This is a genomic window from Microbacterium sp. NPDC089698 (genome assembly GCF_044749045.1).
Classification (GTDB): domain Bacteria; phylum Actinomycetota; class Actinomycetes; order Actinomycetales; family Microbacteriaceae; genus Microbacterium.
On record NZ_JBIVHE010000006.1, the window covers coordinates 112986 to 168236 of the forward strand.

55 protein-coding genes (2 of these 55 running past the window's edge) are annotated in these 55251 nt (G+C 72.0%); 29 read left to right on the top strand and 26 right to left on the bottom strand.

All coding sequences use genetic code 11. The features are described 5' to 3' along the window. Both ACIPY5_RS15905 and ACIPY5_RS15910 read left to right on the top strand, forming a co-directional pair. Positions 1 to 509, top strand: the final stretch of a protein-coding gene (locus ACIPY5_RS15905; RefSeq protein WP_400972330.1) for a nucleobase:cation symporter-2 family protein. 1024 nt of this gene lie to the left of the window's left edge; 509 of the gene's 1533 nt are visible here — the last part of the coding sequence; its start codon lies beyond the left edge, outside the window; its stop codon occupies positions 507 to 509. 291 nt (positions 510 to 800) lie between these two features. Then, entirely contained in the window at positions 801 to 2168 is a 1368-nt protein-coding gene (locus tag ACIPY5_RS15910; protein WP_400972332.1) for an 8-oxoguanine deaminase, read from the top strand. 501 nt (positions 2169 to 2669) lie between these two features. Here the strand turns inward: ACIPY5_RS15910 and ACIPY5_RS15915 are convergent. Both ACIPY5_RS15915 and ACIPY5_RS15920 read right to left on the bottom strand, forming a co-directional pair. Next, positions 2670 to 3755, bottom strand: a complete 1086-nt coding sequence (locus tag ACIPY5_RS15915; protein ID WP_400972334.1) for an alpha/beta hydrolase family protein — start codon at positions 3753 to 3755, stop codon at positions 2670 to 2672. Then, the gene (locus ACIPY5_RS15920; RefSeq protein ID WP_400972336.1) at positions 3752 to 5263 is read right to left on the bottom strand and encodes a M28 family peptidase; all 1512 of its coding nucleotides are present in this window, start codon (positions 5261 to 5263) and stop codon (positions 3752 to 3754) included. The genes ACIPY5_RS15915 and ACIPY5_RS15920 overlap by 4 nt, the downstream gene beginning before the upstream one ends. A gap of 87 nt (positions 5264 to 5350) precedes the next feature. Here ACIPY5_RS15920 and ACIPY5_RS15925 point away from each other — a divergent pair, with 87 nt between their 5' ends. Further along, complete coding sequence (locus ACIPY5_RS15925; protein WP_400972338.1) at positions 5351 to 6337, top strand: AsnC family transcriptional regulator; 987 nt, start codon at positions 5351 to 5353, stop codon at positions 6335 to 6337. A 10-nt stretch (positions 6338 to 6347) separates the two neighbouring features. Here ACIPY5_RS15925 and ACIPY5_RS15930 read toward each other — a convergent pair whose 3' ends face one another. Both ACIPY5_RS15930 and ACIPY5_RS15935 read right to left on the bottom strand, forming a co-directional pair. Beyond that, positions 6348 to 7721 carry an MFS transporter gene (locus ACIPY5_RS15930; protein WP_400972340.1) on the bottom strand — a complete coding sequence of 458 codons (1374 nt, stop codon included), beginning with the start codon at positions 7719 to 7721 and terminating at the stop codon, positions 6348 to 6350. 296 nt (positions 7722 to 8017) lie between these two features. Beyond that, a complete protein-coding gene (locus ACIPY5_RS15935) occupies positions 8018 to 9391 on the bottom strand; it encodes a glucose-6-phosphate dehydrogenase (RefSeq protein ID WP_400972342.1) in 1374 nt (457 codons plus the stop codon). Between the two features lie 118 nt (positions 9392 to 9509). Here ACIPY5_RS15935 and ACIPY5_RS15940 point away from each other — a divergent pair, with 118 nt between their 5' ends. Beyond that, entirely contained in the window at positions 9510 to 11339 is a 1830-nt protein-coding gene (locus tag ACIPY5_RS15940; protein ID WP_400972344.1) for a glycoside hydrolase family 15 protein, read from the top strand. 191 nt (positions 11340 to 11530) lie between these two features. On the opposite strand, the gene ACIPY5_RS15945 is transcribed toward ACIPY5_RS15940, so the two are convergent. The 6 genes from ACIPY5_RS15945 to ACIPY5_RS15970 all read right to left on the bottom strand — a co-directional run bounded on the left by ACIPY5_RS15945 (position 11531) and on the right by ACIPY5_RS15970 (position 17993). Continuing rightward, positions 11531 to 12115 (bottom strand): nitroreductase family protein, encoded by a 585-nt coding sequence (locus ACIPY5_RS15945; protein WP_309338557.1) that lies wholly within the window; start codon positions 12113 to 12115, stop codon positions 11531 to 11533. A 236-nt stretch (positions 12116 to 12351) separates the two neighbouring features. Next, positions 12352 to 13458: an ABC transporter permease gene (locus ACIPY5_RS15950; protein ID WP_400972346.1), complete on the bottom strand. Its 1107-nt coding sequence runs from the start codon at positions 13456 to 13458 to the stop codon at positions 12352 to 12354. Beyond that, positions 13455 to 14339, bottom strand: coding sequence for an ATP-binding cassette domain-containing protein (locus ACIPY5_RS15955; RefSeq protein ID WP_309342818.1), 885 nt, complete (start codon positions 14337 to 14339; stop codon positions 13455 to 13457). The genes ACIPY5_RS15950 and ACIPY5_RS15955 overlap by 4 nt, the downstream gene beginning before the upstream one ends. A 328-nt stretch (positions 14340 to 14667) precedes the next feature. After that, positions 14668 to 15885, bottom strand: a complete 1218-nt coding sequence (locus ACIPY5_RS15960; RefSeq protein WP_400972348.1) for a benzoate/H(+) symporter BenE family transporter — start codon at positions 15883 to 15885, stop codon at positions 14668 to 14670. 57 nt (positions 15886 to 15942) lie between these two features. Continuing rightward, complete coding sequence (locus ACIPY5_RS15965) at positions 15943 to 16731, bottom strand: response regulator (protein ID WP_400972350.1); 789 nt, start codon at positions 16729 to 16731, stop codon at positions 15943 to 15945. Next, entirely contained in the window at positions 16728 to 17993 is a 1266-nt protein-coding gene (locus ACIPY5_RS15970) for a sensor histidine kinase (RefSeq protein ID WP_400972352.1), read from the bottom strand. The genes ACIPY5_RS15965 and ACIPY5_RS15970 overlap by 4 nt, the downstream gene beginning before the upstream one ends. Positions 17994 to 18066: 73 nt before the next feature. On the opposite strand from ACIPY5_RS15970, the gene ACIPY5_RS15975 reads away from it, so the two are divergent. The 5 genes from ACIPY5_RS15975 (at position 18067) to ACIPY5_RS15995 (ending at position 23199) form a co-directional block, all read left to right on the top strand. Beyond that, entirely contained in the window at positions 18067 to 19230 is a 1164-nt protein-coding gene (locus ACIPY5_RS15975; protein ID WP_400972355.1) for an MFS transporter, read from the top strand. Between the two features lie 90 nt (positions 19231 to 19320). After that, the gene (locus tag ACIPY5_RS15980) at positions 19321 to 19764 is read left to right on the top strand and encodes a VOC family protein (protein ID WP_400972678.1); all 444 of its coding nucleotides are present in this window, start codon (positions 19321 to 19323) and stop codon (positions 19762 to 19764) included. A 36-nt stretch (positions 19765 to 19800) separates the two neighbouring features. Next, positions 19801 to 20481 (top strand): winged helix-turn-helix transcriptional regulator, encoded by a 681-nt coding sequence (locus ACIPY5_RS15985; protein ID WP_400972357.1) that lies wholly within the window; start codon positions 19801 to 19803, stop codon positions 20479 to 20481. A 76-nt stretch (positions 20482 to 20557) separates the two neighbouring features. Next, a complete protein-coding gene (locus ACIPY5_RS15990) occupies positions 20558 to 21175 on the top strand; it encodes a dihydrofolate reductase family protein (protein ID WP_400972358.1) in 618 nt (205 codons plus the stop codon). 308 nt (positions 21176 to 21483) lie between these two features. Then, positions 21484 to 23199 (top strand): collagen binding domain-containing protein, encoded by a 1716-nt coding sequence (locus ACIPY5_RS15995; RefSeq protein WP_400972360.1) that lies wholly within the window; start codon positions 21484 to 21486, stop codon positions 23197 to 23199. 65 nt (positions 23200 to 23264) lie between these two features. On the opposite strand, the gene ACIPY5_RS16000 is transcribed toward ACIPY5_RS15995, so the two are convergent. Continuing rightward, positions 23265 to 24239, bottom strand: coding sequence for an HAD family hydrolase (locus ACIPY5_RS16000; RefSeq protein WP_400972362.1), 975 nt, complete (start codon positions 24237 to 24239; stop codon positions 23265 to 23267). Then, on the bottom strand, positions 24239 to 25084 hold the full coding sequence (locus ACIPY5_RS16005; protein ID WP_309338507.1) for an exodeoxyribonuclease III: 846 nt from the start codon (positions 25082 to 25084) through the stop codon (positions 24239 to 24241). Before ACIPY5_RS16005 ends, ACIPY5_RS16000 begins: the two co-directional genes overlap by 1 nt. 199 nt (positions 25085 to 25283) lie before the next feature. Between ACIPY5_RS16005 and ACIPY5_RS16010 the strand changes: the two genes are divergently transcribed. Next, the gene (locus ACIPY5_RS16010) at positions 25284 to 25811 is read left to right on the top strand and encodes a DUF6611 family protein (RefSeq protein ID WP_309338504.1); all 528 of its coding nucleotides are present in this window, start codon (positions 25284 to 25286) and stop codon (positions 25809 to 25811) included. Between the two features lie 97 nt (positions 25812 to 25908). Here ACIPY5_RS16010 and ACIPY5_RS16015 read toward each other — a convergent pair whose 3' ends face one another. From ACIPY5_RS16015 to ACIPY5_RS16025, 3 genes are all read right to left on the bottom strand, one after another. After that, on the bottom strand, positions 25909 to 28089 hold the full coding sequence (locus ACIPY5_RS16015) for a malate synthase G (RefSeq protein ID WP_400972365.1): 2181 nt from the start codon (positions 28087 to 28089) through the stop codon (positions 25909 to 25911). Then, positions 28086 to 28517: a heme-binding protein gene (locus ACIPY5_RS16020; protein WP_400972367.1), complete on the bottom strand. Its 432-nt coding sequence runs from the start codon at positions 28515 to 28517 to the stop codon at positions 28086 to 28088. Before ACIPY5_RS16020 ends, ACIPY5_RS16015 begins: the two co-directional genes overlap by 4 nt. Positions 28518 to 28644: 127 nt before the next feature. Then, the gene (locus ACIPY5_RS16025) at positions 28645 to 29187 is read right to left on the bottom strand and encodes a YbhB/YbcL family Raf kinase inhibitor-like protein (protein WP_400972369.1); all 543 of its coding nucleotides are present in this window, start codon (positions 29185 to 29187) and stop codon (positions 28645 to 28647) included. A gap of 116 nt (positions 29188 to 29303) precedes the next feature. On the opposite strand from ACIPY5_RS16025, the gene pyrE reads away from it, so the two are divergent. From pyrE to ACIPY5_RS16040, 3 genes are read left to right on the top strand one after another with little or no spacing between them, the layout of a single operon-like run. Continuing rightward, the gene (pyrE, locus tag ACIPY5_RS16030) at positions 29304 to 29879 is read left to right on the top strand and encodes an orotate phosphoribosyltransferase (RefSeq protein WP_309338496.1); all 576 of its coding nucleotides are present in this window, start codon (positions 29304 to 29306) and stop codon (positions 29877 to 29879) included. Beyond that, complete coding sequence (locus tag ACIPY5_RS16035; protein ID WP_400972371.1) at positions 29876 to 30829, top strand: ROK family protein; 954 nt, start codon at positions 29876 to 29878, stop codon at positions 30827 to 30829. The genes pyrE and ACIPY5_RS16035 overlap by 4 nt, the downstream gene beginning before the upstream one ends. A 2-nt stretch (positions 30830 to 30831) precedes the next feature. After that, on the top strand, positions 30832 to 32013 hold the full coding sequence (locus ACIPY5_RS16040) for an anhydro-N-acetylmuramic acid kinase (RefSeq protein WP_400972373.1): 1182 nt from the start codon (positions 30832 to 30834) through the stop codon (positions 32011 to 32013). Between the two features lie 117 nt (positions 32014 to 32130). On the opposite strand, the gene ACIPY5_RS16045 is transcribed toward ACIPY5_RS16040, so the two are convergent. The 6 genes from ACIPY5_RS16045 to ACIPY5_RS16070 form a co-directional block, all read right to left on the bottom strand. Continuing rightward, a complete protein-coding gene (locus ACIPY5_RS16045) occupies positions 32131 to 32286 on the bottom strand; it encodes a hypothetical protein (protein ID WP_309338490.1) in 156 nt (51 codons plus the stop codon). Beyond that, complete coding sequence (locus ACIPY5_RS16050; protein ID WP_400972375.1) at positions 32283 to 32855, bottom strand: YdeI family protein; 573 nt, start codon at positions 32853 to 32855, stop codon at positions 32283 to 32285. The genes ACIPY5_RS16045 and ACIPY5_RS16050 overlap by 4 nt, the downstream gene beginning before the upstream one ends. A gap of 8 nt (positions 32856 to 32863) precedes the next feature. Next, positions 32864 to 33691 (bottom strand): HAD-IIA family hydrolase, encoded by an 828-nt coding sequence (locus tag ACIPY5_RS16055; RefSeq protein ID WP_309338485.1) that lies wholly within the window; start codon positions 33689 to 33691, stop codon positions 32864 to 32866. Between the two features lie 46 nt (positions 33692 to 33737). Beyond that, positions 33738 to 34370: a metal-dependent transcriptional regulator gene (locus ACIPY5_RS16060; protein ID WP_400972378.1), complete on the bottom strand. Its 633-nt coding sequence runs from the start codon at positions 34368 to 34370 to the stop codon at positions 33738 to 33740. A 101-nt stretch (positions 34371 to 34471) separates the two neighbouring features. Then, on the bottom strand, positions 34472 to 34822 hold the full coding sequence (locus ACIPY5_RS16065) for a hypothetical protein (protein ID WP_309338479.1): 351 nt from the start codon (positions 34820 to 34822) through the stop codon (positions 34472 to 34474). Between the two features lie 181 nt (positions 34823 to 35003). Beyond that, positions 35004 to 36278 carry an Nramp family divalent metal transporter gene (locus tag ACIPY5_RS16070; RefSeq protein ID WP_400972380.1) on the bottom strand — a complete coding sequence of 425 codons (1275 nt, stop codon included), beginning with the start codon at positions 36276 to 36278 and terminating at the stop codon, positions 35004 to 35006. Positions 36279 to 36439: 161 nt separating this feature from the next. Here ACIPY5_RS16070 and ACIPY5_RS16075 point away from each other — a divergent pair, with 161 nt between their 5' ends. From ACIPY5_RS16075 to ACIPY5_RS16090, 4 genes are all read left to right on the top strand, one after another. Continuing rightward, positions 36440 to 37105 (top strand): TrmH family RNA methyltransferase, encoded by a 666-nt coding sequence (locus tag ACIPY5_RS16075; RefSeq protein WP_400972382.1) that lies wholly within the window; start codon positions 36440 to 36442, stop codon positions 37103 to 37105. 97 nt (positions 37106 to 37202) lie between these two features. Next, positions 37203 to 38480: a sensor histidine kinase gene (locus ACIPY5_RS16080; protein ID WP_400972384.1), complete on the top strand. Its 1278-nt coding sequence runs from the start codon at positions 37203 to 37205 to the stop codon at positions 38478 to 38480. Continuing rightward, positions 38477 to 39133, top strand: a complete 657-nt coding sequence (locus ACIPY5_RS16085) for a response regulator (protein WP_400972386.1) — start codon at positions 38477 to 38479, stop codon at positions 39131 to 39133. Before ACIPY5_RS16080 ends, ACIPY5_RS16085 begins: the two co-directional genes overlap by 4 nt. Before the next feature lie 91 nt (positions 39134 to 39224). Further along, positions 39225 to 40427: a hypothetical protein gene (locus ACIPY5_RS16090; protein WP_400972388.1), complete on the top strand. Its 1203-nt coding sequence runs from the start codon at positions 39225 to 39227 to the stop codon at positions 40425 to 40427. A 6-nt stretch (positions 40428 to 40433) separates the two neighbouring features. Here the strand turns inward: ACIPY5_RS16090 and ACIPY5_RS16095 are convergent, their stop codons facing one another. The 3 genes from ACIPY5_RS16095 to ACIPY5_RS16105 form a co-directional block, all read right to left on the bottom strand. Continuing rightward, positions 40434 to 40691: a hypothetical protein gene (locus ACIPY5_RS16095; protein WP_400972390.1), complete on the bottom strand. Its 258-nt coding sequence runs from the start codon at positions 40689 to 40691 to the stop codon at positions 40434 to 40436. 168 nt (positions 40692 to 40859) lie between these two features. Beyond that, positions 40860 to 42227 (bottom strand): MATE family efflux transporter, encoded by a 1368-nt coding sequence (locus ACIPY5_RS16100; protein WP_400972392.1) that lies wholly within the window; start codon positions 42225 to 42227, stop codon positions 40860 to 40862. A gap of 44 nt (positions 42228 to 42271) precedes the next feature. Beyond that, positions 42272 to 43834, bottom strand: coding sequence for a DUF222 domain-containing protein (locus ACIPY5_RS16105; protein ID WP_400972394.1), 1563 nt, complete (start codon positions 43832 to 43834; stop codon positions 42272 to 42274). Positions 43835 to 44093: 259 nt separating this feature from the next. Here ACIPY5_RS16105 and ACIPY5_RS16110 point away from each other — a divergent pair, with 259 nt between their 5' ends. Continuing rightward, positions 44094 to 44729, top strand: coding sequence for a DUF1992 domain-containing protein (locus ACIPY5_RS16110; RefSeq protein WP_400972396.1), 636 nt, complete (start codon positions 44094 to 44096; stop codon positions 44727 to 44729). Positions 44730 to 44747: 18 nt separating this feature from the next. Here ACIPY5_RS16110 and ACIPY5_RS16115 read toward each other — a convergent pair whose 3' ends face one another. Both ACIPY5_RS16115 and ACIPY5_RS16120 read right to left on the bottom strand, forming a co-directional pair. Then, positions 44748 to 45260, bottom strand: coding sequence for a hypothetical protein (locus ACIPY5_RS16115; protein ID WP_400972398.1), 513 nt, complete (start codon positions 45258 to 45260; stop codon positions 44748 to 44750). Next, entirely contained in the window at positions 45257 to 45727 is a 471-nt protein-coding gene (locus tag ACIPY5_RS16120) for a DM13 domain-containing protein (RefSeq protein WP_400972400.1), read from the bottom strand. Before ACIPY5_RS16120 ends, ACIPY5_RS16115 begins: the two co-directional genes overlap by 4 nt. A gap of 148 nt (positions 45728 to 45875) precedes the next feature. Here ACIPY5_RS16120 and ACIPY5_RS16125 point away from each other — a divergent pair, with 148 nt between their 5' ends. From ACIPY5_RS16125 to ACIPY5_RS16175, 11 genes are all read left to right on the top strand, one after another. Further along, positions 45876 to 46586 (top strand): response regulator transcription factor, encoded by a 711-nt coding sequence (locus ACIPY5_RS16125; protein WP_400972402.1) that lies wholly within the window; start codon positions 45876 to 45878, stop codon positions 46584 to 46586. Next, positions 46583 to 47731 (top strand): sensor histidine kinase, encoded by a 1149-nt coding sequence (locus ACIPY5_RS16130; protein ID WP_400972404.1) that lies wholly within the window; start codon positions 46583 to 46585, stop codon positions 47729 to 47731. The genes ACIPY5_RS16125 and ACIPY5_RS16130 overlap by 4 nt, the downstream gene beginning before the upstream one ends. A 143-nt stretch (positions 47732 to 47874) precedes the next feature. Then, positions 47875 to 48381 carry a prepilin-type N-terminal cleavage/methylation domain-containing protein gene (locus ACIPY5_RS16135; protein WP_400972406.1) on the top strand — a complete coding sequence of 169 codons (507 nt, stop codon included), beginning with the start codon at positions 47875 to 47877 and terminating at the stop codon, positions 48379 to 48381. Between the two features lie 65 nt (positions 48382 to 48446). Beyond that, complete coding sequence (locus ACIPY5_RS16140; protein WP_400972408.1) at positions 48447 to 48821, top strand: Tfp pilus assembly protein FimT/FimU; 375 nt, start codon at positions 48447 to 48449, stop codon at positions 48819 to 48821. Beyond that, entirely contained in the window at positions 48818 to 49402 is a 585-nt protein-coding gene (locus tag ACIPY5_RS16145; RefSeq protein WP_400972410.1) for a PilW family protein, read from the top strand. Before ACIPY5_RS16140 ends, ACIPY5_RS16145 begins: the two co-directional genes overlap by 4 nt. Next, positions 49393 to 51126: a hypothetical protein gene (locus tag ACIPY5_RS16150; RefSeq protein WP_400972412.1), complete on the top strand. Its 1734-nt coding sequence runs from the start codon at positions 49393 to 49395 to the stop codon at positions 51124 to 51126. The genes ACIPY5_RS16145 and ACIPY5_RS16150 overlap by 10 nt, the downstream gene beginning before the upstream one ends. Before the next feature lie 8 nt (positions 51127 to 51134). After that, positions 51135 to 52037, top strand: a complete 903-nt coding sequence (locus ACIPY5_RS16155) for a prepilin peptidase (protein ID WP_400972414.1) — start codon at positions 51135 to 51137, stop codon at positions 52035 to 52037. Positions 52038 to 52071: 34 nt separating this feature from the next. After that, entirely contained in the window at positions 52072 to 53130 is a 1059-nt protein-coding gene (gene pilM / locus ACIPY5_RS16160; RefSeq protein ID WP_400972416.1) for a pilus assembly protein PilM, read from the top strand. Continuing rightward, positions 53130 to 53807: a hypothetical protein gene (locus ACIPY5_RS16165; RefSeq protein WP_400972418.1), complete on the top strand. Its 678-nt coding sequence runs from the start codon at positions 53130 to 53132 to the stop codon at positions 53805 to 53807. Before pilM ends, ACIPY5_RS16165 begins: the two co-directional genes overlap by 1 nt. Further along, complete coding sequence (locus ACIPY5_RS16170; protein WP_400972420.1) at positions 53804 to 54568, top strand: hypothetical protein; 765 nt, start codon at positions 53804 to 53806, stop codon at positions 54566 to 54568. Before ACIPY5_RS16165 ends, ACIPY5_RS16170 begins: the two co-directional genes overlap by 4 nt. Beyond that, positions 54565 to 55251, top strand: the 5' portion of a protein-coding gene (locus ACIPY5_RS16175; RefSeq protein WP_400972422.1) for a type IV pilus twitching motility protein PilT. It continues 453 nt past the right edge of the window; 687 of the gene's 1140 nt are visible here — the first part of the coding sequence; it begins with the start codon at positions 54565 to 54567; its stop codon lies beyond the right edge, outside the window. Before ACIPY5_RS16170 ends, ACIPY5_RS16175 begins: the two co-directional genes overlap by 4 nt.

Consider the following 55251-nt stretch of genomic DNA (forward strand, 5'->3'; position numbering starts at 1 on the left):
GTGTGAAGAGCCGCTTCGTCGTCACGGCGGGCGGCGGCGTGCTCGTCATCCTGGGCCTGCTGCCCGTGCTCGGCCGCGTGGTCGGCGCGATCCCGTCGCCGGTCCTCGGCGGCGCCGGGCTGGTGCTGTTCGGCTCGGTCGCGGCGTCCGGCATCCGCACGCTGTCCAAGGTCGAGTACAAGGACAACATGAACCTCGTGATCGTCGCGACGTCGCTCGCTGTGGGCATGCTCCCGATCGCCGTCCCGTCGATCTACGGGCAGATGCCCGCCTGGTTCGTGACGATCTTCCACTCCGGCATCAGCTCGGCCGCCGTGACCGCGATCCTGCTGAACCTGCTCTTCAACCACCTCGGCAGCTCCAAGCGCAAGAACGCGTTCGTGTCGGCGCCGACGCGCAGCATCCCGGTCGCGTACCTGGACGCCTTCGAGGACGGCGACTCGATCATCGACGGCAAGATCGTCGACCGCGACGGCAACGAGGTCACGGTCGAGCATCCGGCACACTGATCCGGCTCCCTTCCGGGGCCGTCGCCCTTCGTCTCGTCGCTGCGCTCCTCGCTCAGGGACCGGCCTCCACCGGTTCCTGAGCGAGCGCAGCGAGACGAAGGGCGTAGTCCGTATCGCGGAATCCTGATTCTAGGATCCGAAAAGGACCGTTGACCCGCGTCGACCGTCCGTGGTACATCTGGAAAGCCTCCTCCGTCGGAGGCACACCTGGATCAGCAGACAGGTCAACACTGAGCTGGCCCCCGCGGGGCCATGTTCCGGCTCCGCTCGTCGAAAGAGGGAGTCTGCTCGATGTCCGAATCCACCCGCACCGTCTGGCTGAAGAACCCGCTCGGGATCCACACCGGCGACGGCGCCGATGCCCGCGGCGGCCTGGTCGTGGCCGGATCCACGATCCGCGAGGCCGTGCCCGCCGGAGGATCCCCGTCCTCGCCGGTCGACGAGGTCTACGACGCCTCGCGGCACGTGATCATCCCCGGCCTGATCAACACGCACCACCACTTCTACCAGACCCTCACCCGGGCGTGGACGCCCGTGGTCAGCGCCGAGCTGTTCCCGTGGCTCAAGGGGCTCTACGGCGTCTGGGCGGGGCTCACTCCGCGCGATCTCGAGCTCGCCACGACCGCGGCGCTCGCCGAGCTCCTGCTGAGCGGCTGCACCACCGCCGCCGACCACCACTACCTCTTCCCGAACGGGCTGGAGGACGGCATCGACGTGCAGGTCGACGTCGTCAAGCGCCTCGGCATGCGCGCGACGCTGACGCGCGGATCCATGTCCCTCGGAGAGAAGGACGGCGGGCTGCCGCCGCAGAGCACGGTGCAGGACGCGGACGTGATCCTCGCCGACAGCGAGCGCCTCGTCGGCGCGTACCACGAGCGCGGGGAGGGCGCTTTCGTGCAGATCGGCCTCGCGCCGTGCTCGCCGTTCTCGGTCACCACCGAGGTCATGCGCGACACGGCGACCCTGGCCGAGCGCCTCGACGTGCGGCTGCACACGCACCTCGCCGAGACCATCGACGAGGAGGACTTCTGCCGGGAGCGGTTCGGGCTGCGCACCGTCGACTACCTCGATAGCGTCGGGTGGCTCGGCGACCGCACCTGGCTGGCGCACGGCATCCACTTCGACGACGCGGAGATCGCGCGCCTGGGCGCCGCGGGCACCGCGGTCTCGCACTGTGCGACCTCGAACATGCGCCTCGCGAGCGGCATCGCGCGCGCGGTCGAGCTCGAGGCCGCGGGCGTGCCGGTCGGCCTGGGCGTGGACGGATCCGCGTCGAACGACGGATCCAACATGATGATGGAGGTGCGCCAGGCCCTGTACCTGCAGCGCCTGCGCTACGGCGCCGCGGCGGTCACCCCCGAGCGCGCGCTCGACTGGGCGACTCAGGGATCCGCCCGCGCCCTCGGTCGCTCCGACATCGGTGTGCTGAGCCCCGGCAAGCAGGCGGACCTCGCGATGTTCACGCTCGACGAGCTGCGCTTCTCCGGCAGCCACGACCCGCTCGCCGCGCTGCTGCTGTGCGGCGCCGAGCGCGCGGACCGGGTCATGGTCGGCGGATCCTGGCGCGTGCTCGACGGCCGGATCGTCGACCTGGACGTGCCGCAGCTCATCGCCCAGCACAGCGAGGCGGCCCGTCGCCTGCTCGCCCGCCACGGCTGACGGCCGAGTCCGGGCATGCTCCGTTGTTTTGGGGCGCGTTCCGTCGTTTTGGGGCGCGTGGTGCCGGGATTCCGTGGTGGGACGCGCCCCAAAACGGTGGGACACGCCCCGAACCGGCGTGGGTGGCGGGCCGGGGATCCGGTGGACGGGTCCAGGTTCGGTTCGTTTCGGGTTTGGGGCGCGCTCTGTCGTTTTGGGGCGCGTGGTGCCCGGATTCCGTGGTGGCACGCGCCCCAAAACGGTGGGACACGCCCCGAACCGGCGTCGGTGGCGGGCCGGGGATCCGGTGGCCCGTGGCCCGTGGCCCGTGGCCCGTGGCCGGTGGTTCGTGGTTCGTGAGGCAGATCCGGACCGGTCCTGGGGTGGCCGCCGTGTTTGGGGCGCGCTCTGTCGTTTTGGGGCGCGCTATGCCGGGATTCCGTGGTGGCACGCGCCCCAAAACGGTGGGACACGCCCCAAAACGGCGGGGAGTGCGCCCGAAATCGCGCGGCGCGGCCGGGGTCACTCCTCGAAACGGGCCGCGATCCAGGCCGCCACGTGGGGCGGGGCGTGGCGGGCGCGCATCGTGCCGGAGTGGTGCGAGGGCCACCACTGCGCGGTCAGCTCCACGCCCGCGCGGCGGTAGGCGCGCAGCAGCCGGGAGCTGAGCGGGGCGGGGGCGACCTCGTCGAACCGCGCCGCGTCGATGCGCACCGGAGTTCGGAACCCCGTCAGCTGCGCCACGTCGTTCGCCCGGAACGAGGCGTACAGGCGTGCGAACAGGGCGGATCCGTCCCTCCCGCCGATGCGGCCCGGCGGGATGCCTCCCCAGGAGTCGCGCGCGGCGAGCTCGGTCAGGCAGAGGCGGTCGAGGTCGCGCCACCGTTCGCGGGCGGCCGGGCCGAGCCCTTCTCCGTCGAGCAGCGTGCGCAGGTCCTCGTCCGCGGTCGCCGCGCCGCGCAGCATCAGTCCGATGAGGGCCGAGACGACGCCCGATCCCGGGAAGGCGCCCTGAATCGCGCGGGTCCACCGGATGCTGAGGTCCATCCGGGTCACCGGCGTCACCGCGGCCACCCCGCGCAGGCGGCTCGTCGCGTCCGGCTCCGGCGCGACCCCGGCGAACAGCGCGGCCACGGCCCCTTCGGAATGTCCGACGGCGACCCAGTCGTCGCCGAGGCGGTCGTCGATCCCGCCGCGCGCGCGGACCATGGCGCGCAGCGAGTCGCCGAGCGGCCGTCCGAGCAGATACGGGTGCACGCCGGTGCTGCCGATGCCCGGGTAGTCCGGGCGCAGCACCGCGATCCCGCGCTGCAGCAGCAGGTCGCACAGCGCGTCGCCCTGCGACATGCGCCGCCACTCCGGGTGGCCGGGATGGCCGATGCTCGGAGCCGAGCGCGCGGATCCCCCCGTCGTCATGTGCCCGAAGACGACGACCGGATAGCCGCCGGTGCGCGGAGCGGCGCGCGGCAGATGCAGGATCCCGGACTCGGATCCGCCCTCGCCGTCGAAGCGGACGATCCGCGTCGACCCGTGTCCGATCCCCGCGCCCGGGCCTTGCCCCGGCCCGGCCGGGGAACCGGATCCGGCTCGGGCGGCGGACCCGCTCACCAGCGCCCTCGCGGCAGGAGCCGCCGCAGCCCCGACGGCAGGGTGCCGAGCAGGGATCCGCGATGCCGATCGGCGTCGTCGACGATGTCGATGAAGAAGCGCGCGACCGGCTCGAGCTGCGCGGTGTCGATCCGCTCGATCGTGTCGGCGTCGTCGTAGAGGTAGAGCGGGCCGGAGATGAGGCTCACGGTCGGCACGCCGGAGACGAAGGTGAACGACGCATCGGTGGGGATCCCTCCCGCGAAGAACTCCAGCAGCCCCGCGCCGAGGATGCTGGTCGCGTGCATCCGATGCCGGCGGATCAGGCCCGCGATCCGCGTCGTGAACGCGGGGTTGACGTTGAGGAAGATGCCGCGGGGCTCGGTCTCGCCCGTGCTCGCGAAGCCGCCGTCCGGACCTTCGACCGCGCGCAGCCCGATGTGCTCGATCGTGGCGTTGAGCACGATCCGCCACGGCGCCTCCCGGGACAGCACGTGCTGCCGCGCGAACTCGCGGTGCGCCTGGTAGCCCGTGAAGTGAGTGTCGAAGGTGGTGAACAGCAGCGTCTTCGCAGGACGCCGCCCGGCGGCGGCCTCGGCGGCGTAGTGCTCGGCGAGGGCGATGACCTCCGCCGCCCCCGAGGCGTCCTCGACCGCACCCGCGCCGACCGAGTCGTGATGGGACTGGATCATGACGGCGTCGCCGCGCGGGGCGCCGCCCCTGCGCCCCCGCTGTCCGGCGCTTCCGGCCGGTCCCGCGGAGCGACCGGGGGCGCCACGGCCTGACGCGTCGTCGCCCCCCGGCAGCACGCCGATCACCGTGCGTGAGACGACCTCCTCGCGCGTGACGCCGAGGGTGAGCGTCGCGCCCGAGGAGCGGCGGAGCTCCGCGCGCAGCCGGGCGCCGCCCGCGCGGGTCACCCAGGCGCCGGGCAGACGGAACAGGGTCCGGCGGTAGTACTCGTTGTGGTAGCCGAGCGAGTCGGGGTAGTCCCGCAGCACACCGATCACGCCCACGGCGCCCGCAGCAGCGGCATCGCGCATCGTGCGCGCGAGCGAGGTGACGTAGGGGTTGCGGCTGCGCAGCACGTCGCGGCGCAGCACCCGCCGGCCCGGATCATGCAGGAACATCGTGATCGGCAGCGTGTGGGCGAGCGTCATGTCGAAGGTGAGGTCGAACAGCACGATCGCCCCGCGCACGTCGTGCCGGCGCACGCGGTCGGATCCGATGTCGACGACGGGCGCTTCGACGACGTGGCGCACCGACCCCGCCCAGTCGTGCGCCGGGAGCGCGGAGTGCAGGATCGGCGAGCACGGGACCTCGGCGCCGCCGCCGACCGTGATGCCGCACTCGGTGGCCCGCCAGGCGAACGACGGCACCTCGAGGATCTCGGTATCCAGGCCCGCCCGCGCGAACCGGTCCTCGACATAGGCGGCCGCCGCCGCACCGCCCGGGGATCCGGTGGCGCGAGGCGCGAGCGCGACCAGATCCTCGATGGTCGCCAGGATCCGTTCCTTCGTCACGCTCATGAGGCGAGCGTAGGATTCCGTGCGGATTCCGGATCCGATTGGCGTGAAAGCGTCACTTCCGCGCTCTACATGCGTAGTCTTCGTCACATGGATGATGCCGAGGCCCGCCCGCTGGACGAGATCGATCTCGCCCTGATCCATGCGCTGCAGTTGGACGCGCGGGCACCTTGGACGCGCGTCGCCGCGGCGATCGGCGTGGATGCGGCGACCGTCGTGCGGCACTGGAGCGCGCTGCGCGAGGAGGGGCTGGCCTGGCTCACCGCATGGCCGACGCCCGAGCGCTGGGCGTCGAGCACCGACCTCGCGCTCGTCCTCGCGCATCCGGGAGCCTCCGCCGAGGTCAGGGCGGCCCTCGTGCGACGCCCGTGGGTGCTGGGCGTCGACGAGACCTCGGCCGGGCTGCTGCTGCTCGTCGCGGCCTCGGCCGGACTGCCGCAGCTCGGCGAGCGGGTCCGCGACCTGGAGACGGAAGCGACCGTGCTGCGGATGGATGTGGCTGCGAGCGTGGCCGCGGAGGACTCGACCTGGCGGCTGCGCGTGCTGTCCGCCGCACAGCAGCGGCTCCTCCGCTCCGAACGTTCTGCGGCGGTGGAGGGGGCCCGACAGCCCAAGCCGCAGGCGGTCGCCGAGATCGCGGAGGCGCTGGACGAGGATCCGCGCATGCCGTCGGCGACGCTCGGCGCGCGGCTCGGCGTCTCGGAGGCGACCGCGCGCCGGGCCGTCGACCGCGCGACCGCAGCGGGGCTGCTGAGGTTCGGCTGCGATCTGGCGATGCCGGCGGCGGGGTTCCGTCGCGGCGCGGTGCTGTGGGCGCGCAGCGCCGACCCCGAGGCCGCCGCGGCGCGTGCCGCCCGGCTGCCCGAGGTGCACCGCGCGGTCGTGGTCGTGGGCCCGGCGCCGCTCTCGGTCTCCGTGCGCGCCCGATCCCTCACGGCGCTGCCCGCGATCGAGCGGTCGTGGGGGCCGGACGTTGAGATCGTCGACCGCTGGACCGTGCTGCGCCCGATCAAGCGCAACGGCCACGAGCTCGACGCCGCAGGACGTTCGATCGCGCGGATCCCGCCGCGCTGGTGAGATCCGGGACTCAGCCGGTCGCGGCGGATCCCGCGTCCGCCGCGTCGGCGGATTTCGCCGCTTCCGCCGCTTCCGCCGAGGCGCGCAGCCGGTCGTCGAGTCGGTAGCGCAAGAGCGGGATCAGGCTGACCAGGCACAGCACCGCGGGCACGAGCGAGACGCCGAGCACGATCGCCCACTGCGCGCTGTCGGGCTGCGGGGCGGCGTCGCCGGTCGAGGCGCGGTAGCCGCCGAGCGTCAGCACGAGGCCGAGCAGGGCAGGGCCGAGCGCGTAGCCGAGCAGCTCGAAGCCCGACCACACGCCGGAGATCATGCCGATCCGGTTCGTGCCGCTGCGCCGGGCGTCCTCGGCGGCGAGGTCGGGCAGCATCGCGAGCGGGAAGAGCTGCGCTCCCGCGTAGCCGATGCCCACGACGCCCGCCGCGACGAGCAGGGGCACCGCGTCGCCCGTGCGCGCCGCGAGCAGTGCGATCAGGCCCGCCGCCATCGTGACGGTGGCGACCGTGAAGCCCCGGCGCTTGCCGAGCTTCGCGCCGAGGCGCGCCCACGCGGGGGTGAGCACGATCGCGGGCCCGACGAAGCACACGAATGCGTAGGTGGCGATCGACGCGTCGTGCACGACGTGGCGCGCGACGTAGACGACGCCGCCGAGCACCATGCCGATCGCGACTGCTTGCAGCACGTAGGCCACGATCAGCATGCGCGCATCCGCGTCTCGCAGCACGATCGCGAGCTGCGAGAACAGGCGTCCGCCCGCCTGCTCGCCCCGTGTCAGGGGCACGGAGCGCGTGCCGAACCACACGCCCGCGGTGCCGATCAGGATGAGCACGCCCATCGCGACGGCCATGATCCGGTAGCCCGCGACGCCGCCGAAGGACTCCACGAGCGCGGGCGCGGCGGCACCGGAGACCAGGATCGCGAGCGTGAAGACGATCACGCGCCAAGTGATCATGCGGGTGCGCTCGGCGTAGTCGTCGGTGATCTCGGCCGACATTGCCAGATACGGCACCTGGAAGAACGCGTACACGGTGGCCGAGGCGAGGAAGGCGACGAGCACCCAGAGCGCCGCCGCGACCGGAGGCGCCGTCGGACCGAAGAACATCGCGGTGAAGGCGAGGGCGAGTAGGATCCCCGCCCGCAGGATGAACGGCCGTCGTCGATCCCGAGCATTCCGGGAGCGGTCGCTGATCCGTCCCGCGACCGGGTTGAGGAAGAAGTCCCAGGCCTTCGGCGCGAACACGATCATGCCGGCCAGCGCCGCCTGCACGCCGAGCAGGTCGGTCAGGAACGGCATCAGGATCAGCCCGGGCACGGTGCCGTAGGTGCCGGACGAGATGCCGCCGAGGGCATAGCCGACCCGGACGCGGCGGGGGAGCGCGGTCATGCGCCGATCGTAGGGGCGCTCCTGCGGATGAGAGTGTTCGATGCGGCGGATCCGTCACCCGGGCGCGCCGGGAGTGGGGGATCCGTCGCATCAGGGATGGTGTGCACCTGGGGTGCGGTGGGCCGGCGTGCGAGTGCGCCGCTGGTTTCGGGGCGCACCTCCGCGTTTTGGGGCGTGTCACGCCGTGATTCGACGGCGAGGCGCGCCCCAAACCGGGTCGGTGCGCCCCAAACCCGGCCCGGCCCGGCCCGGCTGGACCCGGCCCGGCCGGACCCGGAACGGCCACGCCGGCGTGCTCAGCGCTGCGAGGTGGCCCACTCCTCGGGACCCGTGGATCCGGCCGGGTACTCCTGCATCGGGACCGCGCCCGAGCGCCAGGCGTCGAGCGCGGGCTGGATGATCCGCCAGCACTGCTCGGCCGCGTCGCCGCGGACGGACAGCGCGACGTCGCCGTCGAGGATCTCGCTGAGCACCTCGGTGTAGGCCAGCAGCGTGCCCTTGCCCAGGCCCGTGGACAGCACGTCGCGGCGCAGGGCGAAGGGATCGTCGCCGCCGTTCACGTTCAGCTCGAGCTCGATCCGGTCGGGGCCGAGGGAGAAGCGCAGCACGCCGCCGTCCGTCGGCGTCCCCGTGAGCCCGCCGGGGATGTGCCGCACGGGCCGGAAGGTCACCACGATCTCCGCGCAGCGCTCGCCCAGGGCTTTGCCGCTGCGCAGCGTGAACGGCACCCCTGCCCAGCGCGCGGTGTCGACCTCGCAGGTGATCTCGGCGAGGGTCTCGGTGCCGCGGGCCGGATCCACCCCCTCCTCGTCCGCGTACGAGGGCACGGAGCGGTCGTCGCTCGTGCCCGCCGTGTACCGGGCGCGGCGGGTCGAGGCGGCGGGATCGTCGCCGAGGATCCGGGTCGCGCGCAGGGCGGCGGCCATCGCGTCGCGCAGGTCGATCTCGTCCAGATCCGCGGGCTGCTCCATCGCGAGGATCGCGAGCACCTGCAGCAGGTGGCTCTGGATCATGTCGACCAGGGCGCCGGCCTTGTCGTAGTAGCGGGCGCGGTTCTCCAGGGCGAGCGACTCGTCGTAGCGCACCAGGACCGACTGCACATGGTCGGCCGACCAGACGGGCTCGACCAGCCGGTTCGCGAAGCGCACGCCCATGATGTTGAGGATCGTGGAGCGCCCGAGGAAGTGATCGACGCGGAAGACCTGGTTCTCCGGCACGATCCGGGTGACCAGGGCGTTGAGCGCGGCGGCGCTCTTCTCATCGCTGCCGAACGGCTTCTCGAGCGCCAGCACCGTGCCCTCGGGCAGCGGGATGTCGACGAGCTTCTCGCAGGCCGCCTCCGCGACGGCGGGCGGAAGGGCGAAGTAGATCACGAGCGACCCCTCGATGCCCTCGATGAGCCCGGCGAGCGACGCGCGGTCGGTGACGTCGGCCTTCACGTAGGTGGTCCCCGCGATCCGCGGGAGCTGGTCCGTCGCGTCGACGGTCGCGAACGCGGTGCGCACGGCCTCCTGCCAGCGCTCGTCGGTCCAGTCGTCGGATCCGGCGCCGCGCAGCACCAGGGTGCGGTCGGGCTGGCGCTGCAGGAGCTGCGCGATCGCGGGCAGGAGGAGCCGGGAGGTCAGGTCGCCGGAAGCGCCGAGGATGAGCAGCGTCGTCGGGGTGGTCATGCGCCCACGATACGTTCCGTCGTGCGGATCTGTCTGCGATCTCGGCGGGGAGCCGGATCCGTCCCGCGGCGGGCGTTCCCCGGCGCCGGGCACAGCGGTCCGTGCCAGACTGCGGAGGATGGAGACCCCTCCGATCGAGGACTACGCCCTGCTCAGCGACGGCCGCACCGCCGCACTCGTGTCGCGGGCCGGCAGCATCGACTGGTTCTGCGCACCGCGGCTGGATTCCGCCTCCCTGTTCGGCGCTCTGCTCGGCGGCGTCGAGCAGGGGCACTGGAGCCTGCGCCCCGCGGATCCCGAGGCCACCGCCTCCCGGCGCTACGACGGCGACACGTTCTGCCTCGTGACCCGGTGGGAGTGCGCCGACGGCGTCGCCGAGGTGCGCGAGTGGATGCCGATCCTGCTCCCGAAGGATCCGGGGGCGCTCGAGGGGGCGAGGGCGGCGCTGGGAGCCGACCGGACGGACATCGTCCGCCGGGTCGTCGGGATCAGCGGACGGATGTCCTTCGCCCAGGAGCTGCGGCTCCGGTTCGACTACGCCAGGGCGCTGCCGTGGGTGCGCCAGACGGGGAGTCCCGTGTCCCCCGAGCTCACCGCGACCGCGGGACCCGACGCCGTCGTGGTGCGCGGCGGCGAGCTGCAGCCGCGCGGCCACAGCCATGTGGGCACGATCGAGGTCGCGGCAGGGGAGAGCAGGGATCTGACGCTCACATGGTTCCCTTCGTACCGTCCGTCCCCCGAGGCGCTCGACCTGGACGACGCGGAGCAGGCAACTGCGACCTGGTGGGGCGACTGGGCGGCGGGCATCGCGCACGAGGGCCCCCACGAGGACGACGTGCGGCGCTCGCTGCTGCTCCTGCGCGCGCTCACCAACCGCGAGACCGGGGGGATCGCGGCTGCCGCGACGACCTCGCTGCCCGAGGAGTTCGGGGGCGCGCGCAACTGGGACTACCGCTACGTCTGGTTGCGGGACGCCGCGCTCACGCTCGAGGCGCTGCTCGCGCACGGCCTCGCGGACGAGGCGCGCGCCTGGCGGGACTGGCTGCTGCGGGCGGTCGCGGGGGATCCGGCCGATCTGCAGATCATGTACGGGCTCGCAGGGGAGCGGGATCTGCTCGAGCGGGAGATGCGGTCGCTGCCGGGATATGCCGGATCCGCGCCCGTGCGGGTGGGCAACGCCGCCGCGGAGCAGTTCCAGGCGGACGTCTTCGGCGAGGTCATGGTGACGCTCGCCGCCGCCCGCCGGGCGGGCCTCGGCGAGTCGGCGCGGTCCTGGTCGCTGCAGCGGGTGCTCCTGCGGCAGGCGGAGAAGCAGCTGGACCATCCGGACAACGGCATGTGGGAGATCCGCGGGGATCCGCAGTTCTTCACGCACTCCCGGGTGATGCTGTGGGCGGCGTTCGACCGCGGGGTGCGGGCGGTCGAGGAGGACGGGGCGCACGGCCCGGTCGAGCGCTGGCGGGGCGTGCGCGAACGGCTGCGCGCCGAGATCGACGAGCACGGGGTGCGGGACGGGCACTTCGTGCAGCACCGCGCCACCGACGAGGTCGACGCCGCGCTCCTGCTCATCCCGCGCACCGGATACTGCGCTCCCGACGACCCGCGGATGCTGGCGACCGTGGAGCGGATCGAGCAGACGCTCGTCGCCGGCGGGTTCGTGAACCGGTATCGCACGAGCGCGGGCGTGGACGGCCTGCCCGGGGGCGAGAACACGTTCCTCGCGTGCTCGTTCTGGCTCGTGGAGCAGTATGCGGTCACCGGGCGCATGGCCGAGGCGCGCACGCTCATGGACCGCCTGTGCGCCCTGCGCAACGATGTCGGCATGCTGAGCGAGGAGTACGACCCCGTGGGCCGGAGGCACGCCGGGAACACGCCCCAAGCGTTCTCGCACCTGTCGCTGGTGCGCGCCGCCGACGCGCTCGCCGCCGGCCTGCACCGCAGGCGCTGACCCGCGTCCTGTCGAGCCGCGCGCTGTCGAGCCGGGCGCGGCGGCGGGCCGGGCGCTGCGCAGCGGCGGCGGGCCGGGCGCTCTCGGCGCACCCTCGCCCTGCCGGAGCCTCTCCCCATCTGCGAGTCGTCCCCGTCAGCGGCGCCTATGGCGTGCGCTGACGGGGACGACTCGGAGGTGGAGAGGGGGCCTCAGGCGTTGATGAGGAGGGTGTCCGCGATCGGGCGGCGCTCACGCGGGGCGTTCTCGCGCTGCTGCAGCTCCTCGGGAGCGGTGCGGATGTCGCCCAGCTCGCCGACGGCCATGACCGAGATCGGGGTGAAGTCGGAGCTCAGGTCGAACGCGGCGGAGATCGCGTCGCGGTCGAAGCCGCCCATCTGGTGCGTGGAGAGACCGTTGGCGTGCGCCTGCACGGTGAAGTGCGCCGCCGCCTGGCCGGTGTCGTAGAGCGCCCAGGTCATGGGCTGGCCGTCGCGCGTGGTCTCGGCCACGAACACCACGAGAAGCGCGGCGTCGCCGGCCCAGGCGCTGTTGAAGCCGGCGAGGGTGCCGAGGACCTTGGCGTGCTCCTCGGAGCCGCGGCGGGCCACGATCACGCGCCACGGCTGGGTGTTGGCGGCGGTCGGCGCCCAACGGGCGGCCTCGAGCGCGCTCGCCAGGGCCTCCTCGTCGATGGTCGAGGCGGCGTCGAAGATGCGGGTGCTCCAGCGCTCGGCGAGGATGTCGAGGATCGGGGCATCGGTGACCGCGGTGCGGTCGGCGGCGGGAGTGCTCATGGCGATGAGGCCTTTCGGGTCGGTGGATCTGCTGCCGGACCCCATCGTCCGCACCCTGAGGCTAACAATGCATGCGTATGAATATTCCTGGGACTCGATCCGGATCCTCCACCCGACCGCGAGACTCCAAATGGGCGACGAGACCGCGCTCCGCAACCGCAGTCTCGTCGCGGAGATGAAGTCTCGCGGTCAGGGGCACCCGCCCGGACCGACCGGCCCGGACCGGCCGAGCCGGCTCAGCCCTTCAGCGCCTCGGACAGCTTCACGCGCGCGCCCATGCGCAGCAGCGAGTTCTCGTAGATCTTCGCCGCCACGAGGATCGCGCCCACGCAGGCCACGAGCAGGATCGCCAGGGACGCCAGCGGCTCCCACCACTGCGCCTCGCCGACGAACAGCCGCACCGGCATCGCGACCGGGGCCGAGAACGGGATGTACGAGAGGATCGTCATCACGACGGGGTTGTCGTTGAAGATGATGACCAGGATGTACGGCGCCATCACGAGCATCGTGATCGGCATCGTGGTGGATCCGATGTCCTCCTGGCGCGACACCAGGGCGGCGGCCGCCGCGAACAGCGAGGCCAGCAGCACGAAGCCGAACAGGAAGAAGACGGCGAACCACACCAGCGGGGATCCGAGCCCCTGCAGGACGGTGTTCTGGCCGGTCACGATGAGCCCGACCACGGCGATCGCCGCGAGCAGCAGGATCTGCGCCATCGCGAGCACCGTGTTGCCGATGACCTTGCCGGCCAGCAGCACGCGGGCCGGGATCGCGGCGAGCAGCAGCTCGACCACGCGCGTGGACTTCTCCTCGACGACGCTCTGCGCCATGGTCGCGCCGAACGTCGAGGCGGCCATCAGGAAGACGACGCCGAAGCCGATCGCGACGAGGTATCGGAGCAGCGGATTGGTCGTGTCGGGTTCGAGGATCGTGACCTTGGGCGTCTTCGCGAGCAGGCTCTGCAGGCTGTTCGGCGCACTCTTGAGCGCCACGATCTCGTAGCCGAACGAGGTGTCGCCGGATGCGGGGACGAGTGCCGCCTCGACGGTCCCGTCGCGGACCAGCTTCTCCGCGGCACCGGCGTCGGCGACCTCGGTCGGCGCGAGCCCCGGAAGGCCCTGCACCGCCTGCGCGGTCTCCGCGGTCACGGCGATCTTCGTCTCCGACGTGTTCTTGCTCATGAACCCGCCGATCAGCACGCCGGCGAGCGCGATGAGGAGCAGGATCCCGGTCGAGATCAGGAACGCCTTGCTGCGCAGCTTGGATCCGATCTCGCGCTCGGCGACGAGGAAGATCCCGCTCGACGCGGAGAGCGCGCTGTTCTGAGTGGTCGCGGTGCTCACTGGATGACCTCCTTGAAGATCTGGGCGAGGGACGGATGCTGCGGGGTGAAAGCGTGCACGACGCCGTGGTCGAGGGCCGTGCGCAGCACGCGCTGCGCGTCCTCCGGGGTAGCGGCGTCGAAGACCGCGGTCCCGCGCTCGAAGTCGACGACCGTGATGCCCGGCTCGGAGCGGATCCATCCGGCGTCGGCGTCGGAGACCAGTTCGTAGCGGGGGGCGGAGTGCTGCGCCCGCAGCTGCTCGCGGGAGCCGGAAGCGCGGATCGTGCCGCCCGCGATGATGACGAGATCGTCGCAGAGCCGCTCGACGACGTCGAGCTGGTGCGAGGAGAACAGGATCGCGGCACCCTGCGCGGCGCGCGCCTGCAGCACGCCGGCGACGACGTCGACCGCGAGCGGATCCAGTCCGGAGAACGGCTCGTCGAGGATCAGCACCTCAGGGTCGTGCACGAGCGCGGCGGCGATCTGCGCGCGCTGCTGGTTGCCGAGCGAGAGCGACTCGATCGTGTCGTGCAGCCGCTCGCCGAGTCCGAGCTCGGCCAGCAGAGCCTCGCCGCGGGCGGTCGCCTCGGTCTTGCCGAATCCGTGCAGCCGTGCGAGATATGCGACCTGCTCGAGCACCTTCATCTTCGGGTACAGGCCGCGCTCCTCGGGCATGTACCCGAAGTGGCGCCGGTCGGTGGCCGCGACATCGTGCCCGCCGAGGCGCACGGTGCCGCCGTCGGCGCCGAGCACGCCGAGCACGATCCGCATCGTGGTGGTCTTGCCGGCGCCGTTGCCGCCGACGAAGCCCGTGAGCCGGCCTGGTTCGACGCGGAACGAGACGTCGTCGAGCACGCGCCGGGCGCCGTAGCTCTTGGTGAGGCCCTCGAGTTCGAGCAGCCCCGCGGTCGTGGTGCGGGTGAGCACTGTGGTCATGGCTCCACGGTATTCAGCGCCGCGGCCCGGCGGCATCCCCCCTACGGCGGATCCGGTGGCGCTCTCGGACGGTGCGTCCTGCGGGGGATCCTGCGGCGCTCTCGGACAGCGGACCCGGTGGACGTCCGTCCCTCGGGGGACCAGCCCGCCATCTTCGGGTCGTCCCCGTCAGCGGAGTCCCTGGCGTGCGCTCACAGGGACGACTCGGAGAGAGGCGCTCCATCTATCGAGTTGTCCCCGTGAGCGGACCCCATGGCGTGCGCTCGTGGGGACGACTCGGAAGTGGGGCGGGTCAGCGGCGGGCGAGGTGGAGGACGGCGCGGACCAGCAGGCCGGCGAGGAGCGCCCAGAACGCGGCGCTGACGCCCCAGAAGGCCATGCCGGAGGCGGCGACGAGGAACGTCACCACGGCCGGGGTGCGCTCGCCCGGATCGTCGATCGCCTGCTGCACGGCGGATCCGAACGCGCCGAAGAGCGCGAGACCGGCGACGGCCGGGATCACGGCGACGGGGGCGAGCACCACGAGCGCGGCGAAGGCGGCCGAGCATCCGCCCAGCACCAGGTACGAGGCCCCGGTCGAGACGCCGGCGATCCAGCGGCGCTTCGGATCCGGTTCCGCATCGGGGGAGGCGGCGAGGGCCGCGCTGATCGCGGCGAGGTTGATCGCGTGCCCGCCGGCGGAGGCGCCGAGGGCGCTGCCGATGCCGGTCGCGAGCATGGCCGGACGCCAGGGCGCCTCGTAGCCGAAGCTGCGCATCACGGCCACGCCGGGCACGTTCTGCGAGGCCATGGTGACGATGAACAACGGCAGCGCGATGCCGACGAGCGCTCCGACGGTGAACGTCGGCATCGTGAACTCGAGGTGCGGCAGCAGCGCGGCCGCATCGAGGACCGCTCCGGATCCCGTCGAAGATCCGCGGGTCACGATCCCGATCACGATCACCACCGTCGCCGCGAGGAACGCCAACGGCACCGCCCAGCGGGGCGCGAGCCGGGTGAACACGAGCCAGGTCAGGATCACCGGGATCACCGCCCACGGATTCTTGCCGAGCCCGGTGATCGGGGCGAGGCAGAGCGGCAGCAGCACACCCGCGAGCATCGCCTGCGCGATCGACGGCGGGATGGCGGCGATGAGGGACCCGAGCTGCGGCACGAGCGCGGTGAGCAGGATGAGTCCCGCGACGATCAGGAACGCCCCGACCGCGGCGGGCCAGCCGCCTTCGATCGCGCCCGAGGCGGCGAGCAGCGCCGCTCCCGGCGTCGACCAGGCCGAGGTGATCGGCATGCGGTAGCGCCAGGCCAGCACGATGCCGGCGATGCCCATCGTGAGGCTGAGCGCGAGGAGCCCGCTCGCCGCCTGGGCGTGCGTCGCGCCAACCGCGGTGAGGCCCGTGAGCACCACCGCGAACGAACTCGTGAACCCGACGAGCGCCGTGACGATCCCGGCCACGATCGGACGGGTCGACGACGAGCGAGGGCGGGATTCCGGGAGGCTCGCGGTTTCGGACATGGGGAGAGGCTAGCGGGCAGGCGCCGCGGTGCGGGGGAGGAACCGGATCCCCGGCCGCTACGCCAGGCCCAAGCGGTGCGCCAGCACCACGGCCTGCACGCGGTCGCGCGCGCCGAGCTTCTGCAGGATCCGCGAGACGTGCGTCTTCACGGTCGCCTCTCCGATGAACAGCTCCGTCGCGATCTCGGCGTTGCTCCAGGCCTCGGCGACCAGCCGCAGCACCTCGGTCTCCCGGTCGGTGAGCGGCTCGGGCAGCGCCGCACTCGGCAGCGCGGTCGACCCTGCCACGGGGGTGGGAGTGCCCAGGGCGGCACCGACGACGGGGAAGGCGCCGGCCGAGGACGCCGTCCCGCCCCCGGAAGCGCCGCCGGAAGCGTCCCCGAAAGCGCCGTCCCCGGAAGCGCTACTCACCGTCCGCGCCGCGAACCGCTGTAGCACGCGGCGGGTCACCTCGGGTGCGAGCATGCCGTCGCCGGCTGCCAGGGCGCGCACGGCGGCGACGAGCTCCTCGGGGCCGGCGTTCTTCAGCAGGAAGCCGCTCGCGCCGGCGTCGAGTGCGTCGAACAGATAGTCGTCGCGGTCGAAGGTCGTCACGATCGCGATCGATGCGCAGATCCGCCCGTCCGCCCGGATCCGCCTGGTCGCTTCGAGCCCGTCCATGTCGGGCATCTGCACGTCCATCGTGATCACGTCGGGCAGCAAGGATCCGGCGAGTTCCACGGCCTCAAATCCGGTGCCGGCTTCGCCGACGACCTCGATGTCGGGCTGCAGGTCGAGGATCGTGCGGAACCCCGCCCGGAGCATGGCGTGGTCGTCGACGATCAGGACCCGGGTCGGCGCGCTCACGCGGACTCCACCAGATCGCCGTCGGAGGGCGAAGGCGCCACGGGAAGCGTCGCCCGCACGCGGAACCCTCCCGCCGGGCGGGCCACGAGCTCGATCGATCCGCCGGACGCGGTCGCCCGCTCCCGCATGCCGAGCTGGCCGAGGCCGGGTCGGAGCCCCGTGACGACCCGCCCCGTGTTCACCACCTCGAGCTCGACGGATCCCTGCTCGTAGCGGATCCGCACGTCCGCGACGGCGTCGGGACCCGCATGCCGACGGGCGTTCGTGAGTGATTCCTGCGCGATCCGGTAGAGGTTGACCGCGGTCACGCGCGGGACCGGGACGGCCTCGCCGATGACCTGGAGTCGTGTGGGCAGGCCCGCCACCGTCGAGGCCGCGGCGAGCTCGGTGATGTCGTCGATCCCGACCGTCGAGGAGCCGTCGTCGCTGTCGCCGGGCGCGCGCAGCGTGTCGAGCAGCTGGTGGAAGTCGCGGATGGCGTCGCGGGCGGCCGCCTCGATGCCGGCGACGATCGCGGTGGCGGCCTGCGGATCCTCCGGGATCATCATGCGCGCGGCACCCGCCTGCACGCCCATGACCGAGACGTGGTGCGCGACCACGTCGTGCAGCTCGCGGGCGATGCGCACCCGGTCCAGGGCGACGGCCTGAGCCGCGCTGAGCGCGCGTTCGCGCTCGAGCTCGGCGGTGCGCTGCTGGAGCACGGCCCGCTCCCGGGCGGCGTTCCAACTGCGCTCGCCGAAGTAGTAGGCACCGCCGAAGTACAGCACGTTCAGCAGCACCTGGAGCATGAGGAACGCCACGAGCGGGGAGAACATCCCCGCCACGACATCCGCTTTGTGCGCCTGTTCGATCGCCTGCCGGTACATCTCGATGACCAGCCACACGGCCATCACCACGATGATGCCCGCGCGCACGAGGAACGCGCGGCGGCGCGCGTTCATCCACGCACCCACGGTGTAGAGGGCGATGAACATCGCGATGTTGCCGGCGTAGATCTCGGGGACGTGCAGCGAGGTCGCCACGACGAACGCGATCGACACCACGACCGCGACCGCGGCGGGCCACCTCCGCCGCACCGAGAGGGCCGCGGCGACGACCACGACGTAGGGGATCGCCGTCCACAGCTCGGCCTGCTCCGTGCCGTAGACCTTCGCGATCGACGAGAGCGCGGCGCTGAGGATCCCGCCGACCAGCACGACGCCGGCCAGGAGCACGTCCTGCCGCAGCTCGCGAGAGGTCGGGATGCGGGTGAACGGCGGCATCCCTCCACCGTAGGGCGGGCGTCGGCGGTCGGCATCCCCCGCACGGCGGATGCGCCGGATGCGACACTGGAGCGTGACCTCGCCGCGCCCGCGTCTCGCCCCGCTGTACCTCGCCGGCTTCACGACCGCCTTCGGCGCGCACGGGATCGCCGCCGCCCTCGGCGCCGAGACCGAGGACATCGGCTGGACCCTGCTCGCGTTCGGCTTCACCCTGGCGCTGTACGACCTCGCCGAGGTGCTGTTGAAGCCCGTGTTCGGCGCTCTCAGCGATCGGATCGGCGTGCGCCCGGTCATCGTCGCAGGACTCCTCACCTTCGCCGCGTTCTCCGTCGTGGGCGCGCTCGTGCCCGGCACCGTCGGGCTCATCGTCGCGAGATTCGGCCAGGGAGCGGCGGCCTCGGCGTTCTCCCCGGCCTCGTCCGCCGCGGTCGCACGGCTCGCGGACGGCGCCTCGCGCGGCCGGTACTTCGGGCGCTACGGATCCTGGAAGGGGCTCGGCTACGCGCTCGGTCCGCTGCTGGGTGCGGGCCTGGTCGTCTGGGCCGGCCTTCCCGCGCTGTTCTGGGCGCTCGCCGCCGTGGCCCTGGTCGCCGCCGCCTGGGTGCGGTTCGGCGTGCCGGCGGTGCCGGTGCTGCCTCGCAAGCGCGTGACCGTCGCGGACCTCGCGCGTGAGCTCACCGCCCCCGGATTCCTCGTGCCGACGCTCGTGCTCGCCGCGACGACCGGCGGCCTCGCGGTCGCGGTCGGCTTCCTCCCCCTGCTCGGCCGCGAGAGCGGCATCGGCACGGTCGGCAGCATGGCGCTCGTCACGGTGCTGGCCGTCGTCAGTAGCGTCGTGCAGCCGTTCGCCGGATCCCTGCACGATCGCGGACGCCTTCCGGTGCGGATCGGCGTGATCGGCGGGCTGGCGCTCCTCGCCGGCGGGATCCTGATCGCGGGGCTGTGGCCCGAGCTGCCGATGCTCCTCGTCTCAGCCGTGCTCATCGGCGCCGGGGTGGGGCTCGCGACCCCGGTGGCGTTCTCGCACCTGGCGGCATCGACGCCGCCGGAGCGGATGGGACGTACGATGGGATCCGCGGAGCTGGGCCGTGAGCTCGGGGATGCCGGAGGGCCGCTGGTCGCCGGTGCCGTGGCGACCGCGACGCTCCCCGGCGTGGGGCTCGTCGTCGTGGCGGGGCTCACCGCCGGCGCCGGAGTGCTCGCCGTCTGGGGGCTGCGGACGCCGCGGAGGAGCTGAGCGGCGCGCTCGCAGGTGCTCTTGACAACGTTGCTTGTTAAAAGCAAGCTTGGCATCGGGCCCGACGACGGGCCCACCGACAGAGGAGTCATCGTGACGAACGTCTTCATCAGCCTGCCCGTCAGCGACCTCGAGCGCACCAAGGCCTTCTACACCGCACTCGGCTGCGGGATCAATCCGGAGATGTCCGATGAGAACGGCGTCTGCGTCGTCTGGGACGACAACGTCTACTTCATGATGATCACCCGCGAGTTCTTCGCGACCTTCACAGAGAAGCCGATCGTGGATCCGAAGGTCTCACTGCAGACGTCCGCGTCGTTCGCGCTCGACTCGCGGGAAGAGGTCGACGCCGCGATCGCCAAGGGGCTCGCTGCGGGCGGCACCGAGCCCCAGCCCGCGCAGGACTACGGATTCATGTACTCGCGCGACCTGGACGACCCGGACGGCAACTCGCTCGGCTTCCTATACATGGTGCCGGCGGGGGAGCAGGGGGCCGGGTCGCCGGTGGCCGCGGCGAGCGACGCGACCTCCTGATGAGACGCGACCTCCCGACGAGGGGGCTGGGCTGACATGGCCGCACGGAGCTACGGCCAGTACTGCGGCGTGACCACGGCGGTCGAGCTGATCGGCGAGCGCTGGGCGCTGCTCATCGTGCGTGATCTGCTGGTCGGCCCGCGTCGCTACACGGATCTCAAACAGGGGCTGCCGCGCATCCCCACGAACATCCTGTCCACGCGGCTCAAGGAGCTGCAGCAGGGCGGGGTCGTGCGCCGGGTGCCTCTGCACGGATGCGGACTGGTGTACGAGCTCACTCCGTACGGGCGGGCGCTCGAGCCGGTGATGCTCGCCCTCGGGCGCTGGGGCTTCCAGACCATGGGCGACCCCGACGAGGGCGATGTCGTCACGCCCGACTCGCTCACGATGGCGCTGCGCACCGCTTTCCGGGCCGGCCAGGCGACCGCGTTGGACGTGGAACTCCACGTCGGCGAGGTCGCGCTGAGGGCGATCGTCCGCGAGGGGGTGCTCGCGGTCACGCAGCTCGCGCCGACCGCTCCGCCGGTCGGCGGGGCCGTACCGCCGGGCGAGCCGGAAGCGGTCATCGTCGCCGGTCCCGGCATCCGGCACCTGATCGCCGGGGACGTCACCCCGGCCGAGGCGGTCGCCCAGGATCTGGTCGCGGTCGTCCGCGGCGACCTGAGGATCCTGGACGACTTCGCGCAGACCTTCCACATCCCCCCTCTCGCGGCGTAGCGTCGCCGAGGGAGCAGGCACAGCCGACCGTCGGTCCCTGAGCCCGTCGGAGGGCCCGACCACGAAAGAGGACATCATGACCGGACGCATCATCATCGACCTGTTCACGACGCTCGACGGCGTCGCCCAGGCCCCGGGCGGGCCGGAGGAGGACACGAGCGACGGCTTCCGCTTCGGCGGCTGGCAGGCGCCCCTGCCGAGCGAGGCCGTCATGGGCAGCGTGATGGCGGGGATGGAGACCCTCGACGCGCTGCTGCTGGGCCGGCGCACCTACGACATCTTCGCCGGATACTGGCCGCAGCACACGACGGGGCCCGAGGGGCCGATCGGGCAGCTCTTCGACCGGGTGCCGAAGTACGTGGCGTCCAGGGAAGCCGGGATCGAGCTCGACTGGCAGGGCAGCAGCAGAGTCGGCGCGGATCTGCCCGCCGAGATCGCGGCGCTGCGCGAGAAGCACCAGGACGTGCACGTGATCGGCAGCGTCGACTTCGTGCAGACGCTGCTCTCCGAGCAGCTCTACGACGAGCTGCAGCTCTGGGTGTACCCGATCGTGCTCGGCCAGGGCAAGAAGGTGTTCCCCGACGGCGCGACGCCGCACAATCTTCGGCTCGTGCACGCCGAGTCCGGCGACGGAGGCACCCTGCTGCTGCGCTACGCCCCGCTGCCGGGTGAGCCGGCCACAGGCACGATGTGAGGACGGGCATCGGCGCCGCACGTGGGCGCGACGATCGGACCGTGCGCCGTGTCGGATTCGTGACCGGAATATCGCGGATCCGCCTAGCTGGCGGAGCGCCGCGAAACTACAGTCATCCGTAACGCGTGGGGACGTTGACCCGAACAGCCGCACTCTGGGGGTGCGGCTGTTCCCATGTCGGGATCCGGTCTCGGGAATTCCCTCTTTCCTGAGAGAACCCTATGACGATAGATTGCATCGACGCCTGGTTCCTCCAGGCTCCGGTCGACCCGACGAAGGGCGGCCGTTGACCCGACGGGGGGACCAGGATGTCTACACGTGTGTCCGGACGCCGCGGCTGGAAGGGCGCGCTCACCGCGCTGCTCGCCGCGGCGCTGATGTTCACCGGAGTGGGGGCGGCGAGTGCCGCACCGACGCCAGGGACGGGCTCCGTCAGCGGGACGGTGACCCGCGCCGCGGACGGACAGCCGGCGGCGGGGGTGTTGGTGCAGGTGAGTCTCCAGGACTTCAGCGCGGGCGAGTCGACGACGACGGCGCCGGACGGCACCTTCACCGTGGAGGGACTGCAGCCGGGGACGTACCAGGTCTCCTTTGCCCTGGGCTCCGAAAGCTACGTCACGCAATGGTGGCAGGGTGTCAAGGACTACTGGCAGGCGGCCCGGATCGACGTTGCAGCGGATCAAGCCATCACGGGCATCGATGCGTCGCTCGCGTCCGCGGGCTCGCTCAGCGGCACAGCGACTCGTTCCGCGGACGGTTCGCCTGCAGCAGGCATTCAGGTGAACGCGTACAGCCCCGAGGGTGGTCAGCACTTCGCCATCACCGATGACGCGGGGGGCTTCCGCATGTTCGGCATGGCACCTGGCAACTATCAGCTCGGCTTCTCGGATCCTTCAGGACAGCTCCTGCCGAAGTCGACCCAGGCGGTCGTACAGGCGGATGAGGAGACACCGAATGTCGACGTCGCGATGGCCACGAGCGCGACGATCAGCGGCCATGTCCTCGCGGCGTCGGACGGGAGTCCCGTTGTCGGTGCTGTCTGGGCGACCGGCTCGTCGGGGTCGTTCTCTGCCGCGATCGAAAGCGATGGCTCCTACGTGCTTCACGTTGCGCCTGGTACGTACGTGGTTCACTTTCAGCCCTACTCTGGCCCGCTGCTCGACGAGTATTGGCAGCACGCGTCGACTGCCGCAGATGCGACGCCCGTGACGGTCGCCGCTGGTGACATCGCATCGGGGATCGACGGAGACCTCGATCCGGCCAGGTTCATCCGGGGCGCGGTGACGGTCGATGGTGCTTCGGATCCTCACCACTATCAGGACATCGTCGTCATCGCGGAGACAGACGGCGGGAGTGGTGTCATGGCGAATGTACAGTCCGACGGAACGTTCAGCATTCAGGTGCGGCCGGGCACTTACACGGTCAGGGCGGAGGGCATGGACGGCCGGCACTGGGCCCTTGGGACGCAGTTCTACTCGGGTGCGAACTCCGCGGCTGAGGCCACCCCGGTCATCGTCCCCGGAACCGGTGACGCCACCGGAGTCGACTTCGATCTGGCGGCACTCACTGCGGACGTCTCGCTCTCCGTCGCCACCGTCCCACCGGGCGCTGCCGTCCATGTGACGGGCTCGGGCTTCGCTCCCGGAGAGCCCGTGCAGGTCGAGCTGCACTCCACCCCGATCTCTCTCGGGACGGTCACGGCCGGGGCCGACGGCGTCGTCGACACCACGGTCACGATCCCGGCGGATGCGCCCGCAGGCGCGCACCGGATCGTGCTCACGGGCCAGATGTCGACGCTGACCGGCGGCTCGGCGCTGACCGTGGCCGGCGCGACCACTCCCGGAGGATCCGACGGATCCGGAACGGGCGGCGCGGTCACGCCCACGCCCCCCGCATCCGCCTCCGGATCCGGCGCTGCGCAGCTCGCGGCGACCGGTGCGGAGATCCCGACTGCGGCGCTGCTGGGCGGTGCGCTGATGCTGCTCCTCGGCCTCGCGGTGATCCGCGCCCGTCGCAGGGCCTGAGACGACGCGGCGGGGCCGGTGCGGATTCGTCCGCACCGGCCCCGCCGTCGTTCAGCCCGGCGCGTTCAGACCGCGAGCACCCGCTCGATCCTGACCGCGACGCCGTCCTCGGAGTTCGAAGGGGCGACCTCGTCCGCAGCGGCGAGGGCCTCGGGCTCGGCGTTCGCCATCGCGACGCCCCGACCCGCCCAGCGCAGCATCTCGACATCGTTGAGCGCGTCGCCGAACGCGAGCACCTCGCTGCGGTCGATGCCGAGCCGGTCGCACAGCTGCGCGAGTCCGGTGGCCTTGGTCACGCCCTCGGCCATGACCTCGACGAACGGCGCTCCGGACAGGGTGGCCTCGAAGCCGCTCTGGTCCAGGGCGCCGAGCACGTCGAAGATCTCGGCGGGGGCGATCGTGGCATGCCGGATCACGAGCTTGAGGCTCGGCGCGGCCAGCACCTCGGCGAGCGGGACTGCGCCCATCGACGCCGGATCGCGCTTGTGGTCGCTGTGCGTCGCGACCTCGGCATAGCCTGCCTGGGCGACGAAGACCTCACCGGCCTCGCGCACGCTCGCGAACAGCAGCCCCTCGATCCGCGCGCCCAGCTCGTGTGCGATCCGCTGCTGCACCGGCACGGCGATCTCGCTGGCGAACAGCGGCTCGTGCGTGTCCAGGTGGATGCCGTACGCCCCGTTGCCGCACAGCGCCCACCCCTCGAAGCCGGCCTCCGCGGCGATCGCGCGCAGGCCGATCGGCTGCCGCGCGGTGACCGGCACCACGACGATCCCCGCGGCGCGGGCGGCATCGAGGGCGGCGCGGGTGCGCGCACTCACCCGGCCCGCGGGATCCAGCAGCGTGCCGTCGAGATCCGTCGCGATCAGGCGGATCGGGGATCCGGCCGAACTCGTCGGACGCGCCGTTTCGTCTCGGTCGCCTTCGGCGTCCTTGCTCAACGACCCCGGGGTGCGGGCGCCTTCGGCCGGTTCCTGAGCCTGTCGAAGGGCGCTCAACGACCCCGAAGGGGCGGTGCCGGCCGGATCCGCGACGGTGCTCATCAGGCGAAGATCATCGGCATGTCGCCGTCGTCCTCTGCACCACCGAGATCGAGGTCGACGACCACCGGAACGTGGTCGCTGGGCTGCTCGCCCTTGCGCTCCTCGCGATGGATCGAGGCGCCCTTGACCGCGTCGGCGAGGGCTGAGGATCCGAGCACGAAGTCGATCCGGATGCCCTCGTTGCGCGGGAACTTCAGCCGCTGGTAGTCCCAGTAGGTGTAGCCCTCGGGAAGCAGCGGCCGGACGACATCCTGCACGCCCGCCGACTCGAGCGCGAAGAACGCCGCGCGCTCCTCGGGGGAGACGTGGGTGGAGGTCCCGACGACTATGTCCGGATCCCCGTTGTCGTGGTCGAAGGGGATGATGTTGAAGTCGCCGACGAGGGCGAGGGGCAGGCCGGGCGAAGCGGCGAGCTCGGCCGCGGTCGCGGTGCGCAGCGCGTCGAGCCAGTGCAGCTTGTACGCGAGGTGCGGGTCGTCGAGCGAGCGGCCGTTGGGCACGTAGAGGCTCCAGACGCGCACGCCGTTCACGATCGCGCCGAGCGCCCTCGCCTCGAGGGGCGCATCGGGACCCTCGTGACCCTTCGCGAAGCCGGGCATGCCGTCGAAGGACGTGCGCACGTCGGTCATCGGCTCGCGGCTGGCGATCGCGACGCCGTTCCACTGGTTCAGGCCGTGCACCTCGACGTGATAGCCGGCCTCTTCGAAGGGCGCGTACGGGAACTGCTCGGGCTTGCACTTGATCTCCTGCATCGCGAGCACGTCGATGTCCTCGCGCACGGCGAACTCGACGGTGCGGGCGACACGGGTGCGGATGGAGTTGACGTTCCAGGTGGCCAGGCGCATGGATCCAGCCTACGGGCGGGCGGCGACATCGCCGGCCGCGGGCCCCGCCCGGGACCGGCCGGCCGCAGGACCGCCGCGGACCGGCCGGACGCGGGCCCCACCCGCCGCCCCGTACGGGAAGCGCAGGGATCCGGGCCGCACCCGTTTGGGTTCCGTAGGGACGGGATCCGCCGTGCGGCGAGCGGCGCAGGGTGGATCCATGGTCATGCAACAGCGGTTCACGCCCTCGGAGCACCGCCGTGCGGCGGTCGTCGCGCACCGGCCTCGCCCGCACTGGGGTCACCTGTCGCGCTCGGTCAGCCGGTACGGCGTCGTCTCGAGCGAGCTCGTCATCTACTCGCCCGACGCCTCGGAGCACGACCGGCACTGGGCGGAGTTGTCCCGCGTGTTCGGCACGGTCGTCGCCGGGGGCGCGCTGCTCTCCTGGATCGGGTTCGCGGCCGTCGGCGTCTCCCCGCTGATCGCGCTCCTCGCGATCGCGGCGGTCGCGATCCCGGCCGGAATCGTCCTGGCGCGGAGCACCCGGGCGGTGCGGCACGGCGCGGCGAGGGTCGCCTCGTGCACCTCGGGACTGCGACCCGACTCCGCGGATCGTGAGGCTCAGCGTCGTCTCGACGCGCTCGCCGACACCATGCAGCAGGCGAGCGAGGACTATCGCTCGGGCGCGATGGATCCGGAGCGCTTCCAGCAGGTCTGGCGCGCGACCTACGCCCACGCCCAGGCCTGACGCCCCCCTCTGCGGGCCGCCATCGACAGAGTCGTCCCCGTGAGCGCACCCCAGGGGGTCCGCTCACGGGGACGACCCGGAACTGGAGAAGGCGGGGTCAGACGCGGGCGAGCTGCTCGGCCTTCTTCTCGCGACGCAGGCCGTGCAGCAGCGGCTCCGTGTAGCCGCTCGGCTGCGCGGCGCCCTCGGTGATGAGGCGGCGGGCGGCGGTGAAGGCGATGCCGGGGGCGGATCCCTCCGGGAACGCGAGCGGCTCGTAGTTCGCGTCGCCGGCGTTCTGCGCATCGACGACCACCGCGAGGCGGCGCAGGCTGTCGTCGATCTGCGCCTCGGCGATCACGCCATGCTGCAGCCAGTTCGCCAGCAGCTGGCTCGAGATGCGCAGCGTGGCGCGGTCCTCCATGAGGCCGACGTCGTGGATGTCCGGCACCTTCGAGACACCGATGCCCTGGTCGATCCAGCGCACGACGTAGCCGAGGATCGACTGCACGTTGTTGTCCACCTCGGTCGCGACGATCTCCGGAGTCAGCGCACCCTCGGGGGCGAGCGGCGGGACCAGCAGCCGGTCGAGCGCCTCGTCCGAGACGGCGGGCAGCGCGGTCCGCGCGGCGAACGCGTCGACCTGGTGGTAGTGCAGGGCGTGCAGGGTCGCGGCGGTGGGCGACGGCACCCAGGCGGTCGATGCTCCGGAGCGCGGATGCGCGATCTTCTTCTCGAGCATGTCGTGCATGAGGTCGGGCTCGGCCCACATGCCCTTCCCGATCTGGGCGCGCCCGCTGAGGCCGCTCGCGACGCCGATCGCGACGTTGCGGTCCTCGTAGGCCTGCATGAACGGCTGCGCCTTGATCCCGGCCTTCGGCAGGAAGGGGCCGGCGTGCAGCGAGGTGTGGATCTCGTCGCCGGTGCGGTCGAGGAATCCGGTGTTGATGAAGACCACGCGGTCGCTCGCCGCCGCGATCGACGCGGCGAGGTTCGCCGAGGTGCGGCGCTCCTCGTCCATGATGCCGACCTTCATGGTTCCTGCGGGCAGGCCCAGCAGTCCTTCGACGCGGCCGAACAGCTCGGCGGCGAAGGCGACCTCCTCCGGCCCGTGCATCTTCGGCTTCACGATGTACATGGATCCGGTGCGCGAGTTGGTGCCCTTGTTCGCGCCCTCGAGCTCGGGCAGGGATCCGAGCGCCGTCATGATCGCGTCGAGGATGCCCTCGAAGACCTCCTCGCCGTGGCGGTCGAGCACGGCCGGGGTGCGCATCAGGTGGCCGACGTTGCGGACGAAGAGCACGGCGCGGCCGGGGAGCACGACCTCGCCGCCGTCGGCGGTGCGGTACACGCGGTCCGCGGCGAGCGAGCGGGTGAACGTCGTCCCGCCCTTGGTCACGGTCTCGGTGAGGGTGCCGTCCATGAACCCGCGCCAGTTGCGGTAGCCGAGCGCCTTGTCGTCGCCGTCGACCGCCGCGACGGAGTCCTCCAGGTCGAGGATCGCGGTGAGCGCCGACTCGAGGATGATGTCCTGCACGCCGGCGGCATCGGTGCGGCCGATGGGGCCGGTGCGGTCGACGAGGATCTCCGCGTGCAGGCCGTTGTGCACGAGCAGCACGGTCGCGGGGGCCTCCGCGTCGCCCGTGAAGCCGACGAAGCGCGCCGGATCCGCGAGGCGGCGGTCGCCGGCAGCGGTCGTCACCACGAGCCCGCCGGCGTCCACGCGGTAGCCGGTGGCGTCGCGGTGCGAGCCCTCGGCCAGAGGGGCGATCTCGTCGAGCAGCTCGCGCCCGAAGGAGACCACGGCCGCGGCGCGGGCCGGGTTGAACGCGGCGCCGGGGGCGAGCTCGCCCGTGCGCTCGATCGCGTCGGTGCCGTAGAGGGCGTCGTACAGGGATCCCCAGCGGGCGTTCGCCGCGTTCAGGGCGAAGCGGGCGTTCAGCAGCGGGACGACGAGCTGCGGTCCCGCCATCGTGGCGATCTCCGGGTCGACGTCCCCGGTGGTCACGGCGACCTGCTCCGGAACCGGGACGAGGTAGCCGATCTCGGTGAGGAAGGCGCGGTAGGCGGCCGGATCCGGCTGCCCGGGGTTCCGGCGGTGGAACTCGTCGATCTGCTGCTGCAGCTCATCGCGCCGGGCGAGCAGCGCGGCGTTGCGCGGCACCAGGTCGTGCACGATCTCGCTCACGCCCGCCCAGAACGCCGTGGCGTCGCGACCGGAATCGGCAAGCGACGCTTCAGCGAACTCGACGATCGGCGCGGCGACCGACAGGTCTGCGCGGGAGAGGTACGAGGTCATAGTTCCATTCCTTCTGTGCGGGCGCCGAGGCGCTTGAGGGTTTCCAGGGCGATCTCCGCGTCGAGCGCCGGAGGACCACCGGCGATGCCGAGGCCGCCGACGTGGTGCTCGCCGAACACGATCGGCACGCCCCCGTCGATCGTGGTCATGGTGCCGCCCGTGCCGAGCGGCAGCGTCGCCGAGAGCGCCTCGGCGATCTGCCCGGTGCGGCGGCGGATCGAGGCGCTGCTCTTCGCCTTGCGCTGAGACGTGTCGGCGCTGTGCGGGGTCGAGCCGTCGGCCATGCCGTAGGCGATGAGCGTCATCGACGGATCCGCGACGGCGGCCACGGTGGGCAGGCCGCGCTCGGCGCCGATCTCGAGGGCGAGGGCCACGGCGCGGGCGGCCGTCTCGTACGTGATCGTGACGGTCTGTCGGTGCGTGGACATCGGCGTCTCCCTCGGCGTGATTTATCTCGATATCGAGATGACCTTCGCGAGGAGGTTACCACAATGCGAAGCTTAAGTTCCACATGTCGAAAGAAATACCCGAGAATTGGTATCCCATCCGACCCGCTCAGCGGTCGGAGGGATCCGCCGTGCCGACCAGGATCCCGCGCGCCAGCACGTGGAAATGCCTGTTGAAGCCGAGGTAGGCGGGCGTCTCGTCGCCGTCGAGGTCGATCTCCTCGATGTCGAGCGCATCGACCGTGATGACGTAGCGGTGCACGCCCGTGCCGGCGGGCGGGGCGGCGCCGATGTAGCGCTGCAGCCGGGCCTCGTTCGGCAGGGTGATCGCCTGGGCCGGGAGGGATCCGGGCTCCCCGTCGCCCGCACCCGCCGGCAGCGAGCGCACGTCGGCGGGGATGTTCGCGACCGCCCAGTGCCAGAACCCGGATCCGGTCGGGGCGTCAGGGTCGTAGACCGAGAGGGCGAAGCTCCTGGTGCCGGCCGGCGGCTCGCCCCACACCAGCGCGGGGGAGCGGTCGACCCCGCCGCGGGACTCCGACCACGCCCAGACCGGCAGCGGCCCGTCCGCATCGAAGTCGGGGCTGGAGAGCTCCAGCGGGGGCACCGGCTTCAGCCGGGCGAGGGCGGCGTAGGTGTCGACATCGAGCATGCGATCCTCCTCTGAGCGCGGATACGGCCACTCTAGGCCGCACATCCCCGGCTGTCGCCTGCCTGCCGCCGGTTCTCCTCTGCTCGGGCCGGGAGGGCGCGCCCTAGACTTGTGCCGTGACGCTCAGCACCCCCGAACTCGAAGCCGACCGCCAGGCCCTCATCGCCCTGATCAAGGACGAGGCGGTGTTCCACGGAGACTTCACGCTGGCCAGCGGGAAGCAGGCGACCTACTACGTCGACATGCGCCGGCTCACGCTCGACCACCGGGCCGCCCCCGCGATCGGCCGCATCGTGCTCGACCTCATGCAGGGTCTCGACGGCATCGCCGCCGTCGGCGGCCTGACCCTGGGGGCGGACCCGATCGCGAACGCCGTCCTGCACGAGTCGGTGCGCGCCGGATCCCCGGTCGACGCCTTCGTGGTGCGCAAGGAGCCCAAGGACCACGGCCGCGGACGTCAGATCGAGGGCGCCGATGTCGCAGGCAAGCGCGTCGTGGTCGTCGAGGACACCTCGACCACGGGCGGATCCCCGCTCAAGGCCGTCGAGGTGCTGCGGGCCGCCGGCGCCGAGCCGGTCGCCGTGATCTCGATCGTCGACCGCAAGACCGGCGCGCAGGCCGCGATCGAGGCCGCGGGCCTGCAGTGGCTCGCCGCGATCGATCTCGACGACCTCGGACTCGACCCGCAGTGACCGACGCGAAGACCGGTGCGGCGGCCGGCGAACGGACCGCAGCCGAGGACCGTCGGGTCGCGCTCGCCGTCGACGTGGGCGGGACCAAGCTCGAGGCCGCTCTGGTGCGCGCCGACGGGACCGTCGTGGACGGCACGCGCAGTCGCCGTCCGACCGGGCCCGACGCGACCTTCGACTCCCTGCGCACGGCGATCGGCGAGGTCGTCGCCCACGCGCTCGCAGGCCGCGGATCCGAGGACGAGCTGGTCGGCGCCGGCATCGGCAGCGCCGGTCCGGTGGACCGCGAGCAGGGCACGATCGTGCCCGTGAACATGCCCGCCGCACACGGCTTCGGGCTGCGCGACGCCGTGCGGACGGCTGCCGAGGCGGTGCACGGTGCTCCGGTCGAGACCGTGCTCGCACACGACGGCGGCTGCCTCGCTCTCGCCGAAGCGCGGTACGGCGCCACGCGCGGAGCGGCGGCATCGCTCTCGATCGTGGTGTCGACCGGCGTCGGCGGAGGGTTCGTCGTGGACGGCCGCTACCTGCCCGGATCCTCCGGCAACGCCGGTCATCTCGGCCAGGTGCACGCGACGGCGGAGCTCACGGTCGAGCAGGTCGCCTCCGGTCCCGCGAGTGTGGCCTGGGCCCGCACGCAGGGATGGACCGGGCAGCAGGGCGAGGACCTGGCCCGCGACGCGAGGGCCGGCGACGCGATCGCGCGCGCCGCGATCGAGCGCTCCGCCCGCACGGTGGGTGCGGCGCTCGCGGATGCGTCGACGCTCGTGGACCTGGAGGTCGTCGCGATCGGCGGCGGCTTCTCCCGCGTCGCCGACGATTACATCGACCTCGTGCAGGCGGCTCTCGTCGAGAGTGCCCAGCACGACTACTCCCGCCGCACGCGCGTCGTGCGCTCGGGGCTCGGCGACGAGGGGCCGCTCATCGGCGCCGCGGCGCTCGTGCTGTCCTGATCATGCGCGTCCTCGGGCTGCAGTCCGGCACATCCCACGACGGGATCGACGCCGCTGTCGTGGAGTTCCGCGTCGACGGTGCCGGGCCGCACGGCGCCGCGCTGCGGGGGACCGTGCTGCACACGGCCGAGACCCCGTATGCACCGGAGCTGCGCGCCCGTCTCGTCGCCGCGCTGCCCCCGGCCGCCACGACCCTCGCCGAGGTGTGCGAGCTCGACACGCTGATCGGCCAGGCGTTCGCGGAGGCCGCGGCTGCGGCGGCGGATGCGGTGGGCGGGGTGGACGCCGTGTGCTCGCACGGGCAGACCGTCTTCCACTGGATCGAGGAGGGTCGCGCGCGCGGCACGCTGCAGATCGGACAGCCCGCGTGGATCGCGGAGCGCACGGGCGCCCCGGTCGTCTCCGACGTGCGCATCCGCGACATCGTCGACGGCGGGCAGGGCGCGCCGCTCGTCTCGCTCCTCGACGACCTGCTGCTGCGGAACGCCGTCGCCGAGGGCGGCGTCGCCGCCGCGCTCAACCTGGGCGGCATCGCCAACGTCACCGTGGTCGGATCCGGTCCGGTGCTCGGCTACGACATCGGCCCGGCGAACGCGCTCATCGACGCGGTGATCCAGGACCGCGGCCTCGACGAGCGCGGTTACGACGCCGACGGCCGGATCGCCGCGGCCGGCCGAGTGGACGAGGGGCTCCTCGCCGCGCTCCTGGACGACCCCTACTACGCGCTGCCCGCCCCCAAGAGCACGGGCAAGGAGCACTTCCATCTCGCGTACGTGCGCGAGCACGTCGCCGCGCACGGGCGTGGCATCGCCGATGCCGACCTCGTGCGGACGCTCACCGAGCTCACGGTGCGAACGGTCGCCCGCGACATCGCGGCGCGCGGCGCGGCCCTCCTCGCCGTCTCCGGCGGTGGGGTGCACAACCCGGTCGTCATGGATGGTCTGCGCGCCGCGCTCGACGGCATCGAGGTCGTCTCCGCCGACGCGCTGGGTGCTCCTGCCGACGCCAAGGAGGCGATCCTGTTCGCGCTGATCGGCTGGTGCACGCTGCACGGCGTCCCCGCCGTGCTGCCCGGCGCGACCGGCGCGACGGCGCCGCGGATCCTCGGCACGATCACGCCCGGATCCGGTCCGCTCCGGCTGCCGGAGCCGGTCGCCGGGATCGCATCGCTCACGCTGGACTGAGGCGCTCGCTCGGCGGATCCGCGGGCGCTCGGCTGAAGCGCGCGCCCCGCCGATCGGCGGTCGCCCGCCGGCGCTGCTGGCGCTGCCGGCGGTCCTGGCGCTCCAGGGGGCGGGCGCTCAGCGGTCCCGCTCGTCCTCGTCCCAGGGGCCTTCCCACCACGGACCGCGGCCGTCGTCGCGGCGGCGCCGGCTGAGCACGATCTGCACGATCCACGCGGCCAGCGTGCCGAGGGCGATGACGGCCGCGACCCAGATGATCGGATTGGAGGTCATGGCCGCTTCCCCTCCGCCGCATCGGCGACGATCTTCGCGATCCGGGCGGCCCTGGTCTCGGCCCGCTTCGCCATCGCGATCTGCGTCAGGCCGACCTTCTTCGCCGAGGGCGGGAAGGCGTCCCAGCCCGCACGGCCGGCCGGAGACAGGTCGAGGGCGGCGATGAGGTCGTCGGGCTCGATGCCCGCCTCGGGGCCGTCGAGCACGGTCCAGGCGCCGTTCGCCTTGGCGACCTCGATCGCGCGGATGCCCGCGGCCTCGAGCAGCCCGGCCTCCTCGAGCAGCGCCACGCGGGCCTTGTTCGTCGCGGCCCAGCCGCTGGACGCGCGCCGCGGCGCGAACCACAGGCCGCCGATGCGCTCGTCCAAGCTGCGCACCGGCCCGTCGATCCAGCCGAAGCACAGCGCCTGCAGGATCGCCTCCTCGTAGCCGACGTGCACATCGTCGTTGCCCGGACGCGGCCGCACCAGCCAGGCGCCGGTCGCCGTCGCGTGGTTCTCGGCCAGCCACGCGCGCCAGGTCGCCGCATCGGCCGCGGTGACCCTCACGCCCTGGTCGAGTGCGCCCATCGGAACGCTCAGTCCTCGATCTCGGGGTTCGCCGCGCCTGCCGAGGGGCCGGACTCCGGCAGTTCCCGCACCAGGTCGATGACGCCGCCGACGATCTCGTCCGGGCGGAACGGATACTTCTCGATCTCGGCGCGATCGCTGATGCCGGTGAGCACGAGCACGGTGTGCAGGCCGGCCTCGATGCCGGCGACGATGTCGGTGTCCATGCGGTCGCCGATCATGCCGGTCTTCTTCGAGTGCGCGCCGATCTTGTTGAGCGCCGAGCGGAACATCATCGGGTTCGGCTTGCCGACCACGTACGGATCCTTGCCCGTCGCCTTCGTGATGAGGGCCGCGATCGCACCGGTCGCCGGCATCGGGCCGTCGGCGCTGGGGCCCGTCGCGTCGGGGTTCGTGACGATGAAGCGGGCGCCGCCCTCGATCAGCCGGATCGCCTTCGTGATCGCCTCGAACGAGTAGTTGCGGGTCTCGCCGACCACGACGAAGTCGGGATCCGTCTCCGTCATGATGAAGCCGGCCTCGTGCAGGGCGGTGAGGATCCCGGCCTCGCCGATCACGAAGGCGGAACCGCCGGGCAGCTGCTGCTTGAGGAAGTCGGCGGTCGCGAGCGCCGAGGTCCAGATCCGTTCCTCCGGCACGTGCAGGCCGCTCGAGCGCAGGCGGGCGGAGAGGTCGCGCGCGGTGAAGATCGAGTTGTTCGTGAGGACCAGGTAGGGGATCCCGTCGCGCTCCCATCCGGCCAGCAGGTCGGCGGCGCCGGGCAGGGCGTCGTTCTCATGCACGAGCACGCCGTCCATGTCGGTGAGCCAGCATTCGATATCCGCACGTTCGACCATGCACACAGCCTAGGACCGCCGGGTTACGGGCGGATGACGACGGGCGTCAGGTCGAGAGCCAGACCACCTCGGATGCGGCGTCGGGGAGGGGGACGTCCGCACCGTCGATCCGCAGGCCGCCGGGGATCACGACGACCTCGCCGCCGATCGCCAGCCCCGCGGACTCCAGGGTGCGCAGCAGCTCGGGATCCCGGTCGTCCACCCGCAGGACGCGGCCCGGGTGTCCTGACGAGGCGTCGGCGAGCAGCACGAAGGGCTCGCGCTCGATGCGGCCTGCGGCATCGGGGATCGCGTCGCCGTGCGGGTCGAAGCGCGGCCGGCCCAGACGGGCGTCGATGCCCTCGAGCAGGCGGTCGCTGATGGTGTGCTCGAGCACCTCGGCCTCGTCGTGCACCTCGTCCCAGGCGTAGTCGAACTCGCGCACGAGCCAGGTCTCGATGAGGCGGTGCCGGCGGATGATCGCGAGCGCGCGCTGCTCGCCGTCGTCCGTGAGGCGCACCGCTCCGTAGGGCACGTGCGAGACGAGGCCCGACGCCGCGAGCTTCTTCACCATCTCGGTGACGCTGGACGGGGCGATCCCGAGCTTCGCCGCGAGCTGCGACGGCGTGATCGGGGTCGGCTGCCATTCGGTGTGCGCGAACACCGTCTTCAGGTAGTCGTCGGCCGCGGGGGATGCCACCCCTCCACCCTAACCGCCGCCGTCGCGCTTCCCACTTCCGCGTCGTCCCCGTGAGCGCACCCCAGGGGGCCCGCTCACGGGGACGACGCGGAAGATGAGGGTCAGTGGGCGACGGCGGAGAGGACCGCGAAGGCGGCCTGGCCGGCGAAGAACATGATCGCGAACCCGGCGAGAGCGCCGATCAGGGACATGCGGCCGTCGAAGCCCTCGACGCCGCGCATGCCGATCGCGCGGGCGCGGAACGACAGGATCAGGGTCAGCGCGCCGAGCACGAGCTGCACCCAGGGGCTGCCCACGGGCAGCAGTCTCGGCAGGGCGAGGAGCAGGATCCCCAGGGCGGCGGTGACGAGCGACGCCCAGGTGCAGATCCGCACGGCCCGGCGCGCGGCAGCCTGCGCTTCGGCCTTCTCGGCGGCGCGCTGCGCGGCGGACGGGCGGCGGGATCTGGCCATCCCTCGAGCCTACCCGCGCCCGCTGTGCCCCCCGACCGCGCGCCCGCCGCGACTGCCCCGCCCCCCGGCCCCTCTTGACCGCGAGACTCCATCTGGGCGACGAGACTGCGGTCCTGGAACGCAGTCTCGTCGCGGAGTTGGAGTCTCACGGTCAAGGAGGAGGGCAGGGGCGGAGCCGGGGTCAGGAGCCGGTGAAGAGCAGCCAGAGCAGGAGCGCGTTGAGGGCGATGAGCAGGACCGCGGCGACGGATCCGGCGACCGTGGTCCACAGACGGTTCGCGTGGCGGCCCAGCGTCCGGCGCTGCGCGGTGAGCACGACGAGCGGCACGAGCGCGAACGGGATCCCGAACGAGAGCGCGACCTGGCTGAGCACGAGGGCGAAGGTCGGGTCGACGCCCAGCGCGAGGATCGCCAGCGCCGGGACGAGCGTGACGAGCCGGCGCGTGACCATCGGGATCCGCATGCGGAGCAGCCCGTGCATGATCTCGGCGCCGGCGTAGGCGCCGACGGCGGTCGACGCCAGGCCCGAAGCGAGCAGGGCGACCGCGAACAGGACGCCGATCACCGGACCGAGCTGGGCGCTGATCGCGGCGTGCGCGCCCTCGAGGGAGTCCGTGCCGCTCACCCCGGGGAGGGTCGCCGCGGCGAGCAGGAGCATCCCGACGTTGACCGCCCCGGCCACGACCATCGCGAGCGTGACGTCCCAGCGGGTCGCGGTGAGCAGGCGTGCGATCGGCGTGCGACGAGGCGTCTCCGGATCCCCGCCCGGGTGCAGCGGCACCGTGCCGAAGCGGTCGCGGGTGAGGGCGGAGTGGGCGTAGATCGCGTGCGGCATGATCGTGGCGCCGAGGATCGAGGTCGCCAGCAGCACCGAGCCGGTGTCGGCGAAGCGCGGGACGAGGCCCCCGAGGGTCGCCGTGGGATCGGGCGGTGCGACGAAGAGCCCCGCGAGGAAGCCGATCGTGACGATCGCGAGCAGCCCGATCACGACGAACTCGAACGGCCGCGCACCGCGGCGTCCCTGCAGCATGAGGAGCGCCATCGAGACGACCCCCGTGATGACCCCGCCCAGCAGGAGCGGGATCCCGAACAGCAGCTGCAGCGCGACGGCCCCGCCGATCACCTCCGCGATGTCGGTCGCCATCGCGACGAGTTCGGCCTGCACCCAGTAGGCCCGGCGCGCCGCCTTGTGCTTCAGCCGATCGCCGAGGATCTCGGGCAGGCTGCGTCCGGTGACGACCCCGAGCTTGGCCGAGAGGTACTGCACGAGCCAGGCGATGACGTTGGCCACGACGACGACCCACACCAGCAGGTAGCCGTACTGGGCGCCGGCGGTCATGTTGCTCGCGACGTTGCCCGGATCCACATAGGCCACTCCGGCGACCAGGGCGGGGCCGAGCAGCGCCGCGCCCCGAGCGGAAGCGGGGATGTCGGAACGCGGGGGTGCGATGGTCACCGTAGTTTTAGGCACACCGAAAACCTATCTCATTTTTAGGCACACCGAAATATCCGGATCCGAGGTGCCGGCAGCGCTGGAGCACACCTCTCCGGAGCGCACCGCCCGGGTGTACCGCATCGGAGCACACTCCCTCCCCCCGCCGCGGCTACGCTGGCGGGATGCAGGATCCGGCGCCCGAGAGCGAGTCAGCGACGACGGCGGAGGAGCCGGCCGAGCCCGTCGAGCACGGTGTCGGCCCCTGGCCGGGCGGTGCTGACGCCTGGCCCGCGGGGGAGCACTTCGATCCCGACCTGCTCGCCCACGGCGACCGCCGCAACGTCGTCGACGCCTACCGCTACTGGCGCATGGACGCGATCGTCGCCGACCTCGATTCCCGACGGCACGCATTCCACGTGGCGATCGAGAACTGGCAGCACGACATGAACATCGGATCGATCGTGCGCAGCGCGAACGCGTTCCTCGCCGACACCGTGCACATCATCGGGCGGCGGCGCTGGAACCGCCGGGGCGCCATGGTCACTGACCGCTATCAGCACGTCCTGCACCACGAGACGGTGCAGGCGTTCACCGCGTGGGCGGAGGCCGAGCGCATTCCGATCATCGCCGCCGACAACCTCGACGGCGCGGTCCCGGTGGACCGGGCGGACCTTCCGGAGCGCTGCGTGCTGCTGTTCGGCGCGGAGGGCCCTGGCCTCTCCGAGGAGGCGCTCGCCGCGGCGTCGGGGCACGTCGAGATCACGCAGTACGGATCCACCCGCTCGATCAACGCCGGCGCCGCGGCGGCCGTGATCATGTACGAGTGGTGCCGGAGGCACGCCGGCTGATCCTGCACCTCGGCCCGGCGGAGCCCGGGTCCGTCCGCCGATGCGGGTCGCTCGCGCGGGTGAGGACACCCGCGCGACAGCGTGCCAGCATGGGGACGTGCGGACGGAGAAGGCGCGGATCGGCGTGCGCGGCAGCGGCGCCTCACTGATCGTGACGCTGGCCGCCCTCGTCGTGCTGCTGCCGATCAGCCTCGCCTCGCTCGCCTGGTCGGCCCCGCACCCCGCCCTTCCGGTGCTCATCGGCCTCGCGCTGGGCTTCGCTGCGCTGCACGGCGCCTCGCTGCTGTCGGTGCGGCGCCCGGTCGTCGGCTTCCTCGTCGCGAGCACCGTGATGCTGCTGCTCGTACTGATCCCCGCGGCGCGCGAAGCCTCCGCCGTCATGCACCCGTCCGCGGTCGCGTATCTGCTGTGCCTCGCCCAGGTCGCAGCGCGCGAGAGGGCGCGGCTCTCCGTCGTCGCCCTGGGCGTCGGACTCGCCGGCGCCGGGATCATCGCGCTCGCCGAGCCCACATTCGGTTCCGCGGCCGGCGTCGACGTCGCACTGCTGCGACTCGGCGCCTTCCTCGGACTCGCGGCCAGCGCGACCGCCGCGTGGGCCTGCGGTCTGCTGGTGCGATCCGCGACCAGCCGCGCCGAGGAGCGGACCGCGGTGCGCGTGCGGCAGGCGATCGCGGACGAGCGGATGCGCATCAGCGGCGAGCTGCACGACGTCGTCGCGCACGCGATGACGGTCATGATCGCGCAGTCCGAGGTCGCACGGGCACTCGTGCGCGAGCGACCCGAGGTCAGCGAGAGCGCGCTCGGCGTGGTCGTCGACACGGGCCGGGATGCGCTGCGGGGCATGCGCGCGATCGTCGCGGCCGAGGGCGACGCCCCGAAGCAGCCTCTGCCGACGGCGGACTCGCTGGCCGAGCTGGTCGACGCGGTGCGCAGTCCCGCGTGCGCGGCCCGCCTCGTGGAGACCGGAGGGCGCCGCGCGCTGGCGCCGGCGTCGGCGCTCGCCCTGCACCGCGCGGTGCGCGAGGGGCTCACGAACGCCATGCGGCACGCGCTGCCTCCTGTGCGTGTCGAGGTGCGCCTCTCCTGGTCGGAGGAACAGGTCGTCGCCGAGGTCGAGGACGACGGCGGATCCGGGCGCAGCGGATCCGATCTCGGCACCGGGACCGGGCTGGTGAGTCTCGGCGAGCGGATCCGGCTGGCGGGCGGCTCGCTCACGTCGGGAGCGGTCGCCGCGGGGCATGGATCGAGCTCGTCCGCGGGATCGGGATCACCGGGATGGCTGCTGCGCGCCGAACTGCCGGTGCTGCCGGAGCAGGCGGAGGGAACCGCACGCTCCTTCGCGGGGCGCTCGGCGGATGAGGAAGAGGGCGCATGACGATCCGGGTGCTGCTCGTGGACGATCAGGAGCTGTTCCGCGAGGCGGTCGCGATCATGCTCGGCCGGGATCCGCGCATCGCCGAGGTCGCGACGGCGGCCGATGCGCACGGGGGCATCGCGCACGTCCGCGGCCACGCCGTCGATGTCGTCCTCATGGACATCCGCATGCCGGGGATGGACGGCATCGCCGCGACCCGGGAGATCCTGCGGTTGAAGCCGGGGGTCCGGATCCTCATGCTCACGACCTTCGATCTGGATCAGTACGTCGTCGAGGCGATCCGCGAGGGGGCGAGCGGGTTCCTCACGAAGGACGCCGCGCCGCAGGATCTCGCCGACGCGGTCGTCGCGGCCGCCGCCGGGGATGCCGCGATGTCGCCGCGCGCGACGGCGGCACTGCTGGGCTTCGTGCGGGAGGCCGGCCCCTCGGCCGATCCCGATGCGGCGCTCGCGCCGCTCAGCGGCCGTGAGCGCGAGGTCGTGCAGGCGCTCGCGTCCGGTGCATCGAACGACGACATCGCCCGCGCCCTGTTCCTCAGCGAGAACACCGTGAAGACGCACGTGAAGGCGATCCTCGCGAAGCTCGGGCTCGCCGACCGTCTGCACGTCGTGATCTGGGCGTACGAGAACGGAGTCCGCCGCCCCGGCCGGTAGGCGCGCGTGCCGGAGGTCATCCCCGCGGGTGACCCGGAACCGTCCTCGAGGGCGACGCGGAGGGCGGTCCCGGATCCGTAGCGTTCGGGGCATGAGGAACAGAACGCGTGTCGTGCTGCTGATCGTCGCCCTTGCACTCGGAGCGGTCGTCGCCCTTCTCGGTGCGATCGGACTCCTCGTCCCGGGCGTCGTCCCCACGGGGGCGGCACCCAGCCTCGCCGCCACCGTCGTCGGAGCGCCCATGGCCGCGGCGGTGTCGATCGCGGCAGGGCTCGCCGCGGTGGCCGTCGGGGTGCTCGGACTGCGCGGACAACGAGGGGGCGGCGACGGAGTCGTCGTCGGCGCGGCGCCGGGAGGGTTGCGCGTTGCCGCGGTGATCGTGGCGCTGCTGGTGGCGGCGCTGATCCCCGGAGGGATCATCCCGGTGGCCGGGTACTCGTTCGTGCTGGTGGTGGCGGGGCTGGTCGTCGTGGGACTCGTCCTGCTGACCGTGCGGCGGCCCGTGATCGGAGTCATCGGGATCGCGCTCGTCGCCGGCGTCCTCGTGCTCGCAGCGCTCCGGCTGCCCCTGGCGACGTTCGCGCCTCGCGTGCTGGAGGCGCTGGCTCCGAGGCTCGGCGAACTGGCGGTCTCGTTCGCGCACCTGGTCGCTGCGTGCGCGCTCGCCGCCTGGGCGATCGGCGAGCCCGCCGTGCGAGGCCGGTTCGCCGCCGGTGTGCTGAGGCATCGGCGGGCCATCACCATCGCGGCGGCGCTGTGCGCTCTGCCCTACGTGTTCTGCCGTCTCACGTGGCTGACGCCGTGGCCGCTGCTCGCTCCGGCGGGTGCGCTGGCGCCGGACATCCGCATGGTGGGCCTGCTGCTCGGCGGGGCGATGCTCGCGGCGGGACTGCTCACGCTCGCACTGTGCCTGCCATGGGCGGACCGCTTCCCGCAGTGGATGGCCGGGGTCGGTGGTCGTCCGGTGCCCGCCGGACTCGCGGTGGTCGCGGCTTCCTTTGTAGCGGTGATGTTCACCGTGGGGGGTGTGGACCTGGTCCGCGTCGCTGCGACGAATGGCGGTGCGCTGGCGGTGGGTGTGCTGGAGCTGCTGCTCGTGCTGCCGTTCTGGCTGTGGGGGCCGCTGCTCGGCTTCGCCACCTGGGGCTACGCGATGCACCGCGGCCGGCCCGAGGGACGTCCCGCGGCGCCGAGGGCGATCGGCGATCGCGGGCTGTCGGACACCCTGCGGGCGCGGGCGACAGCGGAGCTCGACGCGATCGAGGAGCGCGAGCTGCATCGCAGCGCGCGATGAGGGTTCTCAGTCGCGGTCGATGCCGAAGGTGTGCTTCATGAGGGCGCTGACGTCGCGGTCGATGTTGCGGACCTCCGTGCGCAGTTCCGCGATGTCGCCCTTGAGGTCGGTGCGCAACTCGGACAGCCCGCCGTTGAGCTCCGACCGGAGCCCGCTGATCTCGCTCCGGACGACGCGCGTGAACATCGTCGTGATGATCGTGATCATGCCGAACATCCCGGCCGCGAACACTCCGATGAGGGTCCACACCTGCGGTTCATTCATGGTCAGCACCCCCTCAGTGTCGCGCGGATCCGCCCAGAGTGCCAGGGAACGAGAGCCTCTGACCGGCACACGACGGAATCGGTGCACAACCCGGCGAGGATCCCTGCTGCGCGGACCGAATGCCCGAATCGAGGCCCCTCCTCAGGAGCGGGGGTGAGGTGGATCTCGTCACACCGGGACGGTCAGCCAGCGTCCGGTCCGCACGCGCAGGCCGAGTGTGGCGAGCCGCGCGCACAGGTAGACGCCGAAGAACGCGACTGAAAGCCAGATCACGCCTGCGACGCCGTTCACCCCGGTCGCGGCGATGATCGCGAGCGCGGGCAGGAAGGGCACGAGGTTCAGGCCGCCGGCGAGGGCGAGGTAGCGCGCGTCGCCGGCGCCCATGAGCACTCCGTCGAGCACGAACACGATGCCGGCGATCGGCTGCGCGATCGCGAGCACGATGAGGGCGGGCTGGATCAGTGCGGCGAGCGCCGGATCGCCCGTGAAGGCGAGCCCGATGACCGACGACAGCGCGGCGATGAGAACTCCGACGATCACCCCGAACCAGGCGCCCCAGGCGACGGTGCGGGCGAGCACGTGCCGTGCCCCGTTCGGATCCTCGGCGCCCAGGCTCTTCCCGATGAGGGCCTGTGCGGCGATCGCGAGCGCGTCCAGCGCGAAGGCCGCGGCGGAGAAGATCGTGAACACGACCTGCCAGCCGGCGAGCTCGCGCGTGCCGATGCCGGTGGCGATGCCCACGGTCGCGAGCAGCGCCACCCGCAGGCTCACGGTGCGCAGGAACAGCCATCCCCCGGAGCGCGCGGATCCGCGGATTCCGCTCAACTCCGGTGCGACCGAGGCCTCGTGCCGGCGCGCCAGGCGCCCGATCACGAGCACGTAGGCGCCGACCATGCCCCATTGCGCGACGACGGTGCCGAAGGCGGATCCGGCGATGCCCCAACCGAACCCGTAGATGAAGAGCCAGTTCAGCAGCGCATTCGCGGCGAAGCCGATCCCCGCGATCCACAGCGGGGTGATGGTGTCCTGCATGCCGCGCAGCAGCCCCGTCGCGGCGTACACGACGAGCATCGCGGGCAGACCCCACATGGAAGGTGCGAGATAGGCGGCGGCCTGCGCCGCGACCTCCGGAGTGGCGCCGAACAGCGGGATCACCGCGGGGGTGAGCAGAGAGCCGATCACTGCCAGCACCGCGCCCAGGCCGAGCGCGAGCCACATGCCGTCGATGCCGACCGACACGGCGTCGCCGTGGTCGCCCGCACCGAACCGGCGTGCCACCGCGGGCGTGGTCGAGTAGGCCAGGAAGATCATGAGTCCGACGATGGTCTGCAGGATCGCCGACGCGATGCCGAGCCCCGCGAGCGGTGTGGTGCCGAGGTGCCCGACGAGCGCCGCGTCGACCATGAGGAACGCGGGCTCCGCCACGAGCGCGCCGAGGGCGGGCACGGCGAGGCGGACGATCTCGCGGTTCAGGGTCGGTGCCCCGCTCGGGCGCGGTCTGTCACCCGGACTCGGGTTCGGCGTCGGGGAGGGCACTGTACGAGCCTAGAGGCGGCCGGGGACACCGTGCGCCTCGGTTCTCATCCCGGCGGGGCGAGGGCGGTGGCGAGGAGTCTTCGGACGGCACCGGGGGTGCCTCCACGGGTGCGAGGGCGGTGCCAGGTGCGGGTGCGATCCCACCACGCGGGGCCGCGGATCTCGGGCACGCCGTGGCGCATGCGGATCTGCCAGCCGGACACATCGAGGGTGCGGTGGTGGTGCCAGCACAGCGCGACACCGTTGCTCGTGTGCGTGGGACCACCCGCGGCGTGCTCATGGACGTGGTGGATCTCGCACCAGGTCGCGGGCACGCGGCAGCCGGGGATCACGCATTCCCGGTCGCGGAGCAGGATCGCACGACGCAGCGTCGCGGTGAAGATGCGCGCCGTGGTGCCGATCGAGACGATCTGCCCGCGCTCATCGAACAGTACGCGTTGCACCCCACCCGCGCAGGCCGTGTGCCGAGCGACGCTGAGGGGCACATCGGTGCCAGAGCCTTCGATGACCGCGCGTCCGGTGCCGTTCGCGTAGTCTTCGGCGGCCACCGACACCACGAGCGTCGGGGCTGCGCCGCCGAGGTCCGGCATGTCGGAATGCCCGGCTGCGATGTTCAGGATCGCCGCGAGATTGTCGTGATTGCGCTGCGCGCGCGTGCGGGTGTCGATCGGCGCGCTCGGGCCGCCGGCGAACGCCGGCTCGAGAGGATCCTCCTCGACCTCGACGAATCGGACCGCGCTCTGCGCGTCGAGCGTCGCCGCTCCCTCGGATCCCAGGCCGTCGAGGACGTCATCACCCGTCTCGTCGAGGCGCCCGGTGAGGTTCGGAGCATCCGTCGCCGCCGGGTTGTTGAACGCGTCGAAGAGACGCTCCAATGCCCCCGCGACTTCGGGCAGCAGCCCGCCGCGCACTGGACGCACCCCGTCGCGGAGCCGTCCGATCGTGAACCCTCGGTTCCGCTCCGCCTTCCGGTCGTCGGGTTCGGCTCCGTCGGGGTCCAGCGCGAGCATGAGGGCCTGCGCATGGTTCGCGAGCTCGTCCGTCGACGGCGCGGGGCCGGGCCTGCCGTGCTCGTCGGGCAGGTCGAGACCGCGCGCCATGGTCGCGAGGATCTCGTCGACGGCGCCTCGGGCGTCCGCGCTGATCCTGTTCCCGGATCGCTCGATCGGTCCGATCGCGGCGAGCAGACCGGTCGTCGAGATCTCCCCGTCGCGCAGCACCTGCCCGAGCGCCCCATACCGCGCGGCCCCGTGCTCGCCGGAGGAATGCAGGAAGTCGCGGCCGACCGCGTCGGCGGCGCGCACATACCGGCGGGCCGCGCCCGCATCCACGCGCAGCGACCGCCGCAGCAGTTCGGTCACGTCCGCACACCCCGCCGCGGTGCTGATCGTCGTCGACGCGGCTCCCGCGTCGCGATGCACGGCGTGCACGGTCGCGGTCGTGATCGCGCCGTCGAGCAGCCGCTGCGTCCGGCCCAGCGTCTGCAGGATCCGGATCGCTTCGTCGTCCGAGGTGCCGTCGAACTGTCCGGTCAGCTCGCGCGACGCGCACACCTCCCGGAGCAGGTGCTCGACCTGCTCCAGAGCCTCGCGTGCGGTGGATGCCATACCCCTATTCAACAGAGGGCCACCGACATTCGAACCTCCAGATCAGAGGTCATTTCCGATCTGTGAAGAACTTCCCCGGACCAGCCCCTGTGGAGGACGATGGTGCCCCCCGCTCCCTGTCGTCACCGGCACCAGGACCGCTCTCGAACTGGCCGATGCGCGATCCGGATCCGCTCGTTCGATCCGGATCCGCTCGTCCGATCCGTGAGCGGCCGCATAGGCTGGCACCACCCGAGGTGAGCGAGCCGGAGGAGGCGCGATGAAGGATCCTGAAGGCGTGCGCCGCGCGCACGATGCCGCGCAGAGCGTCAGAGACCGCGATGCCGCGCAGAGCGCCCGAGACCGCGACGCGACGCAGAGCGCCCGAGACCGCGATGCCGCGCAGAGCGCCCAGGACCGCGATGGCGCACGGCAGCCCGCGGGGCATCCGTCCGCACCGCCCGCAGCTCTGAACGCCGAGACGATGCCGGCCATCGTCGAGACGGCGATCCAGGTCGCGATGCGGCAGGGTCAGTTCGACGATCTGCCGGGGGCGGGCAAGCCGATCCCCGGTCTCGGGGACCATCACGATCCGGACTGGTGGATCCGTCGCAAGATCGAGCGCGAGAAGCTCACCGGTCTCGGTCCGCCGGCGCTGATGCTCCGCGTGGAGGATCGCGAGCTCGGCGCCCAGCTCGATGCCCTGCGCCGGGAGAGCGACGTGCGCGCGGTGCTGGAGGACTTCAACCGGCGCGTGATCGAGGCGCGGCGCCAGCTGCTCGGCGGGCCGCCCGTGGTGACCAAGCCCCGCGACATCGACGCCGAGATCGAGGCGTGGCACGAGCGCCGGGCAGCGGCCCGCGCCGCGGAGCCCTCGCCGCCCGAACCGAGGAGGCGCTGGTTCCGTCGGGGCTGACGACGCCGCCCGCACCCGTCACCGCGGGCGCGGCGTCCGCGTCCGTCGTCGTCCCCACCACCAGGCGACGCCGACGCGGCCCGACCACGGCAGCGCCAGCACGGCGGCGGAGAGCAGCACCATCGCCGGGTACTGCGCGATGAGCTGATCCGACGACCAGTAGAGCATCAGGGTGGCGATGGATCCGAGGGCCGTGATCGCGGTCAGCACGCGACCCAGGCCGAGCACCAGCAGCACCCCCAGCGCCGCCTCGAGCGCGGGGATCGCGACGCCGAACAGACCGGGCGCGGCCTGCATGAGCGCGCCCAGAGGGCGGAAGAAGAACGGCACACGGCTGTTGCCCGCAGCGCTCTGGGCGACGAGCAGGATGTCGGCGGATCCGAATCCCGCCCGGTACTTCAGGATCCCCTCGTTCAGCCACAGCACGCCCGCCGCGATCCGGGCCGCTGTGCCCAAAAGCGCGGAGGCGAGCAGCCAGGGTGCGGTGCGGGCCGGCTCCCCACGGTCGACCCGCACCGCGGTCGCGGTCATGAGAGCGGAGCGGCCCCGAACACCGCCTTGGCCTTGTCGCAGTGGATCACGACATCGGTGTACTTCGAGAGGTCGACCCCGCTCAGCATGAACGTCTGCGAGGCCTTGTCGAAGGCGACCGCGTCGATCTGCATGCCGGCGGAGACCGCGGCCTCGTCGGTGCCGTTCGTCAGATACACGTGCAGGTCCGGGCCCTCGTCGGAGGAGAAGCCGCTGAGCATGAGCTCGGATCCGGACAGGGTCACGGAGCCCTGCACGTTCTTGCCGTTCAGCCCCATGAACGTGCCGGTCTTGTGCATGGCGTCCATCGACGGCATCGGAGACGAACTCGGCGCAGACGACGAGGTCGACATCGTGTCGGACGACGGGGAGGCTCCGCCCGTCGTCGAGCTGCAGCCCGCGAGCGACAGGCCCAGGGCCAGGACGGCCGCGCCGAGCGAGGCGGGGGCGAAAGCGATCTTGCGCATGAGTGCTCCATTCCGTGGATGCGCCGACGGACGTGCCGGCTGTCGAGAACGGATCCGACGCTAGGCAGCGCGGAAGCGGTGCGGGGGAGTTCTTTCAGGGCCGTAAGGAACCGGGATCCGGCAGGTGCGGCGGGATTAGCCTCGGAGCATGGAGACGTCAGCGATCGCGCCGCCCCGCGTGGTGGTCGTCGAGGACGACCCCACCGTGCGCGCTGCGGTCGAGCGCTACCTCGGCGCGAACGGTTATCTCGTCGAGGCGTTCGGGGACGGGATCTCGGCGCAGCGCGCGGTGCGGGCGGATCCGCCCGACGTGCTCATCCTGGATCGCATGCTGCCGGGCATCAGCGGCGACGAGCTCGCGCGCGATGCCCGGCAGCGCTCCGCTGTGCCGATCATCATGCTCACCGCGCTCGGCGAGGTCGAGCAGCGCATCGAAGGCCTGGAGACCGGCGCCGACGACTATCTGGTGAAGCCCTTCGCACTGCGCGAGCTGCTGCTGCGGGTCGGGGCGCTGCTGCGCCGCTCCCGCGGCGCGGCGGCGCCGACGCGCGAGATCGTGCGCGGCGACTTCCGGCTGGATCCCGCCCGTCGCAGGGTGCACGTGCGAGGGGCGGAGGTGCCGCTCGCCGCGCGCGAGTACGAGTTGCTGGCCCACCTCGTGCAGCATGACGGGGAGGTGCTGTCCCGCGATGACATCCTGCGCGAGGTCTGGGGCTGGTCCTTCGGCGAGGCCAGCACGGTGACCGTGCACGTGCGCCGGCTGCGGGAGAAGATCGAGCAGGATCCGCGTCGTCCCCTGCACCTGCTCACGGAGTGGGGCGCCGGCTACCGGTTCTCGGCGGACGGATCCGGCTCATGATGCCCCTCGGCGTCGCGGACGTCCTGCTCATCCTGCTCACCGCGCTCGCCTGTGCGGCGGTCGTCACGGGCGCGGCGGTGCTCGTGCTGCGCCGTGCGCGGCGGGCAGGGCTGACGCTGCGCCTGGTGATCGTCGGGGTCGCGTCGGTGCTCGCGCTGGCGACGGGCGTGCTCGCGATCTCGGCCGAGATGTACCTGTCCGCGCACGACTTCACGGTGCTCGTGTGGGTGCTCGGGGCGGCGCTGCTGTGTGCGCTCGCGACCGCGTGGATCACCGCGAGGGCGGCGCGGAGCTCGGTGCGCGGGCTCACAGCCGCCGTGCGCCGGGTCGGCGAGGGCGACGTCGTCGCCCGCGGATCCAGCGGCTGGCGCGAGTTCGACGAGCTGTCCGCCGAGCTCGCGGAGGTGTCCGCGAAGCTCAGCGAGGCCAGGGCCGACCTGGAGCGGCTGGACTCCGACCGCCGCCGCTTCCTGGCCTGGATCTCGCACGATCTGCGCACTCCGCTTACCGCGATCCGCGCGCTCGCGGAGTCGGCCGAGGCGGGGCTCGCGGATCCGGAGGCGTTCCCCGGTCAGGTGCGCGCCCAGGTCGAGACGATGGGCCGGATGGTCGACGACCTGTTCGAGCTCTCCCGCATCACTTCGGGCTCGCTGCGGCTGCGCGCCGAGCAGGTCGAACTGCTCGACGTGGTGTCGGACGCCGTGGCCGACGTGCGCGCCGCGGCAGGGGCGCACCGGGTGCGCATCGTGCAGCGGGGCATCGACGGGCAGGTGCTGTGGGCCGACCCGCATCAGCTCACGCGCGTGATCGTCAACCTGCTCACGAACGCCGTACGGCACGCGCCGGAGGGATCCGAGATCCTCGTGTTCGCGGAGTCGCCGTCCCCGCACCGGCTCGTGCTCGCTGTGCTCGACCACGGCAGCGGCGTGGCCGTCGAAGACCTGGATCGCATGTTCGAGGTCGGCTGGCGCTCGGATCCGTCCCGCACCGGCGGCACCGCGCCGGATGCGGTGGCGTCGGGGGCCGGCCTGGGCCTCGCGATCGCCCGCGGGCTGGCCCGCGCGCACGGTGGAGACGTCTTCGCCGAGCACACCGACGACGGCTTCTGCCTAAAGGTGCTGCTGCCGGTGACGCCGGGATCCTGAGGCTGTCGGCAGGGAATGCGACGGTGCCTGCTCGAAGTCCCCGGGGTCTCGGCCGATCGTGCTTGGTATCCCGAAATAGCGGTTTCGCGATACCTCTTGCGCAAGCGCGACGACAGGTCCATCCTGATCCCTGGATAAGAGTTTTGGGACAACTCGAGTCCGAATCTGGGGACCGGGACAACCCGGCATTGCATCAATGGGCGCAGGGGACGCGCCGGTTCGCAGAGTGCGTTTTCACCCGAAACGACTCTCTGGAATGGGGACATGCAATGCTCGTTATTCGTCGCGCCCTCGAGGCGAAGAAGGAAGCACGTGAGAACGGCGATGAAGCCGGGTTCTCACTGATCGAGTTGATCATCGTCGTGGTGATCATCGGCATTCTCGTGGCCATCGCCCTGCCGCTGTTCGGCTTCATCCAGAAGACGTCGGTCGATGGGGCGACGCAGTCGAACACCAAGAACGCGTCGACCACTGCCGTCGCTCAGGTCGCCTCCGGGGCCGCAGTCGATGTGACGGCGCAGGCCGTCAACGGCACGGTTCTTACGGTCGCTGGAACGACGGCGTCGACGATCTGCGTCAGCGGATACAACACCAACGGCCAGAACTACATCAGCGCCGCGACGGCGTTCAAGTCCGGGCCCGGCTGCTAACTGTCCACCAACTACGGCCGGGATCGACTCTCGGTCCCGGCCGGATCGGTCGAGGGGTGGTCAGAGTGTCCACGACGCGAACGGATGACGAGGGCTTCGGCCTCGTCGAACTCATCATCGCGATGTTCCTCCTCGCCCTCATCACGATCGCCCTGATCCCCGCGCTCTACAACGGGATCATCTACTCCTCGCAGCAGGCGACGACGGCGACGGCGACGCGCCAGCTCAACACCCTCGTCGAACAGGCGCGGCAGACGCACACGTGCAGTGCACTGAGCTCGGCCGCGTCACTTCAGAACTTCACGGACGGCGCACGGCAGAGCTTCTCGACCTCGGGCACGTACGACTGCTCGACGAGCCCTGCACGGCTCTCGATCACCGCCAAGGGCGTCAACAGCACGACGCTCGCCACCGTCCAAGCACTGGTGTACCTGCAATGAACGCGCACGACGACGTACGGGACGACGACGGGCTCTCGCTCGTCGAGCTCATCTTCTACGTCGTGATCCTCGGTCTCATCACGACAGGCATCGCGGTGGTCTTCTTCAACACCTGGAAGGCTCAGGCGAGCGTCAGCGATCAGGTGGATGCGACGGAGCGCGGACAGCTGGTCTCCTCGCAGATCGAGAAGGCCATGCGCAATGCGGTCGCCTACAAGATCACGGATCCCACGCTCACGGCATCGGGATCGACCGGATCCACCCTCGTGGTGGCGACCTCGATGACCGGATCCAACGCCTGCATGGCGTTCAGCCTCGGGGGCGGGACCGCGCAGCTCGCCACGACGTCCGGCGGAGCCGTGACACCGGCGCCGTGGCCGACCTGGCAGACCGGGATCACCGCGCACAAGACATCCGCGGGCACATCGGTGCCGTTCTTCGCGCAGGTCGGCACGGACGTCAGCTACTCCTTCGACGTCACGAGCGCCAACGGGCCTGCGGTCCACTTCGAGGGCACCGCCTATCTGCGCAATCCCACATGGGGCGTCCGGCCGGGAGGAGGGAGTCAGACATGCTTCTGATCCACGACCTGTCGGCGCGCTGGCGCAAGAGCCAGGGGGAGGACGAAGGCGTCGCTCTCGTCCTGGTCGTGTTCGTGATGCTGATCGGCCTCGTCGCGACGGCGACCATCGCGGCGGCCATCTTCTTCGTCATCAACGGGAACCTGGGCAACAGGCGCAGCACGCAGGCCTTCATCGCTGCGGAGTCCGGCAGGGATGCGGTCGTGGCAGCGCTCACCGCCGCGGTCGCGGGGAACAGCTGCGGCGCCTCGACGATGACGGCGAACAGCATGTCGCAGGCGTCGGGCCCCTACTTCGACACCAGGGCGCAGGCCGTCCAGGTCGCCGCGGGAGGCAGCGCCCCGACGGCGTGGAACAGCGCGGTCTCGCCCGCGTGCCCGACGAAGGACACGAGCTACATCGTCATCCAGTCGACCGGATACGGCACGAGCAGCGTCGCAGGCCAGAAGTCGACGATCCTGTCGGTCTATCAATGGCAGGTCACGCCGCACACCTCGCAGAGCGGGACGATGGCGGGAACCAACGGCTCGTTCCACGGGGTCGGCGGCGGCTCGTCGAGCAACACGCTCACGGGCGACCTCGTCGTCCGCACCAGCGACTACACCTGCAGCGGCTCGAGCATCATCGACGGCGATCTCTGGGTGCTCGGCGGATCCGACGGGACGAACGGCGGCAACGTGACGCTCACCGGTGGGTGCCACATCACCGGGAACGTCTTCGCGAACGGGGCGGTCAGCACGAACGGAGCCAATCCCTCCAGCCCGATCATCGTCGGGAAGAGCATCCTGGCGGGCGGCGCGATCACGATGTCGTCCAACGGCACGAGCGTCGGCGGAGCGTGCGCGGCCGCGGACGGATCCTCGTGCGGTCAGGTCGCCTCCGGCGGTGCGGTCAAGCTGAGCAAGACGGGCAGCGCGGGAACCGTCAAGGGGGCGGTGACCGGGAAGACCACCCCCGTGATCGACCCGTCGGGGTGGACCCATCCGGACGGCACGGCGCTCGTCGGCGCGGCCGGCCCTGCGCCGACGTTCGCCCCGCCGCTCAACTCCGCGCAGAACGGCGGTTCCATCTCCGGCACGGTCTACGCGATGACCACCTGGATCGAGTTCGGCGCGGGGACGGCCTGGCAGGGCACGCCGACGGCCGCGACGACCTCCGTCTGCCCGGCCAATCCGAACACGGTGCTGGCCGCGGCGACCGGCCCGGTGATCCTGGACTACTCGGGATCCGGGTGCTCGGCCACATCGGGGAACACGACGACGATCACCCTCGCCGCGGGGAACGTGCCGCGCGACGCGGTCTTCCTCGTCGCACCGGGCAAGACCATGAAGGTCCAGATCAACGGGAGCCTCACCGGTCCCTCCAGCCCGACCTCGCAGATCTTCTTCGTGCACCAGAGCTTGAACACCGGCAACGTCGCGACGGACTGCGGCCGTCCGTCCGGCGACAGTTTCACCTCCGGATCCGTGACCATCGCACCGCGGATCATGGTCTACACGCCCTGCGGCATGAACGGCACCTGGACCGGGACGCTGACCGGACAGTTCTACGTCGGCGGATCCATGACCTACAACGGGAACTTCACCTGCCAGCCGATGTCCTGGGTCCCGACTCCGTCGCCGATGCCGAACATGGATTGCAAGATCCTCGGTTCGGGCGGGGCGGCGGGCAGCACGACCTACACCCTGTCGCTCGGCAACCTCCTCTCACAGGCGGAGCAATGATGCCCGCCATGGTGCTCGCCGTCGCCGGTCTCTACGGATTGGTCATCGGATCCTTCCTCAATGTCGTCGCGTATCGCGTGCCCGCTGGGATCCCTCTGGTCCGGGAGAGCCGGTGCCCGAGCTGCGGCGAGCACATCCGCTGGTGGCAGAACGTTCCCGTGGTCTCGTGGCTCGCGCTCCGAGGCCGGTGCGCAGCATGCACCGCGCGCATCAGCGGCCGCTACCCGCTCGTGGAGGCCGCCACGGGAGTCGCCTTCGCCGGAGTCGCGTGGTGGGCGTTGACGGCGGGTCCTTCCCGCGCCGTCGCCGCCGATGCGCCGTCCTCGTTCGGGGCCACCGGGCTCGCCGGAAAGGGCGGCCCCGCCGTCACGTGGTCGAGCGGGCCCGAGGTCTGGATCGTGCTGGTAGCGTTCCTCGGCTTCGCGGCCGTGTCGATCGTGCTCACCCTCATCGACCTCGACACGCGCCGGCTGCCGAGCGCGATCGTCCTGCCGAGCATCGCGGGAGGAGTCGTGCTGCTGGGCGCGGCCGCCGTGGTCGCCGCGGCGACCGGATCCTCCGAGGCCGGATGGGGGGACCTGCTGCGCGCGCTCGCCGGCGCTGCGATCCTCTACGCCTTCTACTTCACGCTGCGGCGGATCAAGCCGCGCGGGATGGGCGGGGGAGACGTGCGGCTCGCGGCCCTGGTCGGCCTCTACCTCGGGTGGACGGGCTGGGGCGCGCTCGCCGTGGGGGCCTTCGCGGCCTTCCTGCTCGCCGGGATCTACGCCGGCGTGCTGATGCTGCTGCGACAGGTCGGGCGCAAGACGGCGATCCCGTTCGGCCCGTGGATGATCGCCGGAGCCTGGGCGGGGATCGCGCTCGGCGAGCCGGTGTGGCGCTGGTATCTCGGACTGCTGGGGATGCACTGAGCCGCGACGGCTCAGCGGGGGAAAGGGAGCGGACATGGCGAAGAGTCACGTGGGCGTGGAGATCACGGAGGAGAGCGTCCGTGCGGTCGAGGTGAGCCTCGACCGCCAGCCGCAGGTGCTGGCATACGGGGAGGTCGTGCTGCCCCCGGATGCGGCGCACGACTCGGAGGTGCTCGACCAGGGCGCCGTCGCCGTCGCGATCCGGCAGCTCTGGAACCTCGCGAAGATCGGATCCAAGTCGGCGACCCTGGGCATCGCGAGCCGCCGGGTGCTGGTGCGCGAGCACACCACGACCGCCATGGCGCCGGAACTGCTGCGCCAGGCCCTGCCGTTCCAGGTGCAGGATCTTCTTCCCGTGCCGGTCGCGCAGGCCGTGCTGGACTACTACCCGATCTCGCAGCAGGGCGATCAGCTGCACGGGCTGCTCGTCGCCGCGGTCTCCGAGACGATCGAGTCGATGATCGCCTCCTTCGCCCGGGCGAAGATCCGCGTGGACGGCGTCGACCTCGGGGCGTTCGGGCTCGCGCGCGCCGCCGCCAGGGTCGTGCCGGAGGGCACGGCGGCGGTGGTCCACATCGGAGACCACACCACGCAGATCGTCATCCTGCGGGACGGGATCCCTGATTTCGTCCGCATCACGCCCGTCGACCTGGAGACCGTGGCGGTACGGAGGCGTGCGGCGCAGATGGTCGCGCCCGACGGGGCGGGGGATGGAACGTTCGTCGCCGCCGGCGCCCTGGATCCGGCTCGCCTCGTCGTCGCGGATCTCGCCGGCGCCGCCGGCATCGTGCCGCACGGTGCACTCCGCTCCGACACGGCGCTGCGCCCGGTCGCGGACGTGATCGGCCGGATACGGAGCACCCTGTCGTTCTATGCGAACAGACCGGCGGCCCCTCCCGTGGGACAGGTGCTGCTGTGCGGGGCGGGATCCGCCGTCGACGGCGTTCTCGCCGGGCTTGCGGAAAGCGTCGAAGTGCCGGTCCGCATGCTCGGCATCGCGGATCTGCTGCCGATGCGAGTCCCGGAACCGACCGGAGAGCTCGCCCTCAACCTGGTGAGCACGCTCGGGCTCGCCCTCGGGAAGGAACGCTGATGGCACGCACCGTCGCTGTCGCGCCCGGCGGGGTGCCCCGGGTCGACCTGCTGCCCCGGTCCGAGATCGAGCGCAGGGAGCGCGAAGCGCTCTCCGCCGTCTGGGTGCGGATCTGCCTGCTGGCCGTCCTGCTCGCGGCGGTGCTGATCGGTGGCGCGTTCGTCTGGAACCTCTTCGCGCAGCAGCGGTTGTCGGCGGAGCAGGATCGCTCGCAGCAGCTGATCGGTCAGATCGCCGCGCTCTCCGACGTGAGCAAGGCGCTCGCGACCGAGAGCGAGCTGCAGAGCTTCCGTGCGGATGCGATGGGATCCGACTTCGCCTGGAGCGGCATCCTGGACAAGGTCCGCGCCTCGCTGCCCGCGGGCGCCTCGCTGACCGGGTTCGCGCTGACCCCGGGGGCGTCGCCGGCCGCGACGAGCGGCGAGGACGCGACGCAGAAGGAGAGCGCGGCGAAGAAGGCCCTCGGGCTCACCGGGACGCTCACGATCGACAGCCCGACAGCGGTGGATCTGGGGTCGTACGTGCGCTCCTTGCGCGGCGTCACCGGCGTCCTCTCCGCCGACGCGAACGCGACGACCAGCGGCGCGTCGGCCGTGGGCCGCTTCACCTACAAGGTGGACATCACCTTCGATCAGACGGTCTACTCCGGCCGCTTCGCGGAGGAGGCGAAGAAATGACCAAGTCCTTGATCACGCTCATCGGCGCGATCGTCTCCATCGCCATCGTGGCCCTCGCCGTGGTCTTCGGCGTGCTGCCGCTGCTCGGACAGTCGTTCACCGCACTCGGCGACACCGCACAGGCCGGGACGACGAACCAGGCCTACGAGAAGCAGATCTCCGATCTGCAGAAGCAGAAGGCGCGCAAGGACGAGATCGACGCGTCGGTCTCGGACCTGCGCGCGGAGATCGCCGCGGTGCCCGACCTCGATCAGGCGTTCGACGTCATCTCCGGTTCGGCGCAGAACGCCGGAGTGGTCATCACCAGCATCACCCGCGGCGATCTCGCGGCCTACGTCGCGCGCACGGCGCCGATCGAGGCGGGACCCGCGGCCGCCGCGGCCGCCAAGAAGGCCCCGTCGGCACCGCAGCCGACGCCGCAGCCGACGAGCGCGTCGGATCCGGTAGGGGCGGCGAACAGCACGGCGGCGCAGGCGAACAGCAGCGCGGCCCAGACATCGCAGGCCGCCGGGGCCGGCTCGTCCGCCGCACCGACCCCGGTCGCGGCGGCGCGGCAGCAGATCCCGATCGCGGTCGTCGCCAACGCGTCCGACATGACCGCCGTGCAGGCATTCCTGGACGGGCTGCGCGGATCGGGCCGGCTGCTCGGGGTCGACAAGGTGGACGTCACGGGCAGCGACGGCAGCTTCGTCGTGAACCTGGATGTGCTCGCCTTCTTCAGCCCGGACGCGGCGGCCCCGACCGCAGGAGCCTCGAAGTGAGCGCCGCGGAGCTCACGCGCATCCTCGCGATCGGCGCCCGTGCCGGCGCGAGCGACGTGCACGTCACCGCGGGGGCCGCGCCGCTCATGCGGGTCGACGGCGACCTCGTGCCCGTGCCGCGGCATGAGCATGTGCTCAGCGCCGACTGGGTCGAGCAGGCCGCCTACGACCTCATGACGCCGGCGCAGCGGGAGGAGTTCGCCACCCACCACGAGGTCGACCTGGCCCACGCCGTGGACGAGATCGGGCGCTTCCGCGTGAACGTGTTCCGCCAGCTCGGCGAGATCGCGATGGCACTGCGCTACATCCCCGACCGCGTGTTCAGCCTCGAGGAGCTCGGCGCTCCGGCGATCGCGTACGACCTGGCGCTGCGCCCGCGCGGCCTCGTGCTGCTCACCGGCCCGACCGGATCCGGGAAGTCGACGACGCTCACGGCCATGGTCGACATCATCAACGCGACCCGCCCCGTGCACGTCGTGACGATCGAGGATCCGATCGAGTTCCACCACACCAGCCGGCGCGCGCTCATCCACCAGCGCGAGGTCGGATCCGACACGGCCTCCTTCGCCGAGGCGCTGCGCCGCGTGCTGCGGCAGGACCCCGACGTGATCCTCGTCGGCGAGCTGCGCGACCCGGAGTCGATCTCAACCGCCCTGTCGGCCGCGGAGACCGGCCACCTCGTG

Bases quoted from the DNA above. Each gene is read 5' to 3' on its own strand.
- ACIPY5_RS15910 (WP_400972332.1), top strand. From the start codon at position 801: ATGTCCGAATCCACCCGCACCGTCTGGCTGAAGAACCCGCTCGGGATC.
- ACIPY5_RS15920 (WP_400972336.1), bottom strand. From the start codon at position 5,263: ATGAGCGTGACGAAGGAACGGATCCTGGCGACCATCGAGGATCTGGTC.
- ACIPY5_RS15925 (WP_400972338.1), top strand. From the start codon at position 5,351: ATGGATGATGCCGAGGCCCGCCCGCTGGACGAGATCGATCTCGCCCTG.
- ACIPY5_RS15930 (WP_400972340.1), bottom strand. From the start codon at position 7,721: ATGACCGCGCTCCCCCGCCGCGTCCGGGTCGGCTATGCCCTCGGCGGC.
- ACIPY5_RS15935 (WP_400972342.1), bottom strand. From the start codon at position 9,391: ATGACCACCCCGACGACGCTGCTCATCCTCGGCGCTTCCGGCGACCTG.
- ACIPY5_RS15940 (WP_400972344.1), top strand. From the start codon at position 9,510: ATGGAGACCCCTCCGATCGAGGACTACGCCCTGCTCAGCGACGGCCGC.
- ACIPY5_RS15945 (WP_309338557.1), bottom strand. From the start codon at position 12,115: ATGAGCACTCCCGCCGCCGACCGCACCGCGGTCACCGATGCCCCGATC.
- ACIPY5_RS15960 (WP_400972348.1), bottom strand. From the start codon at position 15,885: ATGTCCGAAACCGCGAGCCTCCCGGAATCCCGCCCTCGCTCGTCGTCG.
- ACIPY5_RS15970 (WP_400972352.1), bottom strand. From the start codon at position 17,993: ATGCCGCCGTTCACCCGCATCCCGACCTCTCGCGAGCTGCGGCAGGAC.
- ACIPY5_RS15985 (WP_400972357.1), top strand. From the start codon at position 19,801: ATGGCCGCACGGAGCTACGGCCAGTACTGCGGCGTGACCACGGCGGTC.
- ACIPY5_RS15990 (WP_400972358.1), top strand. From the start codon at position 20,558: ATGACCGGACGCATCATCATCGACCTGTTCACGACGCTCGACGGCGTC.
- ACIPY5_RS15995 (WP_400972360.1), top strand. From the start codon at position 21,484: ATGTCTACACGTGTGTCCGGACGCCGCGGCTGGAAGGGCGCGCTCACC.
- ACIPY5_RS16000 (WP_400972362.1), bottom strand. From the start codon at position 24,239: ATGAGCACCGTCGCGGATCCGGCCGGCACCGCCCCTTCGGGGTCGTTG.
- ACIPY5_RS16005 (WP_309338507.1), bottom strand. From the start codon at position 25,084: ATGCGCCTGGCCACCTGGAACGTCAACTCCATCCGCACCCGTGTCGCC.
- ACIPY5_RS16010 (WP_309338504.1), top strand. From the start codon at position 25,284: ATGGTCATGCAACAGCGGTTCACGCCCTCGGAGCACCGCCGTGCGGCG.
- ACIPY5_RS16015 (WP_400972365.1), bottom strand. From the start codon at position 28,089: ATGACCTCGTACCTCTCCCGCGCAGACCTGTCGGTCGCCGCGCCGATC.
- ACIPY5_RS16020 (WP_400972367.1), bottom strand. From the start codon at position 28,517: ATGTCCACGCACCGACAGACCGTCACGATCACGTACGAGACGGCCGCC.
- ACIPY5_RS16025 (WP_400972369.1), bottom strand. From the start codon at position 29,187: ATGCTCGATGTCGACACCTACGCCGCCCTCGCCCGGCTGAAGCCGGTG.
- ACIPY5_RS16040 (WP_400972373.1), top strand. From the start codon at position 30,832: ATGCGCGTCCTCGGGCTGCAGTCCGGCACATCCCACGACGGGATCGAC.
- ACIPY5_RS16045 (WP_309338490.1), bottom strand. From the start codon at position 32,286: ATGACCTCCAATCCGATCATCTGGGTCGCGGCCGTCATCGCCCTCGGC.
- ACIPY5_RS16050 (WP_400972375.1), bottom strand. From the start codon at position 32,855: ATGGGCGCACTCGACCAGGGCGTGAGGGTCACCGCGGCCGATGCGGCG.
- ACIPY5_RS16055 (WP_309338485.1), bottom strand. From the start codon at position 33,691: ATGGTCGAACGTGCGGATATCGAATGCTGGCTCACCGACATGGACGGC.
- ACIPY5_RS16065 (WP_309338479.1), bottom strand. From the start codon at position 34,822: ATGGCCAGATCCCGCCGCCCGTCCGCCGCGCAGCGCGCCGCCGAGAAG.
- ACIPY5_RS16075 (WP_400972382.1), top strand. From the start codon at position 36,440: ATGCAGGATCCGGCGCCCGAGAGCGAGTCAGCGACGACGGCGGAGGAG.
- ACIPY5_RS16085 (WP_400972386.1), top strand. From the start codon at position 38,477: ATGACGATCCGGGTGCTGCTCGTGGACGATCAGGAGCTGTTCCGCGAG.
- ACIPY5_RS16090 (WP_400972388.1), top strand. From the start codon at position 39,225: ATGAGGAACAGAACGCGTGTCGTGCTGCTGATCGTCGCCCTTGCACTC.
- ACIPY5_RS16095 (WP_400972390.1), bottom strand. From the start codon at position 40,691: ATGAATGAACCGCAGGTGTGGACCCTCATCGGAGTGTTCGCGGCCGGG.
- ACIPY5_RS16105 (WP_400972394.1), bottom strand. From the start codon at position 43,834: ATGGCATCCACCGCACGCGAGGCTCTGGAGCAGGTCGAGCACCTGCTC.
- ACIPY5_RS16110 (WP_400972396.1), top strand. From the start codon at position 44,094: ATGAAGGATCCTGAAGGCGTGCGCCGCGCGCACGATGCCGCGCAGAGC.
- ACIPY5_RS16115 (WP_400972398.1), bottom strand. From the start codon at position 45,260: ATGACCGCGACCGCGGTGCGGGTCGACCGTGGGGAGCCGGCCCGCACC.
- ACIPY5_RS16120 (WP_400972400.1), bottom strand. From the start codon at position 45,727: ATGCGCAAGATCGCTTTCGCCCCCGCCTCGCTCGGCGCGGCCGTCCTG.
- ACIPY5_RS16125 (WP_400972402.1), top strand. From the start codon at position 45,876: ATGGAGACGTCAGCGATCGCGCCGCCCCGCGTGGTGGTCGTCGAGGAC.
- ACIPY5_RS16130 (WP_400972404.1), top strand. From the start codon at position 46,583: ATGATGCCCCTCGGCGTCGCGGACGTCCTGCTCATCCTGCTCACCGCG.
- ACIPY5_RS16145 (WP_400972410.1), top strand. From the start codon at position 48,818: ATGAACGCGCACGACGACGTACGGGACGACGACGGGCTCTCGCTCGTC.
- ACIPY5_RS16150 (WP_400972412.1), top strand. From the start codon at position 49,393: ATGCTTCTGATCCACGACCTGTCGGCGCGCTGGCGCAAGAGCCAGGGG.
- ACIPY5_RS16155 (WP_400972414.1), top strand. From the start codon at position 51,135: ATGGTGCTCGCCGTCGCCGGTCTCTACGGATTGGTCATCGGATCCTTC.
- pilM (WP_400972416.1), top strand. From the start codon at position 52,072: ATGGCGAAGAGTCACGTGGGCGTGGAGATCACGGAGGAGAGCGTCCGT.
- ACIPY5_RS16165 (WP_400972418.1), top strand. From the start codon at position 53,130: ATGGCACGCACCGTCGCTGTCGCGCCCGGCGGGGTGCCCCGGGTCGAC.
- ACIPY5_RS16170 (WP_400972420.1), top strand. From the start codon at position 53,804: ATGACCAAGTCCTTGATCACGCTCATCGGCGCGATCGTCTCCATCGCC.